Origin of the sequence: Arthrobacter sp. H-02-3 (assembly GCF_003097355.1) — a bacterium.
In the GTDB taxonomy this organism is placed as follows: Bacteria; Actinomycetota; Actinomycetes; order Actinomycetales; family Micrococcaceae; genus Arthrobacter; species Arthrobacter humicola.
The window spans coordinates 228692-286362 of sequence record NZ_PYUI01000003.1; the positions used below are offsets into that span (position 1 = coordinate 228692).

The 57671-nt window shown below is 67.8% G+C and carries 47 protein-coding genes (1 of these 47 cut by a window edge); 17 read left to right on the forward strand and 30 right to left on the reverse strand.

Going from position 1 to position 57671, the window contains the following annotated elements:
- From C9424_RS05060 to C9424_RS05075, 4 genes are all read right to left on the reverse strand, one after another.
- Nucleotides 1-383: the 5' end (the start) of a macrolide family glycosyltransferase gene (locus C9424_RS05060; RefSeq protein WP_202615774.1), read on the reverse strand. 841 nt of this gene lie to the left of the window's left edge; only the first 383 of its 1224 coding nucleotides appear in the window; the start codon lies at nt 381-383; its stop codon lies beyond the left edge, outside the window.
- A 200-nt stretch (nt 384-583) separates the two neighbouring features.
- Nucleotides 584-3235, reverse strand: coding sequence for an ATP-dependent helicase HrpB (hrpB, locus tag C9424_RS05065; RefSeq protein ID WP_116765809.1), 2652 nt, complete (start codon nt 3233-3235; stop codon nt 584-586).
- Nucleotides 3236-3343: 108 nt separating this feature from the next.
- Entirely contained in the window at nt 3344-4069 is a 726-nt protein-coding gene (locus C9424_RS05070; protein ID WP_116765810.1) for an anti-sigma factor family protein, read from the reverse strand.
- The gene (locus C9424_RS05075; protein ID WP_116765811.1) at nt 4066-4572 is read right to left on the reverse strand and encodes a sigma-70 family RNA polymerase sigma factor; all 507 of its coding nucleotides are present in this window, start codon (nt 4570-4572) and stop codon (nt 4066-4068) included. Before C9424_RS05075 ends, C9424_RS05070 begins: the two co-directional genes overlap by 4 nt.
- Before the next feature lie 757 nt (nt 4573-5329).
- Between C9424_RS05075 and C9424_RS05085 the strand changes: the two genes are divergently transcribed.
- Both C9424_RS05085 and C9424_RS05090 read left to right on the forward strand, forming a co-directional pair.
- Nucleotides 5330-5767 carry a hypothetical protein gene (locus C9424_RS05085; protein WP_133247477.1) on the forward strand — a complete coding sequence of 146 codons (438 nt, stop codon included), beginning with the start codon at nt 5330-5332 and terminating at the stop codon, nt 5765-5767.
- A gap of 131 nt (nt 5768-5898) precedes the next feature.
- The gene (locus C9424_RS05090; RefSeq protein ID WP_116765813.1) at nt 5899-6165 is read left to right on the forward strand and encodes a hypothetical protein; all 267 of its coding nucleotides are present in this window, start codon (nt 5899-5901) and stop codon (nt 6163-6165) included.
- 59 nt (nt 6166-6224) lie between these two features.
- Here the strand turns inward: C9424_RS05090 and C9424_RS05095 are convergent, their stop codons facing one another.
- Nucleotides 6225-6557: a YegP family protein gene (locus tag C9424_RS05095; RefSeq protein WP_091248071.1), complete on the reverse strand. Its 333-nt coding sequence runs from the start codon at nt 6555-6557 to the stop codon at nt 6225-6227.
- 747 nt (nt 6558-7304) lie between these two features.
- Here C9424_RS05095 and C9424_RS05100 point away from each other — a divergent pair.
- Nucleotides 7305-8372 carry a quercetin 2,3-dioxygenase gene (locus tag C9424_RS05100; RefSeq protein ID WP_116765814.1) on the forward strand — a complete coding sequence of 356 codons (1068 nt, stop codon included), beginning with the start codon at nt 7305-7307 and terminating at the stop codon, nt 8370-8372.
- 170 nt (nt 8373-8542) lie between these two features.
- Here C9424_RS05100 and C9424_RS05105 read toward each other — a convergent pair whose 3' ends face one another.
- The 13 genes from C9424_RS05105 to C9424_RS05165 form a co-directional block, all read right to left on the reverse strand.
- Complete coding sequence (locus C9424_RS05105) at nt 8543-9820, reverse strand: DUF3500 domain-containing protein (protein WP_116765815.1); 1278 nt, start codon at nt 9818-9820, stop codon at nt 8543-8545.
- Nucleotides 9798-11546 carry an FAD-dependent monooxygenase gene (locus C9424_RS05110; protein WP_116765816.1) on the reverse strand — a complete coding sequence of 583 codons (1749 nt, stop codon included), beginning with the start codon at nt 11544-11546 and terminating at the stop codon, nt 9798-9800. Before C9424_RS05110 ends, C9424_RS05105 begins: the two co-directional genes overlap by 23 nt.
- Nucleotides 11546-12412, reverse strand: a complete 867-nt coding sequence (locus C9424_RS05115; protein ID WP_116765817.1) for a fumarylacetoacetate hydrolase family protein — start codon at nt 12410-12412, stop codon at nt 11546-11548. Before C9424_RS05115 ends, C9424_RS05110 begins: the two co-directional genes overlap by 1 nt.
- A 129-nt stretch (nt 12413-12541) precedes the next feature.
- A complete protein-coding gene (locus tag C9424_RS05120; protein WP_116765818.1) occupies nt 12542-13408 on the reverse strand; it encodes an alpha/beta hydrolase in 867 nt (288 codons plus the stop codon).
- Between the two features lie 97 nt (nt 13409-13505).
- Nucleotides 13506-14483, reverse strand: a complete 978-nt coding sequence (locus C9424_RS05125) for an alpha/beta hydrolase (RefSeq protein WP_116765819.1) — start codon at nt 14481-14483, stop codon at nt 13506-13508.
- Complete coding sequence (locus C9424_RS05130; protein WP_237563297.1) at nt 14480-16312, reverse strand: glycoside hydrolase family 3 protein; 1833 nt, start codon at nt 16310-16312, stop codon at nt 14480-14482. The genes C9424_RS05125 and C9424_RS05130 overlap by 4 nt, the downstream gene beginning before the upstream one ends.
- Nucleotides 16309-17340, reverse strand: coding sequence for an alpha/beta hydrolase (locus tag C9424_RS05135; protein WP_116765820.1), 1032 nt, complete (start codon nt 17338-17340; stop codon nt 16309-16311). Before C9424_RS05135 ends, C9424_RS05130 begins: the two co-directional genes overlap by 4 nt.
- Nucleotides 17341-17391: 51 nt before the next feature.
- Nucleotides 17392-19944 (reverse strand): beta-glucosidase family protein, encoded by a 2553-nt coding sequence (locus tag C9424_RS05140; protein WP_116765821.1) that lies wholly within the window; start codon nt 19942-19944, stop codon nt 17392-17394.
- 94 nt (nt 19945-20038) lie between these two features.
- Nucleotides 20039-22336, reverse strand: a complete 2298-nt coding sequence (locus C9424_RS05145; RefSeq protein WP_116765822.1) for an alpha-L-rhamnosidase — start codon at nt 22334-22336, stop codon at nt 20039-20041.
- 85 nt (nt 22337-22421) lie between these two features.
- Nucleotides 22422-23429 carry an oligopeptide/dipeptide ABC transporter ATP-binding protein gene (locus C9424_RS05150; RefSeq protein ID WP_116765823.1) on the reverse strand — a complete coding sequence of 336 codons (1008 nt, stop codon included), beginning with the start codon at nt 23427-23429 and terminating at the stop codon, nt 22422-22424.
- Nucleotides 23426-25567: a dipeptide/oligopeptide/nickel ABC transporter permease/ATP-binding protein gene (locus C9424_RS05155; RefSeq protein WP_116765824.1), complete on the reverse strand. Its 2142-nt coding sequence runs from the start codon at nt 25565-25567 to the stop codon at nt 23426-23428. Before C9424_RS05155 ends, C9424_RS05150 begins: the two co-directional genes overlap by 4 nt.
- Nucleotides 25564-26517: an ABC transporter permease gene (locus C9424_RS05160; protein WP_116765825.1), complete on the reverse strand. Its 954-nt coding sequence runs from the start codon at nt 26515-26517 to the stop codon at nt 25564-25566. Before C9424_RS05160 ends, C9424_RS05155 begins: the two co-directional genes overlap by 4 nt.
- A gap of 61 nt (nt 26518-26578) precedes the next feature.
- Nucleotides 26579-28132 carry an ABC transporter substrate-binding protein gene (locus C9424_RS05165; protein WP_116765826.1) on the reverse strand — a complete coding sequence of 518 codons (1554 nt, stop codon included), beginning with the start codon at nt 28130-28132 and terminating at the stop codon, nt 26579-26581.
- Nucleotides 28133-28382: 250 nt separating this feature from the next.
- On the opposite strand from C9424_RS05165, the gene C9424_RS05170 reads away from it, so the two are divergent.
- The 3 genes from C9424_RS05170 (at nt 28383) to C9424_RS05180 (ending at nt 31265) form a co-directional block, all read left to right on the forward strand.
- Nucleotides 28383-29228 carry an IclR family transcriptional regulator gene (locus tag C9424_RS05170; RefSeq protein WP_116765827.1) on the forward strand — a complete coding sequence of 282 codons (846 nt, stop codon included), beginning with the start codon at nt 28383-28385 and terminating at the stop codon, nt 29226-29228.
- Nucleotides 29229-29323: 95 nt separating this feature from the next.
- Nucleotides 29324-30892, forward strand: coding sequence for a glycoside hydrolase family 43 protein (locus C9424_RS05175; protein WP_116765828.1), 1569 nt, complete (start codon nt 29324-29326; stop codon nt 30890-30892).
- 76 nt (nt 30893-30968) lie between these two features.
- Nucleotides 30969-31265, forward strand: a complete 297-nt coding sequence (locus tag C9424_RS05180; RefSeq protein ID WP_116765829.1) for a hypothetical protein — start codon at nt 30969-30971, stop codon at nt 31263-31265.
- Between the two features lie 44 nt (nt 31266-31309).
- Here C9424_RS05180 and C9424_RS05185 read toward each other — a convergent pair whose 3' ends face one another.
- Both C9424_RS05185 and C9424_RS05190 read right to left on the reverse strand, forming a co-directional pair.
- Entirely contained in the window at nt 31310-31774 is a 465-nt protein-coding gene (locus tag C9424_RS05185) for a universal stress protein (protein WP_116765830.1), read from the reverse strand.
- Nucleotides 31775-32026: 252 nt separating this feature from the next.
- Complete coding sequence (locus C9424_RS05190; RefSeq protein ID WP_133247478.1) at nt 32027-34594, reverse strand: helix-turn-helix transcriptional regulator; 2568 nt, start codon at nt 34592-34594, stop codon at nt 32027-32029.
- A gap of 222 nt (nt 34595-34816) precedes the next feature.
- Here C9424_RS05190 and C9424_RS05195 point away from each other — a divergent pair, with 222 nt between their 5' ends.
- Both C9424_RS05195 and C9424_RS05200 read left to right on the forward strand, forming a co-directional pair.
- Nucleotides 34817-35377 carry a potassium channel family protein gene (locus C9424_RS05195; RefSeq protein ID WP_116765832.1) on the forward strand — a complete coding sequence of 187 codons (561 nt, stop codon included), beginning with the start codon at nt 34817-34819 and terminating at the stop codon, nt 35375-35377.
- A 327-nt stretch (nt 35378-35704) separates the two neighbouring features.
- Nucleotides 35705-37258, forward strand: a complete 1554-nt coding sequence (locus C9424_RS05200; protein WP_116765833.1) for a hypothetical protein — start codon at nt 35705-35707, stop codon at nt 37256-37258.
- A gap of 100 nt (nt 37259-37358) precedes the next feature.
- On the opposite strand, the gene C9424_RS05205 is transcribed toward C9424_RS05200, so the two are convergent.
- Nucleotides 37359-38189 (reverse strand): class II glutamine amidotransferase, encoded by an 831-nt coding sequence (locus C9424_RS05205; protein WP_116765834.1) that lies wholly within the window; start codon nt 38187-38189, stop codon nt 37359-37361.
- A gap of 295 nt (nt 38190-38484) precedes the next feature.
- Here C9424_RS05205 and C9424_RS05210 point away from each other — a divergent pair, with 295 nt between their 5' ends.
- The 4 genes from C9424_RS05210 (at nt 38485) to C9424_RS05225 (ending at nt 41363) form a co-directional block, all read left to right on the forward strand.
- Entirely contained in the window at nt 38485-38916 is a 432-nt protein-coding gene (locus C9424_RS05210) for a hypothetical protein (protein ID WP_116765835.1), read from the forward strand.
- A 95-nt stretch (nt 38917-39011) separates the two neighbouring features.
- Nucleotides 39012-39398, forward strand: a complete 387-nt coding sequence (locus C9424_RS05215; protein WP_116765836.1) for an SHOCT domain-containing protein — start codon at nt 39012-39014, stop codon at nt 39396-39398.
- 105 nt (nt 39399-39503) lie between these two features.
- Nucleotides 39504-40658, forward strand: a complete 1155-nt coding sequence (locus C9424_RS05220) for an AI-2E family transporter (RefSeq protein ID WP_116765837.1) — start codon at nt 39504-39506, stop codon at nt 40656-40658.
- 39 nt (nt 40659-40697) lie between these two features.
- Nucleotides 40698-41363, forward strand: a complete 666-nt coding sequence (locus C9424_RS05225; RefSeq protein ID WP_116765838.1) for a GAP family protein — start codon at nt 40698-40700, stop codon at nt 41361-41363.
- A 21-nt stretch (nt 41364-41384) separates the two neighbouring features.
- Here the strand turns inward: C9424_RS05225 and C9424_RS05230 are convergent, their stop codons facing one another.
- A complete protein-coding gene (locus C9424_RS05230) occupies nt 41385-42980 on the reverse strand; it encodes an MFS transporter (RefSeq protein ID WP_116765839.1) in 1596 nt (531 codons plus the stop codon).
- A gap of 385 nt (nt 42981-43365) precedes the next feature.
- Between C9424_RS05230 and C9424_RS05235 the strand changes: the two genes are divergently transcribed.
- Complete coding sequence (locus C9424_RS05235) at nt 43366-44019, forward strand: LysE family translocator (RefSeq protein WP_116765840.1); 654 nt, start codon at nt 43366-43368, stop codon at nt 44017-44019.
- A 174-nt stretch (nt 44020-44193) separates the two neighbouring features.
- Entirely contained in the window at nt 44194-46062 is a 1869-nt protein-coding gene (locus C9424_RS05240) for an alkyl/aryl-sulfatase (protein WP_237563299.1), read from the forward strand.
- Nucleotides 46063-46086: 24 nt separating this feature from the next.
- Here the strand turns inward: C9424_RS05240 and C9424_RS05245 are convergent, their stop codons facing one another.
- The 6 genes from C9424_RS05245 to ribA all read right to left on the reverse strand — a co-directional run bounded on the left by C9424_RS05245 (nt 46087) and on the right by ribA (nt 53432).
- Complete coding sequence (locus tag C9424_RS05245; protein ID WP_116765842.1) at nt 46087-46740, reverse strand: PRC-barrel domain-containing protein; 654 nt, start codon at nt 46738-46740, stop codon at nt 46087-46089.
- A 133-nt stretch (nt 46741-46873) separates the two neighbouring features.
- Nucleotides 46874-48073: an SLC13 family permease gene (locus tag C9424_RS05250; RefSeq protein ID WP_116765843.1), complete on the reverse strand. Its 1200-nt coding sequence runs from the start codon at nt 48071-48073 to the stop codon at nt 46874-46876.
- Between the two features lie 136 nt (nt 48074-48209).
- The gene (locus C9424_RS05255) at nt 48210-49352 is read right to left on the reverse strand and encodes a hypothetical protein (RefSeq protein WP_133247479.1); all 1143 of its coding nucleotides are present in this window, start codon (nt 49350-49352) and stop codon (nt 48210-48212) included.
- Nucleotides 49353-49586: 234 nt separating this feature from the next.
- A complete protein-coding gene (locus C9424_RS05265) occupies nt 49587-50444 on the reverse strand; it encodes an SDR family oxidoreductase (RefSeq protein ID WP_116765846.1) in 858 nt (285 codons plus the stop codon).
- A gap of 192 nt (nt 50445-50636) precedes the next feature.
- On the reverse strand, nt 50637-51434 hold the full coding sequence (locus C9424_RS05270; protein ID WP_116765847.1) for a dioxygenase family protein: 798 nt from the start codon (nt 51432-51434) through the stop codon (nt 50637-50639).
- An 84-nt stretch (nt 51435-51518) separates the two neighbouring features.
- On the reverse strand, nt 51519-53432 hold the full coding sequence (ribA, locus tag C9424_RS22055; RefSeq protein ID WP_116765848.1) for a GTP cyclohydrolase II RibA: 1914 nt from the start codon (nt 53430-53432) through the stop codon (nt 51519-51521).
- 229 nt (nt 53433-53661) lie between these two features.
- Here ribA and C9424_RS05280 point away from each other — a divergent pair, with 229 nt between their 5' ends.
- Nucleotides 53662-54000 (forward strand): YnfA family protein, encoded by a 339-nt coding sequence (locus C9424_RS05280; protein WP_116765849.1) that lies wholly within the window; start codon nt 53662-53664, stop codon nt 53998-54000.
- Between the two features lie 30 nt (nt 54001-54030).
- On the opposite strand, the gene C9424_RS05285 is transcribed toward C9424_RS05280, so the two are convergent.
- On the reverse strand, nt 54031-55446 hold the full coding sequence (locus C9424_RS05285) for an aminotransferase-like domain-containing protein (protein WP_116765850.1): 1416 nt from the start codon (nt 55444-55446) through the stop codon (nt 54031-54033).
- On the opposite strand from C9424_RS05285, the gene C9424_RS05290 reads away from it, so the two are divergent.
- Both C9424_RS05290 and C9424_RS05295 read left to right on the forward strand, forming a co-directional pair.
- Nucleotides 55445-56458, forward strand: a complete 1014-nt coding sequence (locus tag C9424_RS05290; protein ID WP_116765851.1) for a DMT family transporter — start codon at nt 55445-55447, stop codon at nt 56456-56458. The two genes, C9424_RS05285 and C9424_RS05290, sit on opposite strands and share 2 nt — an antisense overlap.
- 95 nt (nt 56459-56553) lie before the next feature.
- Complete coding sequence (locus C9424_RS05295; RefSeq protein ID WP_116765852.1) at nt 56554-57219, forward strand: FMN-binding negative transcriptional regulator; 666 nt, start codon at nt 56554-56556, stop codon at nt 57217-57219.
- A gap of 39 nt (nt 57220-57258) precedes the next feature.
- Here the strand turns inward: C9424_RS05295 and C9424_RS05300 are convergent, their stop codons facing one another.
- A complete protein-coding gene (locus tag C9424_RS05300; RefSeq protein ID WP_133247480.1) occupies nt 57259-57630 on the reverse strand; it encodes a VOC family protein in 372 nt (123 codons plus the stop codon).
- Nucleotides 57631-57671 lie beyond the last annotated feature (41 nt).

A 57671-nucleotide genomic window follows, 5' to 3' on the forward strand; every position in this document is an offset into this window, starting at 1 on the left:
AGGGCAATGGCCGGGGCCCCGATCTTTTCTGCCGCCATGCTGCCGCTGAGCGTCATCGCGTCGAAGCAGACGGCGTCGGGCGGGTCCTGCCTGAGGCGGTCCACCAGGGCGGGGAAGCTGGACCGGAGGTCCTCGAACACACGGTTCATGATGGGCAGCATCAGGTGTGCCTGCGCGCGCTGCCCGGGCCCCAGTGCAGGAATGGATGCCAGCCAGCTGCCGCCGGAAGCGTGGAAGTCCGCGCCGGCGTTGCGGATTCGCTGTTCGAAGTCGGGCGACGTGAAGTACGTGACCCGGTGCCCGCGGCGGACAAGCTCCGCCACCAGCGGCAGGGTCGGGTTCACGTGTCCGTGGGCGGGAATGGAGACGAACGCAAAATGCATGGCCATCACTCTTCATCGCTTGCCGGGATCACTTTATTGACCACTTGAGCGGCGTCCCGCGTGCCTGGCAGTCCGCCGGCGTCGTCCTCCTTCATCATGCCCCTGTTGCCCCTGCCGCGCGAGTGCCGGGCGGCGCCAGGGGCCGCGGGGCGAGGGCCGCGGCCCGGCAACAGGTCCCGGCTCCTGTGTCAGCCCAGGCGTCAGTTTCGGGGCTTGGTCCGGGCCGTCGCGGGCGCCGTCCACGGGTCTTCGGGCCAGGGATGCTTGGGATAGCGGCCGCGCATTTCCGCCCGGACCTGGGCGTAGGGTCCGGACCAGAACGATGCGAGGTCGTCCGTCACGGCCAAGGGTCGCCGGGCCGGGGAGAGCAAATGGAACAGCACCGGCACGCGCCCGTCTGCCAACCGTGGCGTCTCGGCCCAGCCAAAGCACTCCTGCAGCTTGACGGCGACGACAGGCCGGCCCGTGGTGTCGTCCTCGTTCGGGTAGTCGATCCGGATCCGGGATCCGCTGGGGACCGCCAGGGACTCCGGCACCAATTCACCCAGCCGGTCCGCCTCGGGCCACGGCAGCAGCCTGCTCAGCGGTCCGGCGAGGTCGATGCCGCCGGTGGACGCCCCGCCGGCCAAAGCCTCGAGTTCCGGGGCCAGCCACTCGTCAAGCCGGGCCAGCAGCGCCGGTTCGGAAACGTCCGGCCAGGGCCCGCCCAACTCCCGGTGAAGGAGGGCAAGACGGCGGCGCAGCGCCTCTGCCGCCGTCGACCATCCGATGGTCGCCAGCCCCTCGCTCGCCAGGGCACGGGCCACGGCCGCGCGGCCTTCCGCCGCAGAAGCCCGGACCGGGGTGGATGCAAGCACGATCGCGCCCAGGCGGCGTTCCCGGCGGGCCGAGACCCTGCCCTGGCTAAAGGTCGCCTCCACCGTTTCGCTCAGGAGGTGGCGGGCGGCGGCCTCCGCGGTGTCCGCCGTCAGCGGCGCAGCAGAGCGGATAACGGCGCCGGTGCCGGCGGCATCCCGCCCTTGTGCGCGCGATACTTCGGCCACGCCAAGCCACTCATGCCCGGACAGCGGGCTGCCGGCCGGCAACCCGGCCCGGGTTCCGGACGTGAGCAGGTAGCGCTCCGGCCCGTCGCCCGGAACGCGGCGCGCCACACGGTCCGGGAAAGCCAGCGCGACGACGAAGCCGATCGCCTCCGCGGCGCCCACCGTCACGGCAGGCACGACGCCGGATGACTCCTGGTGCGCGATCCCCTCCATCCGCCGGACGTCCTCCGCCCAGCGCCGGGAGCCGGGGTCCCGTCCGGACCGCAGCGCGGCCACAAGGCGCGTGAGGTCTGCGCCCGGGGCGCGCTGGTCCCCCGAGACCAGGGCCACGGCCTCGGCCGCGGTACGGTGGCCCACCGTCGGGGCGCCGTCCAGCAGGGCACGGGCCAGCCGGGGGTCCGTGGGGACCCGGGCCAGGAGCTTGCCCAGCTCGGTTGCGTGGCCGTCCGGCGTCACGGCGCCGAGTTCCCGCAGCACTTCAACGGCCTCGTCCATCGCGGCCCGGGGCGGCGCGTCCGGCAGGGCCAGTCCTAGGCCGCCTGGGGCTCCCCAACATGCCAGGAGCAGGGCGGCACCGGTCAGGTCTGCTGCCGCAATCTCCGGAGTCTGGTGGGCCGGTGCGGCGCCAAAGGCTTTCTGGTCGTAACAACGGATCACGGTGCCCGGGCCCTGGCGTGCGGCACGGCCGGCGCGCTGTTCCGCGGACGCCCGGGAGCAGGACACCGTCACGAGGCCGGACATCCCGCGGCTGGAATCACGCCGGGGCTCGCGCGACAGCCCGGAGTCGATGACCAGCCGGACGCCCGGGACCGTGAGGGAGGACTCGGCGAGTGCCGTGGAAACGATGATCCGGGCGGTCCCGCCGGGCTCGCGGCCGGAGACGGCCCGGTCCTGCTCTGCCGGGGCGGCCTGGCCGTGGAGTTCCAGGACCTCCGCGCGGCTCCGGCCCCTCAGCCGGGCAGCAATGTAGGAGACCTCCCACGCTCCCGGGACGAACACCAAGGCATCAATGTCCCGTCCGGCAGCCAGCGCGGCGGCGTGCCCCGCCGCTGCCGTGTCGGCCATGTGGTCCAGGAAAGCCCGGGTCACGCCCCGCTCGTCCAGCCGCGGCGCCGCCGCGGGGGCCCATTGGACGTCGAGGGGGAACAACGCGGAGGGGCAGTCCACCACAGGCGCCGGACCGCCGTCGTCGTTTCCCGTCGCCGCGCCACCGATCAGTTCCGCGAAACGGGGCGCGTCAAGGGTCGCCGACATGGCGACGATCGTGAGGTCGCCGCGCAGCTGGCGGACTTCAGCGAGCATGCCGACGAGGAGGTCGGTCTCGAGCCCGCGTTCGTGGACCTCGTCGAGGATCACGGCGTCGATGCCCTCAAGTCCGGCGTCAGCGAGGAGGCGGCGCAGCAAAATGCCCGGGGTGACGAATTCGATGACCGTGCCGGGACCGGTCTGGCGTTCGCCGCGGACGGTGTAGCCCACACGGTCACCGAGCCGGGTGCCGTCGAGGGAGGCCAGGCGCCGTGCGGCCGAACGGACGGCGACGCGGCGCGGCTGGGTGACGACAATCCTTGGACGCCCGCCCCGGCCTCTTTTCCCGTCGGCCGCGATGTTGGCGAGCAGCGGCGGGACCAGCGTCGTCTTGCCCGTGCCTGGAGGGGCCTGCACCACGGCGGAGGCCCCGGCACCCCCGCCTTGGAGCGCCGAAGCGAGATCCCCCAGCGATTCGGCAAAGGTCAGTCCCGCCCCGATGAAGCCGAGGTCAAAGAGGCCGGTGGAGCGGGCCGGGTCCAGTGGCGGGGTCGCGGAAGTCACTCCTCCATTCTCGCCGCTATTCATCCCCGCCCGCGCCGGTTGATCCTCCCGCCGCCTGCATCCGCGTGCGGGAGTCCTTTCCGTCACCCGGCCGGGCCTGCCCCGAAGTCACAAGCTCGCGCTGAGGAGTGTCAGCCCGCTGGAGACGGCGCGGATTTCGACGCGGCGGATGTCGGCGACCCGGACAGCGGTGGTAGCCGTCGGCGTGGCCGGTGTCCCTGGCGTTGCCGTCCAGGTGGCCACCTGCGTGATAACACCCCTGGCGTCGACAACCACCAATCCGTACTCCTCCCGGGCGCGGGGACCGCCGGGTCCCGCCTGCGAGGCGACGTCCGCCGGGGAAGGCGTGTACGTGCACTCCCAGTCGATCCGCGTTCCCCACGGCTGTCCGGTGAGGGTTCCCTTCGCAACCAGCGTGCTCTCGGCTACGGGGGTGAAGTTGAGGGCTGTTGCCGACGCCGCCTGCGTCTGCACTGCCGGCGGCGCCGGGGCGGTAACCGCAACTGTGACCGCCCCCGACGCGGCAGCCGCGCCCAGCACTAGTCCGGCAACGGCAAGTCGCGCGCGCCGGCGCCCTTGCTGCGTCCTTTTCGCCAGCGCGGGGAGGAACCCCTGAGCCGGCTTTTCGCTGTCAGTCTGCCCGAGGGCTTGTGCCTCTTCGGGTGACAGAGCAGCCAGAAGCGACGGCAGTCCGGCGAGTTCGGCCACGGCGGCCCGGCATCCCGCGCAACCGGACAGGTGTTCCTCGAACTCATGACGCTCCGAGGGCACCAAGGATCCCAGCACATACGCGGCATCCCAGCTGCGGTACTCATCAATGCCACTGTGGTTCATCGAGTCACGCCTCCCTCCTGCAGCGCCAGCCGCAACGCCTTTAATGCGTAATGCAACCGCGACTTCACGGTTCCCTCCGCCAGTTGGAGGCTTTGCGCGATTTCGGCTGTTGTCTCGCGTCGATAGTAGGAGTGGATGATGACGGCCCGGTGCTCGGGGGACAGTCCGGCCAGGGCATCCGCCACGAGCCACCCATCCAGGATCCTGTCGACCTTGTCCGCTTCTGGAATGTCCGGAAGCTGGTCGGTTCGGGCTTCGTGGCGTCTGCGGGCGCTGCGCCGGTCATCGATGACAAGATTTCGGGCGACCGTGTAGAGCCACGCCCGCACCGCCGCCTCCGGGCGTTGCAGGATCGCCGGGTGTTGCCAGGCGCGGATCAGCGTCTCCTGCACGACGTCGTCGGCCAGCGTGCTGTCGCTGGTCATTCGCATGACGAATCGCCACAGCGCCGGGCCGTACGCCTCGTGCAGCGTACGCAGCAGCACGGCCTCCTGATCGGACATTTCGGCCTCCTGGCATGTACTACGACGCCGGCGCGCTAAAGGTTCACCGGCCCCGATTTGGCCTGAAAATCCGGGCCGCGTTGAACCTCCGGGCTGCCGGGCCCGTTCTAGGGACAGCCCGGCTGAACACGGCCGGCCTTCCCCCAGGAGTGCACCATGAAGTTTTCCCGCCCGGCGTATGCCGCCGCCGCGCTGGGCATGACCCTGTTGCTCGGCGCCTGCTTCGCCGGACACACGGCATCGCCGGCACCCGCCCCCGCCCCCGCCACGGTCACACCAGTGCCTGCGACCGGGAGCGCATCACCACTGCCCACGGACCCTGCAAGCCTTGATCCCGCTCCGCCTCCGGCCGTTGCACCGGCCGCCCCGGCCCCGGTGGTCCCGCCGCCGGCTCCAGTACTCCCTCCACCGGCCCCGGCGGTCCGGCCGCCCGCACCCGCGCCGCGACGCGTCGTTCCGCCAGCTGCCCCGGCCCCGCGGCCCATGGTTCCGCCGCCCGCCCGGACACCCGGCGGGAACGACCATGATGCCGATAACAACGGAGGACCGGACGACGGTGACGGCAATAGGTAGCACCAATGGTCCGCTTCGCCCGCGCCCAAGGACGCGGTTCCTTGCCGGGCTGCTGGGGGCCGCGGTGATGGTCGCCAGCGGTTGCAGTTCCGCGCCTGGCAACGGGATGCCGGCTGCATCTCCGTCCGGCACAACGCCGTTCGCCTGGTTCCGCGCCGGACCGGCACCGGAAGGGTGGCAGTCCATGGAACTCCCGGACGCAACCGCAGTCCTGTCCATCCCGCCCGATGCAGCACCTTCGCCGGGCGACCCCGGCAGCGTATCGGCAACGGTCACCGGGCCTAACGGCGAGCTCAGGATCTATCTCAACGCCACGCCGCAACAGGGCGACGAGTCACAGTCCAACTGGCCCGATTTTCGCCTCGCCCATCTCACAGGCGAGAACGCGGCATCCGCAGACCGGGTCTCGTACCGTGCCGGAATGCCGTTCCGGGGCGGCCTCGGGTCATGCGTCGAGGACACGTATGTCACCCGCGTTGGTGCGCACAGGTACCGGGAAATAGCTTGCCTCGTTGCAGGATCCCGCGGCAGCAGTGTTGTGGTGGCTGCCGCACCTGCTGCTTCCTGGGACCTCTACAGCCCCGTGCTGGAGCAGGCTGTGGACGCCTATGTCTCCGAGTAGGCACGCGTCCGCCGGGGTGCGGCCCCTCTCACCGGACGGCCCCCTCAACGGACGATGGGGGGGCACTTGGTTGGATTAGGCAGCGCGAACACGCGAGACTGGAACATCTCGAACGCGAAAGTGGGCACCACATGATCAATCTCAAGCAGGACGCTGAGGGCTTCATCCGCATGAACCGGCATTTCCCCGAAACGGCGCTCATCAGCATCACGTTCAATGACGGCTCAGAGCAGGTCTACTCCGGGCGCCGGCTCAACGGCATCTACGACGAGGCCCTGGCCGTCTACCGCGCACAGAACCACTTGGACGCCAAGGGATACTCGCGCGCACCGAAAAGGACGGTGCACCCCGCGAACAAGATCGAGTTTGTTCCGGTCCATGCCGGAATGGCCCCGTAGCGGCAGACTCCCGCGTGCGGGCAGTCCCCCGGGGGCCGCGACTGCTCCGGCCGCCCGTGTCAGACGACGCCGATAGCGCCCCCGTGCGCCGGCCGTCGAAGGGCCCTGGCGCGGATACGGAGGTCGTTATCGTGCACCCGCCTGTCCACACCCGGCACCGTCGTGGAGGCCGGCCTGGGCCGCGGTGCTGCCGGAACGTCGGGCGCGCCGGACGGGCACAAGTCACTGATCAGCCCCATGCCGGCGTACTCCCGCACTGCGGTGATGCCGGCGACGGCGGCGGGTTTGTCCACAAAGGCCGTGGAGACGGCAAGCACTGCGCCGTCCGGGCCTCTGAGCCGGAACCTGAAGCAGGCATCGACGTCAACAAATAGTTCAAATGTGCCTGCCATGATGATCCTCCCGATTGGCGGGCTCCCCTTCCGGACATCGTTGCCACAGAGCGGATGGGAAAGCTTCGCTGCTGCCCGCTGGTTTGGTCCTTCTGGCTGAACAGGTAACGTCAGCCCGTTTTAAAAGTCTCGCTGCAGCCTTGGAACGCTCACAAGGTCGGGTACGTAAATCCTAGGTAAATAGGAGTCAACCGCGCCGCGCGGCCTCCGGCGCAGGGCCGGCGGAATGCCCCTAGAGTGGCGGCCAATGGTCACGGCAGTAGGCCACACGGGTGGCCACCGCCGACGCTGGCGGGATCACCCGGTCCCAGGACGGGACGACGTCGTCATTCCCTCCTGACGGCTCCGTTGCCGCTGCGCGGCTCGCGTCGCCGGAAAACCCGGCCATGGCTAGATCGTTGGACAACGTACCCCCCGGTTTCTTGGCTGGAGGCGCACCGGCTCGCATTACGGACCGCCATGCGCCTCACGTCACCCTATCGGCGGGGACAGACGCCGAAACAGGGACTTATGACCGTATCCGGGAACGCAACCGACGCCTAGGCCACAGGACTGGACAGCTTCAGCCGGACACAAAACCGCCTCAAATCCGGCGTCGAATCATCCCAAGTCCCTCCCCGGAGGTCCGGCCGCGCGGCGGACGACATCGGAAGTGTTTCATCCATTGGAATTGGATGTCGTTCCATCAGGGAATCCGAGGCAGTGTTGTGGACAGACCGCGGTCCACTGACAGGAAAGAAGGAAGCGATGTCCCTCAGCGTTGAGGAAATGAACAAGCAGCTCCCGGCGGCCAATGTGCTGCCAGGGGAAGCCGTGCCGTATTACATGGCCTCCGGCGAGGGCGCCCGCTATGAGATCAACGGCCAGCTCGTCACAGTCATCGCCCGCGCGGCGGACACCGGCGGGATCTTCAGCGCCGCCTACATTTCCGGTGGCATGGGCGCCGAATCGCCCTTTGTGAGCCACGCGGTGGAGCACAAGACCCTGTATGTCTTTGACGGAATCCTGCACGTCTGGCTGCCCGGCGAAAGCCGCATCCTGACGCCCGGGGACTCCGTGGTGATCCCGCCGGGAACGCCGCACGCGTACCGGATGGCCAGCCACTACACCCGGTTCCTGAACTGGATGACCCCCGGCGGTGCAGAGGCATACTACGAACGCGTCGGCACGCCCATTGATTCGCACGTCCCACCGGTCACGGCCGGCCGCAGGCTCAGCCTGCGCGAGTGTGCCGAGGTGGGCGCCGAATTCGGCATCACGTTCCCCGACGTCGAGCGGGTGGCACCGTCCTTCCGGCAGGACGCCGGACTCCCGGCCGCCCAGAGCCCCTACTTCCTCAGCGCCGGAGAAGGCGAGCGCATGGTGAGTTACCAGACCATGTTCACGTACCTGTCCCGGCCGGCGAATACAGGATCGAACTACTTTGCCGTCCACACCAAGGGCGCCAAGTCTCCCTATATTCCGCTGCATTTCCACGAACAGCACACGGAAAACTTCCTCTGCACCGAGGGCCGGATGTGGATCTACGCCAACGGTCGCGAGGTCCTGCTCACCAAGGGCGATTTCCTCCACGCTCCCGCGGGAACCATCCACTCCTTCGCGTTCGATTCCCACAACACCCAGATGGTCGGGTTCCTCACCCCGTCGGTCTTCAACGGCTTCTTCGAGTACTTCAACAAGCCCACCGAGGACTACATGTACACCGAGGGCGGCGAACCCTACATGGACATGGAGGGCTTCGGACGGGCCCAGGCCGAGATGGACCTGACCGTGGTGGGTCCCCCGCCCCAGCGCCGCGCAGCGCTGGACATCTGACCGCCGGAGATCACAACGTACGACGGCGGCGGGATGCGGTTCACGCTGCGGAGCGTAAACGGCAAGGCCCGGACTTCCTAAGGAAGTCCGGGCCTTGCCGTATCTGGCGGACTGGCCGCACGAGCCTGGTTGTCAGCCAGCCGGCGGCCGTGCCGGAACGTACATTTCCGTCAGCGGGGGCGCGATGTTTCCGGCACAGCCGCCCGGTCCGCGACCCGGAGCGCCTGGCCGACCAATGCGCGTCCGTAGTCGTTGCCGTTCGGCGTCCGCATGACGGTGTGCATGTGGAACGGAGCCGGGGTGTCGTTGCTGAGGAAGACTCCTGTGTGGTGGTCCAGTTCCATGATCAGCACGGGGCTTTGCAGGCGGAAGTAGAAGGCGTCCTCCGCCTCCCAGCCGCCGATCCAGCAGAACCATGTCTCGTCCCAGTGGGCCACGATCTCCCGCCGGCGGGCCATCCGCGGCCCGTCCGGGAGGAGCGCGATGAAGTCTTCCACGAGCTCGTCCAGGATCGTGCGGGCCGCGGCCGGCATCGCGCTGACCGGGATTCCCTCGTAGGGGATCACGCGGTTGTCCTGGAAGCAACCGGCCAGGTGCCGTTCGTCCCCGGGGTGCAGGCGGCCCTCGGGCATGGCCGGGTCCTGCATGTGTGCGAAGACTGTGGCTTTGTCCTGCAGGGGCCGTGGCAGAGACGCCATGAGCCGCCGCGCCAGGGCGATCCGCTCCTTGAAGACCTTCACGCCCCGGTGCGGGCCGGCGTCGATGCTGTCCGGTTCCGCGCCAAGGAACACTGGCGAGACCACCAGCTGGGTCCCTGCCACAAGAACGTTGAGCGCCACGTGGTGGCCGAAGAGCTGCCAGCCCCACGGCGCCGTCTCCGACGGTTCCCCGTACAGGGCGAAGTTGTAGCTGTACTCGTTCATGAGCCCCGGCAGCTCCACGAGCTCGCCGAGGAACCCGTTGATCCGCATGAGGTTCCGCACGAGCTCGAGCCCTGCCGGGCTGAGGCTCACTTGCAGGACCGCCAGGATCAGCTCGCGCACGTCCAGGTCCAGCTCGTCCAGCCGCAGTCCCGTGTCGTGCTGCATGAACTCCGGGTTGGCCCAGCTTTGCCATTCGTGGGCGTCCACGTCATAACAAAGCTGACCGGCCTGGTCCGGCGTGAGGGTCTCCAGCAGCTTCCTCGCCGCCGCCACCATCGCGGCCAAGGGCGCTTCCTCCCCCGCCGCCGCAGGCTTGAGCGGGTACAGCCCGGGACGGACGACGCCGTCGCTGGTCACCCCCGTGAACGGCTGCGGATAGAGGATCTCCCAGCCCCGGATCATGGGCCCGGCGAAGGAGTCGGTCTTCGCCGCCTCGGCATAGCCGCGGGCATCAAGGCCCCGGATCTGCGCCACCCGCGGGTGGTCGGGCGGGTAGAGATAGTCACGGAAGGACGGCTCGGACACGCGAACTCCTGTCTGGGTCTTGGGAAGGTGTTGCCAGCGGCCAGCCCGCGGCCACGCCAATGGCTGCGGCGGCCCCTGCCGGGTCGGTCCCCCGCCAGGCGATGTGCTGGTCCGGCCGGACCAGCACCGCGTCGGCCTGCCAGTGCGTGGACATGGCGGTCCCGAGCTGGTCGGGGCCGACGGCGACGACGGCCAGTGGAATGCCGCGCACCGCGGCGGCAGCCAGGACTGCTGCGTAGGCCTGCCCGGCCGTGCGGCCGCCCAGGCTTTCGCGGTCCACGAGGAGGGTGAAGCCCGGATCCAGCAGGTCATACAGCGATGTCGTCGCATCGAGCCAGGCATGCGGGAGCAGCGCTCCCGGACTCGCGGAGGGGACATAGGCGACGGGGTCCTCGGCGGGGACCGGCAGGCCGTCCGGAACCACCAACGGCGAGGAGCCGTAGCCGTAGCCCAGTACCAGTCCGAGCGAGTCGAACTCACTTTGCTTGACGGCCAGCGCGTTCCTGGCCGTGTGCCGGGCCGCTGCGCCCTCCGCACCTTCCAGGCCCAGGGCCGGGTCCGCGAAGTGGTACGCGAGCGCCTGCCCGTTGGCCGCGGCGTCCCGGATGGTCCGGGCCGCCACGGGACGCCGCTCCAGCTCGTAGCTGCCCGGGAGGGCGGGGCCGGCCCACCCGTCGAGGACGGCGGCGATCTTCCAGGCCAGGTTGGCGGCGTCGCCGATGCACGTGTTGAAGCCGTGGCCGCCCCACGGCGGGTTCAGGTGCGCCGCATCGCCGACCAGGAACACACCGTCGTGCCCGTACCCCGGGGCGAGCAGCATGCGCGCGGTCCACGGATCGGTGGCGATGATCTCGACGTCGACGTCGGTCCCCACGAGGGAGCGGACCAGGCTTCCGGCGTCGGAGGATGCGCTGCCGTCAACGCCCTGGATGATCGCCCACCAGGTGCTCCCGAGGTCCAGCCGTCCCACCATGCCCGACACGTCCGGGCCCAGGACCCAGTACTGGACCGCCGGATCGAGCGCGATCACGGCGGCGAGGTTCTCGGAGCGGAACAGGACACTGATGTTGGAGAGCTCGGCGGAACCGCCGTCCAGGTGGATGTTCAGGCGTCGGCGCACGGTGGAGGAACCGCCGTCGGCCGCGGCGACGAAGCTGCAGTCGATGGCCCTGCGCCGCCTCGTCGCGTCGGACACCGCCACGCGCGAGCCGAAACGCCGCGGGCCGAAATTCCGGGTTCCGTTGCCCTGGTTGATGTCGATGTCCTCAACGCTCAGGCCGGTCAGCAGCGTGATGAGCGGGGATTCGGCGACCGCTTCCCGGAGCACGGCTTCCATGACGGGCTGCGGGACCTGCTGGCCGCATTCCGGCTGGGGGCCGTAGCGGCCCGGGGTCAGCTGGAACGCCTGGCGGAACCGGGTAATTTCGTGACCGGTGAGGGCCGAGCAGAAGATGACGTCCTGGGCGTACCCGACGGGCAGCGGGGCGGCATTGCGGAGTTTATCTGCCAGCCCGAGCCGGCGCAGGTGGGTCATGGTCCGTGCGTTGGTGGTCTTGGCCCGCGGCCTGTCGGGGTCGATGCCGATCCGCGGCTCGATCACGACACTTGCGATGCCACGGTGCGCCAGGTCCAAGGCGAGGAACAGCCCACTGGGTCCCGCGCCGGCGATCAGCACAGGCGTCTGCTCCGGCAGGTCAGCCAGGGCCGCGTTGTCGACGGCGGTCATCAGGCCCGTGCCCGCAGTGAGGGGCCGCCCACGGGTGTAGTCAGCGTTCCCAGCGTGTCGATCTCGACCTCAACGGTGTCGCCGGGCTGCAGGAGCCACGGCGGGGTGCGTACGTAGCCCACGCCCTCCGGGGTCCCGGTGGCGATGACGTCTCCCGGATGCAGGGTGAACGTCTGGCTGATCAGCGCGATGATGGCCGGCACGGAAAAGATCATGTCCCGGGTGTTGCCGTTTTGGACTTCGGCGCCGTTCACCCGGGTCCGGACCTGGAGGCCCTCGCGGAGGTCTCCGGCCTCGTCACGGCTGACCAGCGGTCCGAGGGGCCCGCTGAAGTCGCCGTTCTTGCCCAGGGTCCACTGCGAAGTGAGCTTCTGGGCACGGCGCGCGGTGAGGTCATTGAACGTGGAGTAGCCGAAGACGGCCTCCGCGGCCGTGGCCTCGTCGGCGCATTCCACCCGGTGGCCGACGTAGGCGGCCACCTCACCTTCCCAGTCCAGTCCGGCTTCGCCCGAGGGGACGGGGACCGGTACGTTTCCAACCGAAAGAGACGCCGTCCAGCGCCCGAACAGCGTGGGGTAGGGAGGAAGTTCCTGGTCTTTGTAGCTGCCTTCCGCGGCGTGGGCCTTGTAGTTCAGGCCGACACAGATCACCCTGGCTGAGGCCGGCACCAGCGGGACCTCGGTGACGTTGCCGCGCTCAAGCGAGCCGCCGGACCCCAGCGCACCAGCAGTTAAGGAGAGCGCTTTTTCCTGCCAGCCGGCGGCATCCGCCCAGAAGTCCTGAACGGTAGCCAGCGGAAAGACCCGCGAATCCGCCAGGGCAGCGACCCATGCCGCGCCGTCGTGGGTTATGCCTATGTACTGCATGTGGAGGGCCTTTCGGGTTCCGCCCGGACGGGCGCGGTGATGGAAATGGTGACTTGTAAAAATCGGCACGGCAAAGCTGCGCGGGTCGGGCCGAAGCCTGCACAGCGCGGCGACGCGGGGACAGTGGTGTCAGGGAACGTGCGACTGGCGGAGGAAGAAGTCCACCGTGGCGTCCATGGCTTTCTCCGCGGCCGCCTGGCTGTGATCGGTCAGGATCCACATGTGGTCCGCGGCCTCGATCAGGAGGAGTTCGACGTCGGCGCCGGCGGCTTCCAGCGCCGCCGCGAGGGATGTGGACTGGGCCGCGGGCACGAAGCGGTCTGCGGTCCCGTGGACCAGGAGGAACGGCGGCGCCGCCGGTGACACGTAGCTCACGGGGCTGGCGGCCGCGGCTTTGCCGGGAGCCTCGGCCAGGACCGCACCGATGAGCAGTTCCTCGCGGGACCCGGGGTCGTCGGCGCGGGCGACAGCGTTGGGCAGGCTTTGTTCGCCCATCCGGGGCAGGTCCGAGGGAGCGTACCAGGCGGCCACGGCTGCGACCTCGCCGGGAGTGTCGCCGTCGGCGCCTGCTGGGGCGTCTCCGGGGGCGAGTCCCACGAGGCTCGCCAGATGTCCGCCCGCGGAGTCGCCCCAGGCGTAGATCCGGCCCGGATCCACGCTGTAGTCCTGCGCATGGTCTCGGAGCCAGTGCACGGCGGCCTTTGCGTCTTCCAGCTGCGCCGGGAACTGTGCGGTCGTGCTGAGCCGGTAGTCGGCCGAGACCACGACAAACCCCGCATCCGTGAGCCGCCGGAACGGGCTGAAGCCGAAGCCGTCCAGCACCGGGCCGAGCGAGGACCGCTCCCCCGCCCGCCAGCCGCCGCCGTGGAAGTGCACGATGGCCGGGAAGCCTTTCCCGGTGTGTTCTGCGGAGGGCAGATAGACGTCCAGCAGCAAAGGTTCGGAGCCTTCGGGGCAGGCGAACTCGATCCCCTTCAGGACCTGTTCTACTGTCATCTTCGGCTCCTTCTGCTGCTTGTCGGCGTCTCTCGATGTTCCGGCGTCTTCATCAAGGGTGTCTGATGCCCGTCTGCCCCGGCACCAGGCATTTCAATCATTGGAACGGCTTTGCCTGTATGAGTGCCGTCGCCAGGAACGCGAGGCCGTCCTGCACGATCCGGAGCCCCGCGGAGTGGTTCAGGTACCCATGGATGGCTCCTGCCTCGAGGCGGAAATCGACGTCGGTTCCGGCCTGCCGGAGACCGGCCGCGAACGCTTCGGCCGAGTAGCGCAGGTCGTCGTATTCGCAGGCGATGATCGCCGCGGGCGGCAACCCGGAGGGGTCCGCGTTCCCGGGCATGGCATAGGACGATGCCATGGCGACGGGTCCGCCGATGTAGTTCTCCACCAACGCGCGGCAGTCATCCGGCGTGAACCGCAGGAGCCGCGGGAGTCTCTCGAGCACGTCCGCGGTGCCGTCGGCTCCGGCCATGCCCCCGGGCGCGGGCAGTTCGGCGTGCAGGAACGGGTACGCGAGGAGCAGCCGGGCCGGCATCGGCAGTCCGGCGTCTTTGAGGTAGAGCGTGGCGCCCACGGCGAGGTTGCCGCCGGCACTGGCGCCGCCCAGGCACACCCGGCCGGCGTCCGCGCCGAGCTCTGCGGCGTGCTCCACGGTCCAGAGCCAGGCGGTGAGGACGTCCTCGTGCGGTACGGGGAAGTGCACGCCGTCGCGGGCAAGCCGGTAGTCCACCGAGATCACCGCGCCGCCGCTCCCGGCGGCGACTTCCCTGGCCAGCTGGTCGGCTTCACGCATGTCGAGCCCGCCGGCGGCAAATCCGCCGCCGTGCATCCAGACGAGTGCTGGAGCGTCGGCACGGACCGGGGCGCCCCCGTAGATCCTGAGCGGGACGGGCCCGTTTGGTCCGCGGGCCTCAACGTCCCGGACGCGGACGTCGGGCGCCTCATAGGGCAGGCTGCCGGCGCTGAAAGCCTCGAGCCGGTCCGGGCCGCCGGGTTGGGCCAGGAGCTCGGTGAACGAACCCGCGCCGGCCAGGTGATGGAGCGCGCCGGCGAGGTCCGGATCCAGGCTCATGGCCGGCGCCCCGCCATAGGCCCAGCGCCGGGCAGCGGAACCCGCGCGCCGGCGGCGTCTCCGAAGGCGGCGTCTCCCGCGGCCGGCAGGGACAGTCCGTGGCCGTAGCGGAAGACGGGGTCTTCGGTATCGAAGGGCATGTCCTCCCGCGAGGCCTCCACGGCAGCCATGGACCGCGGGAGGTCAAAGGGCAGCCGGCCCTCCGGCACGGCACGCCCGGTGATGATGTCCGCGAGTGCGTCGGCGTCGGATCCGTAGTTGGCCAGCAGGGCCGCGGCGTGTTCGGCGAGTTCGGGCAGGACGGCGGGCCGTTCGAGGTTGATGTCGATCACCGTGGGGACAGCCTGGCAGATGGCGGTGACACGCTCGATCTCCTCCGGTGCGAAGGCCAGGTTGCCGCAGTGGAAGAAGGATTCGAAGCCCTCGCCTCGCACTTCGAACGGGGTGCGGAGCCGGAGAATCGCGAGGTCCGCGGCCTCCGGCGTCGGGACGGCGATGAAGCCCGGCCCCAGGTCCCCGGCCGTGAGGCCTTCGAGGTAGACCCTCGCCCCTTCGGTCAGCGGCAGGGTCGGGACGCCGTCGACGTCCTTGTTGGTGAGGAGTGTGTACGAGCGGCGCTGCATGGCCCGCCCGGCCGCCCGGAATTGCGGGGTTCCCACCGAGGTGTCGGCGGCGGCCGCGTCCACCAGGGGATTCTCGAACAGCCCCAGGAGGAATTTCTCCTCCAGCAGCTTGCGGACGGAGACGTCCAGCCGGTCCTCGCTGAGCTTCCCGGCCCGGACAGCGCCGGTCATGAGTTCAACGCAGCTTTCGCCGCCGATCTGGTCCACACCGGCGTCCAGCGCCTTAAGCAGCCGCTCCTCGGGGGTCAAATGTTCCACGCCCCATGCCCGGGCCGGGAAGACCCTGCCGAAAATGTCCCCGTCGGTGAGGATGCCCCAGTCCGAGCACACGATGCCGCCGAAGCCGAGCTCTTCCCGCAGGAGTTCCGTGAGGATGCGCTTGTTGAAGGCGAAGCCCACTTCCTCGTATTCGGTCCCGACCGGCATGCCGTAGTAGGGCATGACCTGGCGCGTGCCGGCGTCGACGGCTGCCCGGAAGGGCAGCAGGTGGTAGTCGAAGTTGCCGCCGGGATAGACCTGTTCGCGGCCGTAGCTGAAGTGCGGGTCCTCCCCGTTAAGCTGGGGGCCGCCCCCGGGGAAGTGCTTGGTCATGGTGGACACGGACTCCGCCCCGAACGTCTCGCCTTGGAAGCCGCGGACGTAGGCGCCCACCAGGTCCGCGGCGAGCTCGGCGCTCTCGCCGAACGTGGCGGCACCGCGGGACCAGCGCGGTTCGGTGAAGACGTCAACCTGGGGGTGCAGCGCGGCCCGGATGCCGACCGCGCGGTACTCCTGCCGGGCGACATCGGCAAACTCCTCCACGGCGTCAGGGTCCCCGACGGCAGCGAAGCCGAGCGCTTCGGGCCACTGGGAGAACGGGCCGGCCAGAGCCCCGGTGCCCGGGTTGTCCGTGTAGGCGTGGCGCGGGTCGGTGGAGAGTGTGACCGGGATGCCCCAGCCGGTTTCCGCGGCGATCCGTTGGATGCTGTTGTGCCATTCGGCGAGTTCCCGGGCCTGGGTAGCGGCGCCAATGATGTTGAAGTGGTTGATCCGGCGCTCGCGGATCAACTCCTCGGCCGGGCCTGTGCCGAGTGCGAACGGGAGCGCGCCGTGAAACATCAGGCCCGCCTTGTCCTCGAGCGAGAGCCGGGACAGGAGGTCCTGGACGCGTTGCCCGACGGGCAGGGCGGCGTCCTGGTAAGGGTAGCGGGTGGTGGCGGGGGTCATGGCTGGCTCAATTCGTTGGAGAGGAAAGTGACGGCGGCGTCCAGGATGCTGTCGATCCGGTCTTCCGCGCCGAAGAAGCAGTGGTCTGCGCCGTCGACGACGACGACCTCGTTGCGGACGCCCGCGGCATCAAGCGCCTGCGAGAGGATCACGCTCTGGGACAAGGGCACGAGAGCGTCGCTGTCGCCGTGGATCAGCAGGAACGGCGGCGCGTCTGCGCTGACGTGGCCCAGCGGGCTGGCGGCCTCCAGCAGCTCCGGGTCGCCGGAGCCGCCAACGAGCATGGGCCCCGGTTCCAGGCTCATCCCGGCCGGTACGGCGGCAACCATGGGGCCGGCAAGGAGGCCGTCCGGGAGCTGCATCGGGGGCATGAGGGGCAGCGAAGATACCCCATAGAAGTCCACGACGGCGGAGACCGCGCTGGAGGGCCCCTGCGCCCCGATCCTGCCTTCGAGGTCTTCCCGGCCGCCGGTCAGGCCCAGCAGCGCCGCCAGGTGGCCGCCCGCCGATTCGCCCCAGGCGCCGATCCGGTCCGGATCGATCCCCAACTCCCGGGCGTGTGCGCGGAGGTAGCGCACCGCCGCTTTCAGGTCATGCAGCTGGGCCGGGAAGGCTGCTTCGAGGGCCAACCGGTAGTCGACGGTCGCACAGGCGATCCCTGCCGCGTTGAGCCGGGAGAAGACCGAATTCACGGGGAACGTGGGCGGCAGCTCACGCCGGTCGCCCAGCTGGAAGGCGCCCCCGTGAACCCAGAGCACCAGCGGCACCGGACTCTTGCCCTTGCCCCCGTGCCCGCCGGTTCGCGGAAGCCAGATGTCCATGGTCAGCGGACGGAAACCGATAGTCCTGACGTAGCTGACTTCCCGGTGCACGTCGGAGATCGCGGACACTTGGACGGCCGGGCCCGGGCCATCGAAGGCAGGGAAGGCGGGACCCGCGGCTCCGGCCCGGGGTGCCGCTCCGGCCGGGGGTACCGGAGCGTCGGGGCTTCCTGCCATTTCGCTTACTGCGGTTTCAGTAGTGGTCATGCTGCGCTCCTAATGAGGTCGGGGTGGTTCACGGCTGCATACCGCGTTCAGTTATGGGCGGGGACGGTCACTGGCGGGAACGGGCGCTGCCGGGCTGGTGGATGCTGCGAGGGTGACGGACACAGCGAGGGGTCCGGACAGCGCGGCCGGCGCGGCCCCGGCGTGTTCGGCCGGCGCGATCCTGAAGGTGGTCGCCTCGTCGCACCAGCCGCGTCCGGCGTTCCAGTGCTGGAAGGTCCGCCCGGGCAGCGTCACCGTGATCTCCCGGCGTTCCCCGGCCGGGATGAGGGCCGTCGCGAAGCCGGCCAGCCAGAAGTCAGGGCGTTCCACGGCCGATTCCGGGGCGTCGGCGTAGATCTGGGCCAGATATTTTCCGGCCCGGGACCCGGTGTTGCGGACGGTCAGCACGGCCTGGAGGTCGTCCCCGGGCGCCGGTGCCCCGAGCAGCCTGAACCCGTCCACCGCGAACGTGGTGTAGCCGAGGCCGTGGCCCAGCCAGTACGCCGGGGCGGCGGGCTGCCCGGTTTGACTGGCGTGCGTGGCTTGTCGGGCCCAGCCGCGGTATCCGACATGCAGCCTCTCCGTGTACTCGAGCCGACCGTGCCGCGGGCGGGTGTCCCGGACTGGAGCGTCAGCCAGCGCGGCCGGCCATGTGGTCGGCAGGTGCCCGCCGGGTTCGGTGTCGCCGAACAGCACGTCGGCCAGGGCGTTGCCGAATTCCATGCCCGGGAACCAGACCAGCAGAACGGCGGCGGCGTCGTTGCGCCAGGGCATTTCGACGGGGGCACCGGCGTTGACCACCACCACCGTGCGCGGGTTGGCCGCGATGACGGCGCGGACCAGGTCATCCTGCCGGCCCGGCAGCGCAAGGGATGTCCGGTCGAAGCCCTCGCTTTCGACGGCGCCGGAGGTCCCCACCATGACGACGGCGACGTCCGCGGCACCTGCTGCGGCAGCGGCCTTGACAATCTCGAGGTCGGCCGGCTCGCGGGGTTCGTCGACGGCCAGCCCCACGCGGAACAGGGTGGCATCCGGATGCCAGGTGTAATGCAGCGTGAGCCGCACCGGCTCCCCCGCCGCCAGTTCGACGTCGGCGGCTTCCTCCGGCGCGCCGATCAGCACGGCCTCGATGTCCGCGTAGCGGTGGCGCGAATCCGCGGCCGCCACGCTCTCCCCGTTGACCTCCAGGGTGGCGTGCCCAATAGCTTTGAAACCCAGCTTCCAAAGGCCGGAAACCTGCGGGGTGAAGATTGTTTCGATGTCGACGGCGGTGGCGCCGTCAGGGATGGCCCCGGCGCCCCGGGTGAGGGTGGTGCGGGGACCGTATTCCTCCGCGAGGGTGCCGGCGGCTCCCCGCCAGGTTAGCCGGACGCGCCGTTGCCCCGAGCCCGGCGCCTGGCCCGGCGCGTGACATTCGGCGTCGCGGGGTTCGCGAAGGCCGTCGGAGAGCCAGGCACCCTGGACCGTGGTGAGCTGAGCGCCGTCGCCGAGCCGGGCACGCAGGCCGGCGGCGGGCGCTACCGTGTAGGACGGGAACACCGATGCGCTGCCGCCGCCCTGGGTCCGGGGGTCCATGGCCGCCGGGCCGATTACGGCGAGGGACGTGATGTCCCGGGGTGCGAGCGGAAGGATGCGGTCGTGGTTTTCCAGGAGCACGAATCCTGCCGCCGCGGCCTCGCGTGCGACGGCGGCTCCGGCTTCAGGTCCGGCCTTGGGTTCCGCCGGTTCCTGCCGGCGGCCCTCCTCCACGCGACGGCCCAACGCGAGCAGCCGGCGCACTTTCCCGTCGATCACGGCCTCGGGGACCAGCCCGGACGCGTTGGCTTTCACCAGCGGGTCGCCCCACAGTTCTTCCGGACCGGGCATGGCGAGGTCCGTGGCGGACAGGGCCGAGTCCACGGTGGAGTACACCGCATGCCAGTCGGACACCACAGCGCCGTCGAATCCCCACTCGGTCTTGAGCGGGTTCTCTGTGAGGGGATTTTCGGTCATGGGCTTGCCGTTGACGCCGTTGTAGGCCGCCATGATCATCCACGGCCGGGCCTGTTTGACCACCCGTTCAAACGGTGCGAGGTACACCTCATGCAGGGTCCGTTCGTCGATCAGGTTGTTGACGGTCATCCGTTCGGTCTCCGCCTCGTTGGCGACGAAGTGCTTGGGGCAGGCACCAATGCCCTGGCCCTGGATTCCGTCGACATACGCGGCTGCCAGTTCACCGGTGAGGAGCGGGTCCTCGGACAGGCATTCGAAGTTACGGCCGGCCAAAGGGGATCGGTGCAGGTTCATGGTGGGTCCGAGCACCACGTCCACCTCCTGCCGCCGTGCCTCGGCGGCCAGCAGCCTGCCCACCCGGGCCATCAGCCGCCGGTCCCAGGAGGACGCCAGGCATGTGGCTGACGGCAGGTTCACCGAGCCGGCGGCCTCGCTGTCGCGGTGGCCCCGGACCCCCACGGGTCCGTCGGACACGGCGATCTTCGGGAGGCCGAGGCGCGGCTCGGCCTGGGTGAACCACAGCCCGGAGCCGCTCAGAAGCCGGATCTTCTCAGCCACCGGAAGGGTGCGGATCGCGTCGTCGACGTCGGCGTCAAAGCTCGTGGAGGTCATTCTTTGGTGCTCCTGATCGTGGGGTGTCTTCAATTGCCAGCCTGTTTTCCCGCCGGCGGGGTGGATAGCGGACTTACGAAACGACGGCCGCTGCCTACACCGCGGCGGACGTCAGTCGGTGCGCGCCGGCACCCACGGTGCGGGAGTTCCGTCCCGGCAGCCGGATCTCCGCCTCCACTCCGTCAGGGATCATCGCGTCGAGTTCCAGCGCGCCGTCCGCCGACGTCCGCCACTCGACAGCGATGGTGCCGTGCGGGCTGCGGAGGCTGGTCTTGGCCCAGTCGATGCCGCCTCCCGGCACGGGCGCGATCAGCACCTTGGAGTAGCCGGGGGCCAGGGGCCGGATACCGCCCACGTACTTGTGCAGCCAATCGGCGACGGCACCGAGCGCGTAGTGGTTGAAGCTCGTCATCTCGCCGGGGTTGATGGTGCCGTCCGGCAGCATGGAATCCCACCGCTCCCAGACGGTGGTGGCTCCCATGGTCACCGGGTACAGCCACGACGGGCACTCCCGTTCCAGCAGGAGCCCGTAGGCCTCCTCGATGTGTCCGGTATCGGCCAGGGCGCCGGTGATAAACGGGGTTCCAGCGAAGCCCGTGGAGACGCGGTACTGGTTGTTCCGCACCAGTTCGGCGAGGCGGGTGCCGGCAAAGTCCCGCTGCTGGCTGGTCTGCAGGACGTCGAAGGCGATGGCCAGGGCGTAGGCGGTGGTGCAGTCGCTACGGATGGTGCCGTCGGCGGCAACGTAGTGGGTGTTGAAGGCCGCTTTGACCCGTTCGGCGAGGCGGCCGAACGCGGCGGCGTCGGCGTCGTGCCCCAAGAGCGCAGCCGTAGCCGCAGTGATGGACGCCGTGCGGTAGAGGCATGCGGTGGCGACGACGCCGGTGTCCGCCTTCGCGGCCCACGGCTGGTCCGGCGCGGCGTCCGGGTCCAGCCAGTCGCCGAACTGGAAGCCTTCATCCCAGAGTCCGGCGGGCGATAGCAGGCCTTCCACCCGGCGTGTGTGAGAAGCCATCGAGCCATACTGGTCCTTGAGCACGGTGTCATCGCCATAGGCCTCCCACAGCGCCCAGGGCACCCACACGGACGCATCGCTCCAGATGGCCGAGGATTCCGGTGCCGGGAATTCCGGCGGCTGGGGGCAGTACTTCAGCGCGTCCGGCACTGTAATGGGAACGAGCCCGCCGGCGGCCTTTTGTTCTGCGGCCAGGTCCAGCAGCCAGTCCTGCAGGAATCCCTTGACGTCGTAGAGGAAGGCGGCCGTCGGGGCGAATACGGCGATATCTCCGGTCCAGCCGAGCCGTTCGTCGCGCTGCGGGCAGTCGGTGGGGAGGTCCAGGAAGTTTCCCTTCAGGCCCCAGACGATGTTGTGGTGCAGCTGGTTCACCAGCGGGTTGGAGCACTCGAAACGGCCGGTGCGTTCAAGCGCGGAGTGCACCGCCACGGCCTCAAGGGACGCCGCGGTCAGCTCGCCGGGCCAGCCGGTGACCTCCGCGTAGCGGAACCCGTGGAAGGTCCTGCTCGGTTCGAAGAAGTCCTGGCCGCCGGAGAGGATGAAGGTGTCGGTGGCCGCGGCCGAGCGCAACGGCCGGGTCCCCAGTTCGCCGTCTTCCAGTACTTCGGCGTGCCGCACTGTGATGGTGGCGCCGGCCTCGCCCTGGACGGTGAAGCGCAGCCAGCCCACCAGGTTCTGGCCAAAGTCCACCAGTGTCTTGCCGCCCGGTGAGGTGAAGATCTCCACCGGTTTAAGGACCTCGTTGCGCACCACCGGCGGCCCGACGGGGTCTGCCAGGCGGTCGGCGTCGAACTCCAGCTCGTGGACCCCAACCCAGGTGCCTGCCCACGCGCCGGCCGGCGCAGCGGCGCCGGTGTCGAACCCCGGCCGGGCCCAGCCCTCCGGTTCCTGCCGAGCGTCAATCGCCTGTCCGTCGTAGAGGTCGTTGGCCGTGGTCCCGGACGGCCCCGCCTGCCAGGACGGGTCCGAGGCAATCGTCTGGACGTGGCCATCGGCGAATTCGATGTCCAACTGACCGAAGAACCCCAGCTCATCGCCGTACAGACCCGATTTGCCGTGCCAGGCCAGGCGGCCGCGGTACCAGCCATTGCCAAGCGCAACGCCGATCACCGTGTCGGGTTCCACGAGCGCGGTGACGTCGTAGCTGCGGTAGCGCAGGCGCCATTCATAGGAGCTCCAGCCGGGGCTGAGAACGTCATCGCCGACCGGGACGCCATTGATCTGTGCCTCGTAGATTCCGAAGGCGGTGGCCCGCAGCTGCGCGGTCACCACGGGGCCGTGGCCCTCGTCGAGCCGGAATTCCTTGCGCAGGAGGGGTGCGCCGTCGAAGTCTTGATCGGCGGCGATCATCGTGGCGGACCAGGGTGCCGGGGTCATGTGGTTTCTTCCGTTCTTGTGCTGGTTTTCGTGGGAGGGGCTGAGGGGTGACGCGGGTGGCGCGGCCTCAGGATTCGCGGGCGGCTCAGGCGTAGTGGCAGGCGACGGCGGACGCGCCCACCGTCCGCAGGACGGGGCGTTCGGTGCGGCACAGGTCCGTTGCCAGCGGGCACCGCTGGCTGAAGGGGCAGCCGCCGGGCGCGGCGGCCGCGGCTGCCGCGGTCCGGACACCGAGCGCTTCCCGTTTTTGCCGTCGTTCGGCCTGTTCTGCCGGGCGGGGCACGGGCGAGGCCGCCACCAGCGCCTGGGTGAAGGGGTGGTGGGGGGACTCCGTGACGGCGGCAGCGGGCCCGCTTTCCATGACCTGGCCGCGGTAGAGAACCACGACGCGCTGGGCGAGGAACTGGACCACGGAGATATCGTGCGCGATGAAGAGGTAGCTCAGTCCCCGTTCGTCCCGGAGGTCGGCAAGAAGGTTCAGCACTTGGGCCTGGGTCGAGAGGTCTAGCGCGCTGACCGCTTCGTCGCACACTACGAGCCTCGGTTCGCAGATCAGTGCCCGGGCGACGGCGATCCGCTGCCGCTGGCCGCCGGAAAACTGACCGGGATAGCGGTCCACGGCCTCGCGGGGAAGTCCCACCCGCACCAGCATGTCCTCGGCGCGCTGCCGTGCTTCCCCGGCGGCCACGCCACGGATCCGCAGCGGCTCGGCAAGCGACGCGCCGATGGTCTGCCGGGGGTTGAGCGAGGAGTTCGGGTCCTGGAACACGGCCCTCAGCTCCCCGCCAAGTTCGCGGCGCCGTGCCGCGCTGGCATGGGTGACGTCTGTTCCGTTGTACCGGATCGAACCCCCGCTGCACTTCTCCAGCCCCAGAATGGCCTTGCCGATCGTGGACTTGCCGGAGCCTGACTCCCCCACCAGGCCCACGGTTTCCCCGGGCCGGATGCTGAAGCTCACGCCGTCCACCGCCGCCGGCGCGGCGGCCGCCTTCCGGCCCCGGCCGTAACGGACCACCAGGTCCGCCACGTCCAGGAGCGGCTGACCGGGAGCCGGTACCGTTTCGTCCTGCCGTGCTGCCGTTTCGACGCTCATGCCTTATCCCTCTCAACATTGTCCCTCGAACGCATGTCCCCCGAAGGAATGTCCCCCGACGGAATGTCCCCCGAACGAACGTCCAGTACGCGGTGGCCCGGTACATCGGTGGCCACCCATTCCAGGCCCTCGACGGCCAGTTCATCGGCCTTGACGCAGCGCACCACGCCGTCGTCGGAGCCGGAAGGCACCAGCGGAACCGGCGCCACGCAGGCTGATCCGGCAAACTGGCACCGCGCCATGAACCGGCAGCCGCCCGGCCAGTCCTTGGGCTGCGGGACCTGGCCGTTGATGGTGGCGAGGCGTTCGGGCATGTCCGCGGCGGTGTTGGCGTGCGGGTCGGCGGCCAGCAGCGCCAGGGTGTATGGGTGGCGCGGGTTGTCGAGGATGTTGGCGGTCCGGCCGCTTTCCACCACCTGGCCTGCGTACATGACCGCAACGGTGTCGCAGATGTCCGCGACCACGCCGAGGTCGTGGGTCACCATCACCACGGACAGGCCGGTGTCTTTCACCAGGGTCCGCAGCAGCGAGAGGATCTCCGCCTGTACCGTCACGTCAAGGGCGGTGGTGGGTTCGTCCGCCACAAGCAGCCTGGGCCGTCCGGACAGGGCCAGGGCAATGGCCACGCGCTGTGCCATGCCCCCGGAGATCTGGTGCGGGTAGGTCCTGAGGATGCGTGCGGCGTCCACGATGCCCACCTTTTCGAGCAGGCCCAGGGCTTCGGCCCGGGCTTCGGCTTTCCCGATGCCGCGCAGGCGCCGGACGGTGGAGACGAGCTGGTAGCCCACTGTGAACATGGGGTCCAGTGCCCGCATGGGTTCCTGGGAGATCAGCGCGATGTCCCGCCCCCGGACACCCTCCATCACGCCTTCCGGGGCGCCGGCAAGGTTCCGGCCGTCCCACAGGATCTGGCCGCCGGTGACGGCTACGCCGGAGGGCAACAGGCCGAGCAGGGACAACGCCGTCATCGTCTTGCCGCAGCCCGATTCGCCCACGAGTCCCAGCACGGTCCCCTGCCCGACGTCGAAGGAGACGTCCGTGACCAGCGGGGTGCCGCCGTCGACCCCTACCGAGAGTCCGCGGACGCTCAGGCGGCCTGAAGGAGACGGAACAGCCGGGGCTTCCGGTGAAGCGACGGCGGACGCAGCGGCCCGGCGTCGGCGCTCCGCGGCGGACGGCAGGTGCGAGGCGGATGCATTCGGCGATTTGCCCAGGGCGTTGCCGATCGCGTTGGCCGCGAGGACCGTCAGGGCCAGGACCGCGCCGGTGGGGACCATGAGCCACGGGGCGTCGTAGACGTGCTGGGATGCGCCCTGAATCATGCCGCCCCAGCTGGGCTGCGGGATGGGCGGACCAAACCCGATGAAGGCCAGGCCGGCCTGGATGAGCATGCCCACCGCGAAGATGAGGGCGGACTGGACCACGATCGTGTTGCTCAGGCCCGGCAGCACGTGGCGCATACTGATGCCGAGGGCGCTGACACCGTCCACTTTGGCGGCGTCGACATAGAGCTGGGACTGCAGGGCGGTGGCCTGTCCCAGCATCACGCGGTAGATGCCTGCCGAGATGAGGACGCCCAGGATCGCCATGATGACGGGAATGTTCGTACCCACAGCTCCGATGACCGCAAGGATGATGACCGTTCCGGGCAGGGACATCATGATTTCGGTGGCACGGCTGATCACTCCTTCCGTCCGCACTCCCGCGGCGGCCACCATCGCCAGGATGGTCCCGAGCCCGACACCGACAATCACCGTGATGAGCGATGTCCCCAGGGTGCCGGCGGCCGCGGCGCAAATGCGGCTGAGCAGGTCCCGTCCGAGTTCGTCGGTGCCCAGCCAGTGGGCGGCCGTGGGACCGGACAGGACGGCGGTGAAATCCTGGTCTTCAGTCTTGTACGGCAGCCACCACGGGGCGGTGAGGGAGGCAACCACGAGGGCGACCAGCCAGGTGATGCCTGCCACGGCACCGGGCGAGGCAACCAACCGGCGGGCGGACAAGCGGCGTGAAAACAGGCCGGCGAACGCGGTCCTGGGACGGCGCCCCGGCCGAGCTCCGGCGGTGGTGTCGGTGACTGCGTTTGTAGCTGTATCTTCCGCGTCTGCGGCGACGGGAGCGGGGGCAACGGAAGGGATCATGAGGCACGCAACTTCGGATCGAGAAACTTGGTGGCGAGTTCCAGCACCAGGTTCACGGCCACCACCACAACGGTGGCGACCACCACCACACCCTGAACTGACGGGGCATCGTGGTTGCTGACGGAGGTCTGGACTGCCTGGCCGAGGCCCGGCATGGCGAACAACTGCTCGGCGATCACGGAACCGCCGAACAGTCCGATGAACTGCAGGGCGATACCGGCCACAATCGGCAGGCTGGCGTAGCGCAGGGCGTGGACGTACAGGATTTTCCACGTGGGAGTGGCCGTTGCCCGGAGGGTCCGGATGTGTTCCTGCTGCAGGGCCTCCAGCATGGATGCCCTGGTCTGGCGGGCGATGAAGGCCGCACCGCCCACGGCGAGCGTGATCACCGGCAGGGCCAGGGACAGGGCCCAGTCCTGGGGTGAAATCTCGAAGGGGACGTAACCGGTGGCCGGAAAGACCGAGGACTGAACGGCGAAGAGGTACACAAAGATGATGCCGATCCAGAAGGCTGGCAGCGCCACGGCCAGGCCGCAGACGGCGCCGACGATCCGGTCGACCATCCCGCCGCGCACGGCGGCCGTCACGCCGAGGGCGATTCCGAGCACAGCGCTCAGGAGCGTGGCTCCGGCGGCCAGGACCGCCGTCACCGGCAGCCTGTTAGCGAGGTCGGCGCTCACTGACCGGCCGTCGATCAGGGACACTCCGAAGTCTCCCTGGGCTGCGCTGCCGAGCCACCGAAAGAACTGGGCCGGAAGCGGATCGGACCAGCCGAGCTTCTCGTTGACCCGATTAATGGCCTCCTGGGACGCGCCGGCGCCGAGGGACACGGCTCCCGGGCTGCCCGGCATTGCATGCACCAGCAGGAACGCCAGGACCGCAACCAGCAGCACGGTGGCCAGCGCCATCAGCAGGCGCTTTGCGACGTAAATCGCCATGATGACCTCCATCGGTCGGGGCCGCCGGACGGCCTTCGCCTGCAAGGTGAAGGCCGTCCGGCAGGGTGGGTGATCAGTTGGCCGGTGCGTAGGACGAGAGCAGCGGGTAGGCGTTCGTGCCGGCGAACTCGACCTGCTTGATCTTCTTGGTGTTGTAGCCCTGGTTGGTGAGGGCCTCATAGAGCGGGATCATCCAGCCGGATTCCACGAGCCGGGTGTTCAGCTTGGTCAGCGCAGCCTTTTGCGCGGCGTCGTCCTTCGCAGCGGCAGCCTCACCGGTGGCGGCGCTGAGCTGGTCGTCCGTGGCCTTCTGGACGTTGGTGAAACCGCTCAGGATCGCGCCGTACATCAGGCCCACCGGGTTGTCCCAGCTCAGCGGCGCGTAGCCCAGCGGAGTGGTGGCGACGGCGGCAAACGCCTCGTCGGTGGACGTCGCCATCTTGACCTGCATGGTGATGCCGACGGCGGCAAGATCCTTCTGGACGGCCTGGAGGTCGGTCTGCGTGGTGGCGCTCGCAACGATGGTGAATTCGAAGCCGTTGGCGTAGCCCGCCTCGGCCAGCAGGCTCTTGGCTTTGGCGGGGTCGTACGCGAACTGCGTGTTCAGCGCCGCCGTGAAGCCGGCCGAATCCTTGGGCAGCGCGTTCCACGCCGCGATGTCGCCCTTGTGCAGGGCATCGACGAGGGCCTGCCGGTTGATGGCGTACTGGAATGCCTGGCGGACTTTTTCGCTCGCGAAGGCCAGCGACGTCTTGCCGGTCTTATCGAAGGAGATCATGGTGTTCACCGTGCCGCCGATCTGGGAGACACCCACGCCCTTGGACTTGGCGAAGTCAACTGTCGGCGAAGTCAGCTGGGCGACGTCCACCTGACCGGAAACGAGGGCATTGGCGCGGGCCTGCGGATCCTGGATGACGCTGAAAACGATCTTGCTGTAGGGGTATTTCGCGGCGTCGGCGCTCTTGTCGTTCTTCTGCAGGACGTATTTGTTGCCCTTCACGGTGGAGGCGTCCAGGGTGTACGGGCCGGAGCCGTCCGGCTTGGCGGCGAGGCTTGCCGTGTCAGCGGCCCCGGACTTGCCGACGATCATGCCCAGGGTGGAGGCCAGGTTCTTCTCGAAGCCCGGCTGCGCCTTGGCAAATGTCAGGGACACCTGGGTGGGGCTGACGACGTCCACGGACGTGACTTCCTGGGCGCCGCCCTTGGCGATGGCCGAGTACGCCGAGAGCGCGGGATCCGTGCGGCGGTCGAAGTTGGCCTTCACCAGCGCGGCGTCCAGTGTGGACCCGTCCGTAAACGTCACGCCCTGCTTGAGCGTCAGGGTCAGTACGGTGTTGTCGGCGTTGTAGCTGAAGCCGGTTGCCAGCCCCGGACCAACAGAGCCGTCCGCCTGGAGGGTCATGAGGTTGTCGTAGAGGCCTTCAAAGAACTGCCGCTGGGCGTCGGAGACCCGCAACGGGTCGAAACCGAAGGACGCACTGTCACTCTCGACGCCGATCGTCAGGGTGCTCTTGTCCACGGCGGAGGCCGCCTGGCCGGAGCCGCCGCAGGCAGTCACGGAGCTGAGCAGCAGGACACCGGCCAGAACGGCCGCGCTCCGTCGGGCGGTGGGGTTCAGAAGTTTCATGTAGTGCGCCTTCGCATTCTCTCTAAAACAACGGGATAGTCGACATCTGGTGTGGGGGCCCGGCGTAGTGCGGACCCGCCCAACGTTGGCGGTCCGCCGGCTGTGCCTCCGGGCCGTTCCGTCAGATGTGCTCGGGTGGACCGGCTCCATCAAGAGTCGTCGGCAGAAGCAAGGCCGTCACATGTGAATTTCATTGGTTGAAACACTATTGTGGTGAGCGTCACTGGCGACGAAGAAGGAACGATGACGAATGACGGCACCCGCGGACAGGTTAACGACCGCTGAAAAACCCGCCGCTGCGCGCGGCAAGCGCCCCAAGCAGGGCGAGCCGGTGATCGACCGGGCCCTCAGCCTGCTCGCTGTCTTCACGGACCGCCGTCGGGCGCTGACCTTGTCCGAGCTGGCGCGCTACGCCGACATGCCCGCCCCCACGGCGCTGCGCCTCATCGCCCGCCTGGTCGCCTGGGGCGCTTTGGAACGGCTCGATGACGGCCGCTACGTCGTGGGCGTCCGGCTGTGGGAAATAGCGTCCCTCTCCCCCAGGGGCCATGGCATCCGCGAAATCGCACTGCCCTACCTGGAGGACCTCTTTTCCGTGACCCGGCATCATGTGCTGCTGGCCGTGCTGGACAGGAACGAGGCCGTCCTGATCGAGCGGCTCTCCTCCAAGCAGGCCACGGAAGTGGCCTACCGGGTGGGCGGCCGGCTCCCCCTCCGCTCTACCGCCGTCGGTCTGGTGTTGATGGCCGGCGCGGACGCCGCATTCCAGGAAAAGATCCTGAAGGAGCCGGCAGAGACCGAACCGGGCGTCGCCGCCATGCCGGAAGGCCAGCTGCGCCGCACCCTCTCCGACGTCCACCGGACCGGCATTGCCATGATCCGCCGCTCCGCGCCGTCGCTGACCGTTTCCGTGGCCGCCCCCGTCTTTGATGCCCAGGGCGCCGTGGTGGCCGCACTGTCCATCGTGGTTCCGGACGGGACCACCCCGCCAAATGTCCTGGCTCCGGCCGTGATGGCCACCGCCCGGGCGGTATCTCGAAACCTTGGATTCCGGACGGCCCTGGCCGACGACGTCCGCACCTTGTCCGAGGGCTGAACCGACATCCCCGGCCTTCCAACCATTGGAAGTGCCGGTGCGGCGCACGCCAGGCGGTCCCTAGCGTAGGGACTCCCGGCGCTAGGAATCCGGGTATGAGATATTCAGCGACGGACGGAGCAGCGGTGGTTGGCAGTGAAGTCGGGACGGGCCAGCCGAGGACCTCCTCGGGTGCCGCCGCCCCCGTCATTCCCGGATTCTTTCCGGATCCGACGATCTGCCGCGTGGGTGGGGACTACTTCCTGGCCACCTCAAGCTTCGAATATTTTCCAGGGGCACCCATCTTCCACAGCCGGGACCTCGTCACGTGGGACCAGATCGGCAATATCCTCACACGTCGGAGCCAGTTCGCCGCCGGCGACGGGCGCGCTTCCGGTGGAATCTTCGGATCCACCCTCCGGCATCACAACAACAAATTCTGGTTCGTGACCACCAACATGAGCGATTTCGGCGGCGGCCATCTGTTGATGCACGCCGAAAGTGCCGCCGGCCCGTGGAGCGACCCCGTGCAGATCACGGGGACGTTGGGCATCGACCCTGACATCACGTGGGACAACGCCGACAACTGCTACCTCACCTGGGTCGGCTTCGGTCCCGGCGAGAACGAGTCCGGCATTGTCCAGGCCCTGCTGGATCCCCAAACCGGCCGGCTCCTGGAACGCCCCAGGAAGCTCTGGCAGGGAACCGGCCTTGCCTATCCGGAAGGTCCCCACCTGTATGAGGCGGGCGGCTGGTGGTACCTGGTCCTGGCCGAAGGCGGCACGGAACGCGGCCATGCCGTCTCCGTCAGCCGGAGCAAGGCAGCGGGCGGCCCCTTCGAACCTCATCCGGACAATCCGGTCTTCAGCCACCGCAGCACCGCAGCCACAGTCCAGAACGTGGGCCACGCCGACCTCGTCGAGACAGTCGACGGCGCCTGGGCGGCAGTCTATCTGGGCGTGCGCCCGCGCGGCAGCGTTCCGGGATACCACGTCCTGGGCCGCGAAACGTTCGTCTCCGGCATCGTATGGGAGCAAGGCTGGCCGCGTTTCGATGAGGACCGCTATCAGGTTCCCGCCGGCGACACCTCGTTCTCCGATGACTTCTCCGGCGACCTTCCCCACATGCGCTGGATTGCACCCGGAACAGACCTCGCCTCGTTCACCGCCAAACGTGCCGCCGGCGTGCACATCACAGGCGGCGGCACCGTCACAGCGACGTCGCCCCTCATGGCAACAAGGGTGCGCGACTTTGAGTGGAGCGGGCGGGCCACGGTGCATCCCTCTCCGGGGGCGGTGGTGAGGCTCGTGCTCAGGGTGGACGATTCCCACTGGTTTGCCGTCGAGGCCGGCTGGCGCCGGGTGCGGGCGGTGGCGCGGATCGGGCCACTGCATCAGGAGATGGGCATCGCGGAATGGGATCCGTCCGCGGGTCCCCTGCAGCTGGAGATTTCCTGCAACGACGCGCCGTGTGCCGGGCAGCCGGGTAAGAACACCGGCCCCGATGAAGTCTCCCTCGGTTTCCGGCAGGGTGGACGCTCGAGCACCCTTGCCCGGCTGGACGGCCGGTACTTGTCCAGCGAGGTCGCCGGAGGTTTCACCGGGCGTGTCATCGGACTGTCGGTCACTGGAGGCAGCGCCGTCATCGAACAGTTCGACTACACGGCGAGACGTTCGATGCTTTGAAAGATGCCTTGACATGGCTGGTGGCGAAGTCTACGACTGGCCTTATCGAGTCCCACCCACCAGCCTAGGAGTAGCTATGGAAACCGCGCCCTACGGAGTCGTGCACTTTTTCCCGGGAGGCACCAAGGAGCAGTACGAGGCGTCGATTGCCGCCGTCCATCCCGGGGCGGGGCTCCTGCCGGAAGGCCAGATCTTCCACGCCGGCGGTTCGTCCGCGGGCGGCTGGACGATCATGGCAGTCCATGAATCGAAGGAGAGCTGGGAGAAATTCCGGGACACGATCCTCATGCCCCGGATGCAGGCGGGCATCGAGGGCGGCTTCGCCTCGCCGCCCGAAGAGACTGTCATCGATCTCTACAAGGTCTTGCCCTAGCACCAAGCAGCGCGGGCTCCCCAGGCGCGGCCTTTCCTCTCCGGTCAACGGGCCTGTGCAGCGGCTTTCGGGCGAACCACCAGGACCGGGCACGGGCAGTGGTTCGCCACCTGGGAGGAGACCGAACCGATGTGCAGGCCCGCGAAACCACCGTGGCCGCGGGCGCCAATCACCACGAGATCGGCTTCCTGCGCCGCCGCCAGTATCGCCGACGCGGCGGAGTCGTTCTGGACGGTCCGCGTCACCACGTTTACGGCGTCCGCGGCCTGCGCGGCCGCCGCGCTGATCGCCTCAGCCTGCTGCTGCGGAGATTCCTCGGCCACGATTTCCCCTGCCGCTGTTTCCAGCAGTGCCGGATACCACGACATCGGTGCTTTATCCCAGACTGTCACTATGCGCAGTTCCGCATCACGGAACCGGCACTCTTCAATGGCCCATTCCAGGGCGGCGTGTGATTGTTTCGAGCCGTCAAACCCGACCACAATCACAAAGCGGTCTACATTTGTCATGATTCCAGACTTTCACCGCCGGTTAACGGCGCCTAGAGCCCTCTGGCCCGTCTCGTCAGAGAACTGCTTTCCTTTTGATCTGCTCGCCCAGTGACGGCGGACTATTCAGTGACGTAGGCCCGAAACGCGAACTGCGCTGCAGCGTCGGCCCGACATTCTCTGACAGCTACAACAAGTGTCAAACCCTCACCCACTCGCAGCCTCATCCAGCCCGGGTGAAATTCCTGACGACCGGACCGCCGGCCCTGGGGTTCAGACGATGCCGCGCTTGGCGGCCGTCTTCAGCGCATCGCGCCGGCTTCCGGCACCGAGTTTGCGGTAGATTGACCGTTCGTGGGTCTTGACCGTGTTGACCGAAATGTACAGCGCATCGGCAATTTCCGCGGCGGTCATGATGGAACGCATATAGGCAAGAACTTCGCGTTCGCGCTCGGTCAGGTTCCAGTAAGACTGTGTCCGAAGGCGCGTCTCACCCTGTGCGTCGCGTGCCATCAGCGCTGCAATGAAGGACTCATGGGCCGTACCCCAGACAGCGTGTTGCACGAGCAGATCGGCGAGTTCCTCCCGCCGCTCGGCGAATGGCCGCAGGACTGATTCGGGCTCTGCCCGGCGGACTGCATGTTCAAGCCGCTCGTGGGCGGCCGCGGTATCACCCGTCCTGTGGGCCAGGAGCGCCTCGGTCAGGCTTAGGCGCGTGTCGATGTATGAGTTCCCTCGACGATCAGCCAATGACTCTGCACAGTTCTGGGCTGCGGTGAACTCCGTTCCGCGACGCAGCAATTCCGCCAGCAAGGTGTCAGCCAATGCCCCGTGCCCTCCGGCGCCCAGGGGTTGAACCATCTCCAATGCACCGGCCAGGTCGCCCTGGGCTTCGGCAGCCTTCGCCACGGCGACGGAGTACAGGGCATTCCACGACACCGCGTACAGTCCACGTCCGTGAAAGGACTCCAGCGCCGCGCTGGAGTCGGCAAGTCGCGTCAGATCGCCGGTGGCACACTCAACCAGAACCCGATAGATGGCACTGAGCCGTCCGGACGGGTGGAGCTCGCTGCCCAATCGCTGGGCTTTCACAAGACACGTCCGCGCAGCTTTCAGCTCGTCATTCCAATAGCACGCGATGCCGCGTGCCAGCCACGCCGGCGCTATCCGTTCGTGCGAACTCCAGCCCAGCGCGTCTGCCCGCCCTAGCGCCGTTGTTGCCAGTTTCTCGGCGCTCATCAGGTCACCGGCTGCTGCGAACGCCAACGCGAGGTCCGCCTGGGCCCCGATTTCTATCGCGTCGAGCTGCTCCGCGCTGCTGGCACCTCCGGCCGTTTGGAGCAAGGCGATAGCGAATTCGCCGCTGCGGTGCAGCCGGAACTCGGCCTGGGCCAGTAAGAAGAGTCCCGTCGGGCCGGCGGCCGAACGTCCACCGCCCGGAATGTCTTTGGCCGGCCGGCCACCATCCGCCAGGGTGGCGCGCAGATCCGGTCGTCCGCCGTCGGGCAACGGCTCAAAAAGGGCACGGCAACTGTCCAGCCGCCGCCGTCGAATTGCATCCAGGACGTAGGTCCTGGACAGGGCCCGTTGGGCGAGTTCAGATGCGGCGGTGGCGTCGCCGGAGAGGGCACGGCAGACCGATCTGATCATCAGGATTTCGGGATCCTCGCTCCACGGAGTCGGGAGTTCACGGCATAGCCGTTCGAGGGTTTGGGCGTCATTTCCCAGCACGAACTCGAGCCAGTGCGCGCCTAGCGACATGACCGCCTGCCGGGGAGCGCGCCCTTGCAGCGCCTGGGCCACGCACTCGACGACGTCGGCGTCCTGGTAGTGCCGCGCCGCCACGCGGTGCAGGCGCTCGGCAAGGAGGGGGTCCCGCCGCTCCAGTAGTCGGCGGCACTGCGCCGCGAAGAGGGCGTGCCAGCGGTACGCCGATTCGCCGCCGGGGTAATCATGCTCCTCGATGAAGAGACCGTTGCGGAGGCATTCTTCAAGCAGAACGCCGCCGTGGGGACGGCCGTAGAGTTCGACGGCGAGGCGTCGGTCCAACCAGTCGCACGTGGTGGCCCTCAGGATGAATTCGGCCACGGGCGCTTCAAGCTGGTCGAGGATCTCTTCCGCGACATAATCGGCGAGGGGTATGTGCGTGGGCGTGGCGGCCGGCGGGCTGAGCGCCACGTTGCGGGACTGCGCCAAAGAGACAAGGCTGGCGTGGACGGCGACCGGCCAGCCGGCAGTCGCTTTCCAGAGCGATCCGGCGTCAAACGGCGCATCTTGTCCTAGGGAACGCGCAAACTGGGCAACTTCCTCCCGCGTGAAGGCAAGTTCGGCGGCGCGCAGTTCACCGAGGCCCTCTCCATATCGGAATCTTTCCAGCTGGATGGCGGTATGGCCCCGCCCCGAGAGGACCAGCCGCAATGAGGGGGGTGCCGACGCGGCAAGAACCCCGACAATTCCGTTCGCCAGGCCCGGCCCGGCCAAGTGGACGTCGTCGATCACCAGGACGATCGGCTCAGTGAGGTGCTCGAGGGCTCCGAGGAGAAGATCGTAGGAGGCGGTCCGGTCATGGGCCTGGCCCAGGTCAAGAGCCAGCAGGGCGTCGTTGCCAGGCAATGGCATCTTGCTGGCCGCCGATTGGATCGCTCCGACGACGCCGTGAAACAGCCGTGCGGGCTCGGTATCGAACCGGTCGAGCGACAGCCAGGCGCACGGCAGATCGCAGTTGCGGACCCAGTCGCCCAGGAACGTCGATTTGCCATAGCCGGCTGGGGCTGCGACGAGAGTCAGGCGGTGAGAATCGGCGGCCGCGGACAACGCGTTTTCCAGACGTGGACGCTCCAAGGCTCCGAGACCGCGCAGAGGCGGTCGGATTTTGAACTGCGGGCCAGGCACCCATCCCGCATTTTGCATGTCTCCCACGTTTCACATGCTAGGCGGGCCCAAATGGGCCCCAACAGGGCGCAAAGACCCCTTGTGGGTTTCCCCGGGGGCGCGGCTTTAGGCCGATCAGCACCGCCCAAGTGCGGCCCGGCACGTATTGTGCGGGCGGGGGTATCATCAGTCATGGCGTCGAAGCACGGCGGCCAGACGGACCCGGTTTTCCTCCACGACCTCGATAAGGCCAGTCGGAGGAAGGTGATTATTTCCGCGGTAGCGCGTCTGGTCGCATTTACGGTAGTGGTCCTCACGCTCTACTTTGTTTTTCCTGTCAGCGGCTTCAACGACGATAATCCCGCGGCCGCGTGGATTCGGCTTGCTGCAATCGTGGTGGTCTTTTTGGCGACGCTGATCCTCCAATTGCGGATGATCCTCACCGCACATATCCCCCAGGTCCGGGCGGCCGTGGCCGTTGTCGAATCCGTTCTGATGTTCCTGTGCCTCTTCGCGTTGCTCTACACGTCCATGTCGACAACTGACCCTTTGTCCTTTAGCGAACCCCTAAATAGAACTGACGCCCTGTACTTCACCACTTCCACGTTTGCCACCGTCGGGTTCGGCGACATTACTCCGACGACTGAACTGGCGCGGGCGGTGGTATCGGTGCAAATGATTGCTGATCTGGGCGCTCTGCTATTAATCGCGAAAGTCGCCTTCTTCGCGGCCGGCCGACGCTTGGGCCGCTGACTTATTTTCGCCGGCGTCATCACCCTGAAGGGATGATGCCGGGACGTTGGGCTGACATTCTGCAGGACATACGCGCGGGATCTGATGCAGCAGCCGGCGCCCTGCCGTTGTGGCTACGCCTGGTCCGGCTCGCCGGTCACCATGACGATCCACCGGCCGCCCGGCAACTAAAGGCGGCCAACCTCCGTACGGAGTGACAGATCACCCTGTGTGGGTGGGGATGGGCCAGCGCGCGGAGCGGACAATCAAAATTGTCACGAGTGCCCAACCGTGACCGGCTGTGACAACGGGCCGGCGCGACGAGTTGCTATAGAGGCGGAGCCCGTCATGTCCCTCCACGATCAGTCCCCGAGCCCCAGCAGCCCGGAACAGGAAGAAATACTGCGGCTCCGGGCGGAGGTCGCCCGGTTGCAGCGCGAGCGGGACGACGCCAGGACGGCTCCCCCCAAGCCTTCCCGAACGCATCCTGGGCTGGCCCGACGGATCGTGGCCATAGTACTGGTGGTCCTTACTGCCGTGTTCGCCATCGGCGCGGTACCGGCCCTTTACCTGCGCAGCGAAGTCCTCGATACCGATCACTATGTGGCCACCGTGGCACCGTTAGCCTCGGACCCCGCGATCCAGGCAGAGATCGCCGACAAGGTAACCCAACAGATCACCGACGCGGTGGACATCCAGGCCATCACCCGGGATGCCCTGAACGAACTCAGCAAGACGGCGCCGCGTGTGGCCGCGGTGGTCACCGGGCTGGCTCCGGTGATTGCGGAGCAGACCAAGAACCTCATCCATACCGCCGTCTCCAAGTTCGTGGCCACTCCGCAGTTTCAGGATCTTTGGATTCAGGTGAACCGGGTGGCGCATCAGAGTCTGGTGAACCTGGCCACGGGGAACACAGGCGGCACCGTCAGCATTGACCAGAACGGGACGGTGACGATTTCCACCAAGGAGATCATTGCCCGGGTCAAGACCCTCCTGGTCCAGCAGGGGGTCGGCATCGCCGAGCGGATACCGGAGGTTGACGCGCAGATCGCACTGTTCCAGTCGCCTGAACTGGTCCGGGCCACCACGGCGATCAGGACGCTGGATCAGACGGCCCCCATACTGGCGTGGCTGACGGTCATCAGCGCCGTGGGTGCAATCGCGGTGGCCCCGCGCGGCCGGAGGCGCAGCACTACCAGCGGCGTCGGTTTGGCCGTCGCCGTGGCCATGGCGTTGCTGGCGCTGGGACTTGTTATCGGGCGGAGCATCCTGCTGAACTCAATTCCGCCGGACACCGTCTCCCCGGCGGCGGCTCAAAGCCTGGTCGAAACACTCCTGGTGCCTCTGCGGACCAGTGTTCGTTTGGTCTTCGCCGTGGGGCTCCTGATTGCATTGGCAGCCTTCCTGACCGGCCACTCGCGGCCCGCGGAGTTTGTCCGGCACGGTCTGGCGACCGCGGGAGACTACATCAACGGGAAAGTCGGCGCCGACCAGGTCAGGCCTTGGCAGCTCTGGCTGGCTCGTTACCGGCGGATCCTGGACTCGGTCATCATCGGAACAGCGGTGCTGGTGCTGATCTTCTGGCAGGACCCGACGGCGGCTGTCGCCATCTGGACGGCGGTATTTGCCGTCCTGGCCGTTCTGTTGGTTGAGCTGCTGTGCCGCCCCGCAGTTGCTCCGGGCGCCGAAGCGGTCGTCGGAACGGGCGCCGCATCCGTCGGCTTCGGTGCCGGAGCCGCGCCCGCCCCTCAGCCCGTCAGTGGATCAGGTGCCGAAACCACTAGCTCCGGTGCCGAGCCAGCACCCGGCCCCGCCAGTGGATCGGTGACTGCGGGCGGTCCCCCGGAAAAGTTGAATCCCACCCTTCCGATCCCCAGGAAGACTGACTCACCCGAGGACTGACGTCTGGTGAGGAACGTACGCGTGACGGGTGCGCGGCCCTCCGTGGCCCGGTGGGGCCAACCGCTTGCTGATCCTGGCAGGGGGCAGGCAGGGGGCCGACTCAGGCGGCTGCGGGCGAGAACGGGAGCAGGTCTTCCCCGCCGCCGTGGACCACGACGCACGTTGACTCCGGGACTTCCCGCCACGCTCCGACCAAATCCCCCAGCGGCTCGGAGACCACCAGGCGCGCGTCGTCGGCGAGTGCGTGGAGCATCGGGTTGTCCGGGTACTGGGTGCGGAGCGTCGAGACGTCGGTGCTGTGGAACAGCGACCGGGACCGGCCTTCGCTCGAGTAGCGGAAGGCCCACGTGGTGTCGCCGTTGGTAGTTGCCACAGTCATCTGAATCGGGTGCTCAATGCCGTGGCGCCGGCCGACGTCTTCAATGAGCCCCACCGCGGCAGCGACGGCCGAAGGCGGGTCCTTCTCGAGGCCGAAGGTGAGCGCCAGGAAGAAGAACAGCTCCGAGTCCGTGGCTCCCTCGATCTGCGGAAAGAGCGAGGGCTCGACGGCAATGGCGAGGTCTCGTTTCACGGCCGGAAAGTCCTTGAGGAGCCCGTTGTGCATCCACAGCCAGCGGCCGTGGCGGAACGGATGGCAGTTCGTCTGCTGGACCGCCGAGCCGGTGGAGGCCCGGATGTGCGCGAAGACCCGGCCTGCTGATGCCTGGGCGGACAGTTCGCGAAGGTTGCGGTCGTGCCAGGCCGGCTCTGTACTGTGAAACAACCCGGGATACGGCTCTGAGCCGTACCAGCCGACGCCGAAGCCGTCCCCGTTGGTGGTTTCGACTCCCATGCGTGCGTGTTTGCTCTGCATCACGAGCGAGTTGGTGGGTTTGTACAGAAGCTCCTCAAGCCTCACTGGTGAACCCGAATACGCTAGCCAACGGCACATGGCATCCTCCCTCTGGTGTGGACAGCAGTCCATCACGGGACCACGGCCGGCACATCATCACCCTGGGGTGATTCGGCGTCGCAGGCTTGGCCGCCACAAGCGGAGGGCTCTGCGTAACACGCCAGCCGGGACCTCCGAACGTAGGGAAGTTCCGACGACGCAGGCGGCCTCAGGATCACCCCCGGCGGGTGAGGCGCCTACGCTGCCCGAAGCCAACACTGGTGATACCTGCCAGTGCTTGCGCTGACAGGCGCGAGTCTATGGAGAGTGGAACCTACGGAGAGAGGGGCCTCCAATGTCGAGACCACCATCAGTCGCCGCGCGAATCATCGTCCTCGCGGCAGTCCTCGGCTTGCTCGCCGGCTGCAGCACCACCAGCCCCAGCACTACCCCGACGCCAACCGTTTCACCGGTGTGCGCCGCCTCCGCGGCCTACTCCACAGCCCTGACGAACTTCAAGGACACGCTCAAGAGAGGCTCCACGCTGGACCAGATCCGGTCGGCGCGGGACGAGGTCGTAAAGACTTTCGACGATCTGGTCACGGCCGCCGGGGACGTTGCCAAGGACCGGGTGGATGCCGTCAAAGCTGCTGAAGACAAATTTGCTTCCGCAGTGAAGGCCGTTCCCGATAGCGCCACCCTGAATCAGGCCGTGAACTCGCTCCGGGATGAGGCTGCCAACGTGCAGGCGGCGGTCAGCGATCTCACGAATGAGGTCAAATGCTAGGCCCGGCCGGCAGGGTTATCTGCGCTCACGTCTATATCCCCCACCCACGGCCGCGTTCCCGCCAACGCCGCACCAATTGAAAGCAGGGAAGCCAAATGAACTTCTTCGAGAACTTTTGGAGTATTTTCTGGTGGTTGTTCTGCGTATATGCGATTTTCGCTTTCCTGTGGGCGCTGTTTATGGTGATCGGCGACCTCTTCCGTGACCACGAGCTCAGTGGCTGGTGGAAGGCCGTATGGATCGTCTTCCTTGCCTTCGTACCGTTCCTGTCCCTGCTGGTGTACATGATTGCGCGCGGCAAGGGAATGACGGAGCGTTCAATGGCACAGGCCCGCAAGAGCCAGGAGGCAACTGATGCGTATATACGCCAGGTCGCCGCAGCGAGCCCGAGTGAGGAGATCGCCAAAGCCAAGGCGCTCATGGACGCGGGAACCATCAGTGCGGCCGAGTTCGAGCGGATCAAGAGCAAAGTAGTCGCCTGACGCAGAGGGGGGATCCCTATCTGACGGGGAGCAAGCCGCAATGAACTCACTACTCATCACGCCCCCTCGCCTAAACTAGGCCCAGGCTGAACCAAGGAGGGCTCAATGGAGCCGGCATCATCGGAATCCGACCCACGTCCAGCCCTCCCCCGCACCGTCACCATATTGCTCGCCCTGGCTGGCGCGGCTGTGGTGGCGTTCGGCCTTGGCGCGATGAGGGGAATCGTCACCCCGGTATTTTTTGCGTTCGTGCTCACTTTGTGTGTTCATCCCATTCGCCGCTGGATGCAGGCTCGGGGAATTTCCCGGGGCATAGCCACGGGAACCACGATTGCCGCCGTCTTCGGGTTGCTGATCGCTTTCGCCGCAATCCTCATTGCCTCCCTCGCCCAGTTCTCCGCGCTCCTGCCGCAATACGCTCCCCAGGTGGCCCAGCTCGGCGCTTCCCTCGCCGCGACGCTGGAGTCTGTAGGTTTCGGACCGGAGCAAGTCCAGGAAGTCCTCAACGGGTTCACTCCGGGCCGCATCATCGGGTTCCTAGGCGGCCTACTGGGGAACATAGCGAGCCTGGTGGGCAGCCTCGTGATCATCCTGACGATGCTCATTCTCATGGCGGTCGACGGCTCGCGCGTACCCGCCATCCTGACCCATTTGACCTACCACCGGCCGGCAGTGGTCTCCGCCTTCATCGGTTTCGGAACCGGCGTGCGCCGCTATATGGTCGCCACTACGGTCCTCGGGATCGCCCAGGGCCTGTTCAACTGGCTGGTCCTGGTCATCCTGCAGGTCCCCGGAGCCCTGCTCTGGGGTCTGCTGTCTTTCATCTGCAGCTTCATCCCCAACATTGGCTACTTCATCGCGATCGTCCCGCCGCTGTTCTTTGGGTTCCTCACCGGTGGCTGGCCGACCGTTGTGGCCATCATCATCATCTATGGCGGGATCAACAGTGTGATCCAGTCCATCATTCAGCCGAAGTACGTGGGCAACGCAGTGTCGCTGAGCGAGACCCTGACCTTTGTTTCAGTCCTTTTCTGGGCCGTGGTCCTGGGTCCTGTCGGCGCCATCCTCGCCGTCCCTCTGACCCTCTTTGCTCGCGCCATCCTGCTCGATTCGGACCCGTCCATCTCATGGTGGCGGCCATTGACGGGCGACAAGAAAGACGTGGCACTGCTGCTTAAACAGGAAGACGAGGCGATCCGTGCCCGGCGTGGACGGCCGCGGCCAGGCCGCCCTGACGCCGGCAACGCACCGAAGGCATGACGTGCCGTCAGGGTGTCTCCCGGGGCAGGTGACAGCCACATGTTGAGCACCCTCACCAGCCTGGTGCTCTTCGCCATCGCGGGAGCGATGAGCACTGTGCCCATAAGCGTCACGATCATGATTCTGCTATCCCCGGATCCCCGCCGAGGAGCCCTGCCGTTCCTGATCGGCAGCCTCTCAGGATCAGTCGTGGTGGTGGGACTTTCAGCTGTCGGGCTGCAACTATGGCCCGGCAGGCCCCGCCTGAACCAGGACGAATGGCTGGCTCAGGTTGGCTTTGTGATCGGCGCCGTTCTGCTTGGCTACTCCGTGTACCTCTTCGCGAGCAAGAGCAACCGGGACAACGCCATGCTGGGCAAGATGAAGTCGAGGTTCCACTCCGCCCGGCCCTGGGAATTCGTCGTCCTGGGCCTGGGCATGAACCTGCGGCCCAAGGCACTCCTGCTCGCCGTCACGGCCGGCGCCCTGATCGGCGTGCGGGAGCTGCCTACCCTGCAGGGAAGCGTGCTCATCCTCGCCTACGCCGTTGTGACCCAGTCAGCCGTCGTCGTTCCAGTCGTGGTTTGGCTGCAGTCCCCGGAGCGTGCGCAAGTACCTCTCACCGCCCTCTACGACTGGCTGCAGCGCAACGGCCGCAGGATTGCAGCCATCGCAACGCTAGTGATTGGGCTGCTCATCGTCGGCTACAGCCTTTCGTTGCTCTGACTTCTGCTGCCGCCCAGACCCTCAGTCCAGGATCGCGCCTTCGCCGGTGCCGGAGGGCTTGGGATCGGGAAGCCGCATCATGCGGAAGGAAATGACGAAGCCCGCGACACTGGCGAAGATCGGAATGAGCAGCCCGATCTGCAGGGCGATGGGCCTGGCCTCCGTGTTGATGCGGATGATTTCGGCCTGGATCTCCGCCGGCTGGCCGACGAGGAGCCCCGCGAGCTGGGTGTTGCTGAGGACCTGAGCGTCCTCTTCCAGCGCCTGCGCAACCTGTTGCTGCTCCGCGGGCGGCAGTACCGTGCTCGAGGTCGCCAGGCCCGTGAAGACGGACGCGAGCGATGCCAGCATGATGGCGCCGGCAAACGCGAGTCCGAACGACAGCCCAAACGATCCGGCCGCTGAATTCACGCCCGCGGCCTCGCTGACGCGCTCGTCCGAGATTGGAGACAGGGTGTAATTGTTCAGCTGCGACACCAACAAGCCGAGTCCGCAACCGGCAATGATGAGGGGGATCAGGAGCCACCAGCCGGAGTCCGCACGCGGCACGACTGGCAGGATTGCGAGCAGCCCAGCCAGAAGGAGAATGAAGCCCCACCGGATAATGCCTGCCGGGCGCCGCTTCCCTGACCGCTTTCCGGCGAGCATTGCTATGCCGAACATGCTGAGCGAGAGCGGTGCAATGGACAGACCGGCCTGCATCGCGTTGTATTCGAGCACCATCTGCAGATAGATCGGCAACACGATCATGGTGCCACCGAGGGCGATCTGCTGGAGCATTTGCTGCGTGGCGCCGAGCCGGAAAGCTTTCGACCGGAAGAGCCCCGGGTCCAGCAGCATCGGTTTGTTGCGCCGTTCGCGCCGCAGGAGCCAATAGAACAGCCCGGCCAGTCCGGCCGCACCGACGATCAGGAGCGCGCCAACAGCTTCGCCGCCCTCCTGCCAGACCAGGATTCCAAGGACAACGCCACCCATACCGACGACGGAAAGGATCGATCCAACGACGTCGACCTCCCGGGGTCCCGTATACGGGACATCTTTAACGAGCCTAATTCCGGACAAGACGACGGCAATGATCACCGCTTCCAAGAGGAAGGCGACACGCCAGGAGAGAAATGTCGTGATAAACCCGCCGAGCAATGGTCCGACGGCGGCGGCGATCGCCGCCGAGGCGCCCACAAGAGCGTAGACCCGCTTCCGGGCCTCGCCGTCGAAGTTGCCGTGGATGAGCGACTGCATGGCGGGGAGCAGGAGCGAAGCGCCAAGGCCGCCGACCAACGCCCAGAAAATGATGATCGCGGTGATGCTCTGGGCCAGCGTCATCGCCACCGCGCCAACCGCGTAACCGCACAGACCCAAGACGTAGGCCCGCTTGCGTCCGATGAGGTCGCCCACTTTGCCGCCGATCAGGATGAAGGCTGCGGACACCAGCGCTTCGAGGGCGATGGCCGCTTGCAGGTCGCTGACCGTGCTGTTGATGTCCTTGACCACTGCGGAGATCGAGACGTTCATGATCGACGTGTCAACGACCAGCACGAACATGGCCATCGCCAGCAGTAAGGCCAGCCGCTGGTTGAACTGCACCGGCTGGGCCACGGCGTCGTTGGGAGAACTCATCGCGGGCCGCACCCCCGGCTCGCCGCGTCCGGGGTCATTTCACAACCGGACATGTTGCCTCCTTTGACGATGACGGTGCTGGCGCACCCGTCGTCATGGTCCTGCCGGAACGTGTCCTGCCAGCGGCCATCGTAGTGGGATGTCTATGCCAACCTAGCTTTTCGCCTGCGTGCCGGAATCATGCCTTGGGGGTGAGGTGTGCGCCCTCGGGGTCCGGAGTCGTCAGGCAAGCACGTCAGTCACACCGGGATGGCCTAAGGTGTAAGACTGCCCGGGCTTTGTTTGCCGGACAGATCTTCCCGCCCCATTGAACAATCCGAGCACCGAACTATCCAACTTCTGAAATCCCACTACTGGACAACCCGACGCCAGGAGGCAACCCACGATGGTCGAACAGTTAACGGCCTTTGTCTTGACCTGTCTCGTCGTCGTACTGGTCCCCGGTCCCGACTTTGCGCTGGTCCTCCGGAACGCGGCCTGCGGCCCTCGCTCGGCAACAGCGGCCGCCGGCGGAATCATGGTTGGCAACGCAATTCTTGCCTTGCTGGCAGTTCTCGGTATCACGGCGCTCCTGGGAGCCTCAGAGATTCTTGGGACCGGGATCAAGATCGCCGGGGCCGCGTACCTGCTCTATCTGGGAGCCCGGGCGCTCGCGGAGGCGTTTGCCAGCAACATGAGCCCACCCATCCGGCCCGGCCAGCCGGCGGCACCGCGGGCCGGCCGCCGGTTTGGCGGGAGTTCGCCGTTCGTACAGGGCATGGTGAGCAACCTGCTCAACCCGAAAGTCGCCGTCTTCTATTTGTCGCTGTTCCCGCAATTCAATTTCGCCCCGCTGCCGTCCCTCGCCCAGCACACCGTGATGGCGGGTATTTTCCTGCTGATCGCCCTGGCCTGGTACGTACTTCTCCTCAGCGGGCTGAAGAAAGTGACTGCATTCCTGGCCCGGCCCCGGACCAAGCGGATCATCGTCGCGGGTTCGGGCGCGGTCCTCGTGGGGGTTGGCGGCACAATACTGACAAAGACGCTGGCCTCCGCCTAGCCCGACCGCCCACATGCACGGGCGCGTCTACGCGCCCCCGCACGGGCACGGGCGCGGGCACGCGCACAGGCACAGGCACAGGTCACGGGGTCACCCGAAACGGGTGATGGCCGGCGCTTCGGCGGTATGCCACGATGAACGCCCATGGTCCTTCGGAGGGGATGGCGAAATTCTTTGACCCACAAACCAGCCGAGCGGGCCATCGTGGCCGCTCACCAGAAGCTTTCCGAGACGCTGCCGTTCGCGGACGCATCCGATACCGACGACTCGGCACGCGGTTTCATCGCGGCTCTGAGTCCCGCAGTTGTCCACGCTGCCGACGGGAGGGTGGTGTGGGACAACGACAAATATTCGTTCCTTAGCGGGGCGGCCCCCACCACCGTGAATCCGAGCCTCTGGCGGCAGTCGGGGCTGGTTGCGAAGCAGGGCCTTTTTGAGGTTGTGGAGGGAATCTACCAGGTCCGCGGCCTCGACCTCTCGAATATCACCTTTGTGGAAGGTGACACCGGGGTCATTGTGATCGATCCACTCATCTCAACCGAGACGGCGGCGGCGGCGCTCAAGCTCTACCGGTCGAACCGGGGTGAGAGGGCTGTTGTCGCCGTCATCTACACACACAGCCACGTCGACCACTTCGGCGGCGTCTTCGGCGTTGCCACCCAGGAAGATGCCGACGCCGGGGGCATCGCGGTGATCGCCCCGGAGGGCTTTGTGGAGCACGCTGTCTCGGAGAACGTCTATGCCGGCACGGCCATGGGCCGCCGGGCCGGCTACATGTACGGCGCCGCACTCGCGTGCGGCCCGCAGGGCCAGGTCGGTGCCGGCCTTGGCCAAACGACCTCGATGGGAGAAGTCGGGTTAATCGTGCCGACGCTTGAGATCCGCGAGACCGGCGAGCGCCACACTGTGGACGGTGTGGAGATCGAATTCCAGATGGCCCCCGGGACGGAGGCCCCGGCGGAAATGCATTTCTATTTCCCCCGGTACCGCGCCCTGTGCATGGCCGAAAATGCGACCCACACGCTGCACAACCTGCTCACCCTCCGCGGGGCGCTGGTCCGCGACCCCCACGTTTGGTCCACATACCTGACGCAGGCGATCAGGATGTTTGGCATCCGGACCGACGTCGTCTTCGCCTCCCATCACTGGCCGACGTGGGGAACGGACAGGATCCTTTCGTACCTCTCAGCCCAGCGCGACCTTTATGCCTATCTCCACGATCAGACGCTCCGATACATCAACCAGGGGTACACCGGGGCCGAAATCGCCGAGATCATCGAATTGCCGCCGGCCCTTGCGAACGCGTGGCATGCCCGGGGCTACTACGGTTCGGTCAGTCACAATGTGAAAGCCATCTACCAGCGCTACATGGGGTGGTTCGACGGAAACCCGGCCAGGCTCTGGCCGCACCCTCCCGCGGAGCTCGCCGCCCGCTATGTGGACGCGATGGGCGGCCTGGATCACGTCGTGAGCACCGCGCGGACTGCCTTTGAGTCCGGTGACTTCCGTTGGGCAGCCACGTTGCTCGACCACGCGATTTTCGTCGACGCCGGCCACGCCGCGGCGCGGGAACTGTATGCAGACACGCTGGAACAGCTCGGTTACGGCGCCGAGAACGGAACGTGGCGGAACTTCTTCCTCTCCGGCGCAACGGAGCTCCGGGACGGCAACTTCGGGACACCCACCGCGACGGCGGCACCGGCGATCGTTGCCCAGCTCACCCCCGAGCAGCTCTTCGGCTCCCTCGCCATCTCGGTGAACGGCCCCAAAGCCTGGGACCTGGACCTCTCGCTCAATGTCACGTTCACTGAACTCGACGCCGCGTACCATGTCACCCTCCGCAACGGCGTACTGATCAGCGACCGGCTGGCCGGCGAATCTGCCGACGTCGAGATCCGGCTCACGAAGAACAGGCTGCTGGCCCTGCTCGGCGGGGACACCACCTCGGAGGGCATCAGCCTGAGTGGCAGCAGCGCCGTCCTGCCGGCGCTGCTGGGGGCACTGGACTCCGGAGACCCGGCGTTCAACATCGTTACCCCGTAGCGGGGCCGGTCCGCACAACCGCGCTTAGCGAACCGGAGCCTGTTCCTGCGGGGGCGGTGGGCCGGGCGGGGGCGGTGGCGGTGTCGGTGGACCGCGACGCGGCATGGGGTGCGGAGGCACATGCTTTCGCAGATGAGGCGGTGGTGGCTGGTGCGCCAGCCCACCATGGGGCGGTGGCGGGCCGCCTTGCGGCAAAGGCTGCGGGGGAAGCTGCCCCGCGTGCCTCGCCCCGGCGGCATCGGTCACTCCTTCGTCGGCCGCGGAGTCGGCCGTCGATTGTGCCGCCGCGGTCTCCCCGGTTGACGGCGGGGAAACGCCCGGGCTTGTTCCGACGGCGGATCCCTCGCCAGCGGTGTCGGCCACCAGCCCGTAGTAGCGGTAGAGCTCCTGTTCCTGCGTCTCCGTGATGATGCCGCGGTCGCTGTCGATGCGCGGGCCGTTCTTGATCGTGTCCTTGGCAAAGGCAACCCTGATCACGGATTCCTCGAGACTGGCCCCGGAAAGCGGGGCGAAGGACTCGGACATGCCGAACAAACCGGTCCGCACGGTGACGAACGCCGGATCACCGGAATCGCCGCTGGTGAAGATCTGTTCCACGGAGCCGATTTTCTCCCCGTTGGCGTCCACCACGATGCCTCCGTTGAGGACGATATTGTCAATGTCCTGCAGGCTGAGCATGGAGGCACCTCCGTTGTCGTTAGCGCAGGCCCGGGATACCGTGGGCGGCCGCACTTCATTCTTGCCGGTTTGCTCCGATCCGGTAAGTGCAGATCCGGTACCTGACCGGTGCCTGGTCCAAGCACCGGCCGGTTCACGGCTGGGCTGCGGCCAGTGCCAAGGCTGCGGCCACTACGGTCAGGGGTGCGACGATCAGACCGAAGATCGCGTAGCCCTTCCACGTGATGAGGACATTCATCCGCACCAGCCGCTCGTGCCAGAGCAGGGTGGCCAGCGACGCCCACGGGGTGATGAGCGGGCCGGCATTGACTCCGATCAGCAACGCCGCCATGCGCTGCGGCGTCTCCGCCAGTGGCTCGGCCAGCAGGTAGGCAGGCAAATTGTTCAGCAGATTGGAACCGACCGCACCCGTCGCGGCCAGCCGAAGCAAGTCCGGTGTCCCTTGGCCTTGCCCGGCCAGTTGACTCAGCAACGCGGGAGCGCCCAGATGCCGGATGGTTTCCATCACCAGGAAGAGGCCGGAGGCGAACAGTAGCAGAGACCAGGGAACCAAAGAGACTTTGAGCACCCGCGGCCGCCGGAGCGCGAACACGACTGCCAGTACGACGGCGGCAGCCAGCGCCGGGATCCAGACCGGGACTCCTGACACGAGCGCTGGCAGGAGCAGTGCCAGCACGAGTGCGCTGACGCCGAGCAGAACCCGGTCGGTCGCTGCGGCCCCGGATCCTCCGCCGGCGGGCTGATCAGTCCTGATCCGCCCGACCCGTATCCTCGAATAGCGCTTGCGTAGGTCGCGGCGGAAGACGATGCCGACGAATACCAGCGGCACGACGATGGCGGCAACGGATGGGGCCCACATCAGGGCAGCGAAGGCGGCGGGACTGGTCCCGCCCAGGCTGTGCTGGGCTAAAAGGTTCGTCAGATTTGAAATAGGCAACAGCAGGCTGGCCGTGTTGGCCAGCCACACAGTCGTCAGCGCGAAAGGCAGCGCCGGCAGGCCTGCCTGCCGGGTCACGCTGACTACCACCGGCGTCAGAAGCACCGCTGTTGTGTCCAGGGACAGGAAGATGGTGCTCAGCGTCGCGAATGCGGCCAGGAACAGCCACAGGATAATGCTGCGCCCGCGGCCCCAGTGCCGGAGCCTGCGGGCGGTCCAGAGGAAGACGCCGGCCTCGCTGGCCAGCTCCGTCACGATAGTCATGGCGACGACGAAAAGCAGGACTGGAGCCACCCGGTCGATGAGGGCGGCCACGTCGGCCAAAGGCAGCGCCCCGGCGACAATCGCCACGGCACCGGCCACAAGCAATACGGCTCCAACGATCGCCAGGCGCATGAACGGAGTCTAATCCCCCTGACCGCCGGCCTTCAGGGAGTCTCTCCCCCGCCGTCTGCGACGGATGGGATGGCCGCGGCATCTTCTGGCGGTTGCCGCGTGAACAAGGGCCGGCCGCAGGACCGCCCGGCTGCACTCACGGTTCGGCCGCCGTCCCGTCCGTTGCGTTTGAAACAGGCTGGCCTGATCCGGAGCGTTGTATCTGCGGCCCGGCCGGCCGGTCGGCCTCGAACAGGTCCGCGCCGAGCCGGTCGGCGTCAACGGCGGCAAGGTTGCGGATCAGGACGATGAGCCACGAGAAGATCAACAATCCGGCGATGAGCTCCACCGCGGTCAGGTTGTAATAGCCGACCGGGAACCACAGCACCGCGGCGACAATGATTGCTGCCAGGAACACCCACCCGAGCGCCGCGAAGGCGGGCGAGATGGAGGGGATGAGGGCCCGGATGCGGACAATGAGCGACGCGAACACCACCACCATGCCGGAGGCAACCAGGGTGTGGATCCCGAAGCGCTCATCGACCGGGAACACTCCCACGCCGGCGAGGAACACGCCGATCAGGACGATGCCGCCTTCGAGCAGTCTTACCCGGTGAAGTGCGGCCGGGGTGTTGGCGCTCGCAGCGAGCGTCGCCGTCGAATATCCCGCCAGGGTGGTGACCACGACACCGCCGACGATCAAGGTGAAGTTGAACGTCACCCCGGAGACGTCCGAGCTCATGCCGAGGGCGCTGAGGTGCTTCTGCCACCAGAGGGGGTCCGCTGCCGTCAGCATGCTCGTGAGGACACCAGTGACGAGGAAACCGGCGAGGAGTGCGGCGAGCCGGTAGGCGGTCATGCCGAGCGCGGACAGGTACGCGACGTAGGCGCTGATGGCCCCCGCACCCCCGACCAGGACGGCGGCCGCCACCGGGTAGAGGACCGCGCCGATAAACGCTTGCTGGAAGATCCAAAAGAGCGCCAGCCAGCCGAGCAGGAACATACACGCGTGGGCCAGCGCGAGGGCGCCGACGTCGATCGCACTACGCGTCCGGCCACCGCGGAACTGCGGTGACACCGGCGTCGGGCGTTGCAGACAACCGGCCACCACCGCCGCGGCACCAAGAACCGCCGTGCCGATCGCGGCAATGTCACCGGCCGATCCTCGTCCGGACAACGCCACAGGTTCCCGCCCAACGAGCAGAAGTGCGACGCCACCGAGGACTACGAAGCCCACGCTACCGACGAAGAGCGCCCGTGCCTCGGACGTGACGGCGGCATGCTTGTTCCGGACTAACATCGCTCACTTCGATTCGCTGGCGTTGCGGCTGGTACTGGCCCGCCGGCACAGGCCGCCCGTTCCGCTCCAGGAAAAGGCCTTGGGCCAAATCCGAAATCCGAATCCGTTTCCGGAACTTTAGGTCCCGGGCGGTCCTCCGCCGGCGATAACCCAACGCTATGTCCGGCCCGGCCGCGGGCCGTCACCCGGAACGGATGAAACCGTCGATGATGACGCCCGGCGCGACCGCAGCCCCTAGCTTGCGGTGGCGGACGTCAGCGCCTCCAGCAGCGGCGTCGTGGGCCGTCCGATCAGCCCGGAGAGCTCGCCCGTGACGGTGGCCAGAAGACCAGCTTTGGTGTCCGTGTCCAGGGCGGCGAGGAATCCTGCGGTCCCTTGGTCGAGCCCGGCAGCAGTCAGGACCTGGATCAGCTCGGGAGCGGACACGGGCTGGTACACGACGTCCCGTCCGGCGATCCCGGCGATCGCCGTCGCCAGTTCCTTGAAGTCCCACGCGTAATCGCCGGAGAGCTCGTAGGTGCGGCCCTCGTGCCCGGCGGAGGTGAGCACCGCCGCGGCGGCGGCCGCATAGTCCGCCCGTGCGGCGCTGGCCACCCTGCCGTCACCGGCAGCAGCGACGACGGCGCCCGTCTGCCGGGCCGTGGCCACGGTCTGGGCGTAGTTTTCGGAGTACCAGCCGTTGCGCAGGAGCGTGAACTCGAGTCCCGACGCGCGGATGAGTTCCTCGGTTGCCTTGTGCTCGGGCGCCAGGATCAGCTCTGTGGTGTCCGCGGCCAGGACGGACGTATAGGCGATGAAACGGACACCTGCCGCTTTGGCCGCGCTGACCACGTTGGCGTGCTGTGCCACCCGTGAGCCTACCTCGCTGCCGGAGACCAGCAGGAGCTTCTCAACGCCGGCGAGAGCGGCCTCGAGCGCGGCAGGATCGGAATAGTCCGCCACGCGCACCTGGACGCCCCGGGACGCCAGATCACCAGCTTTCGCGGCGTCGCGGACCACCGCCACGAGGGAACCCGGCTCCTGGGTGCTGAGCAGGTCCTCGAGGACCAATCGGCCCAGCTGTCCTGTGGCACCCGTTACTGCAATCGTCATGTTGCGCTCCTGGAATCTGAGGTGAAGTTCATGTCAAGTCGTTGCCGTGCCGGCGAACCGGCACCGGGGATCACAACCGGTGCCCGGCTCCGGGCATTCCGGTGTTACGTTGTGCGACGCCCTCCATCGTTCGGCTGTCTGCGCGCCGGCGCAGGCGCCGGCCCGCGTTTCGTACCGTGTTGTACCAGACGCCTATGTCAGGGTCCACGAGCGCTTGGACAGCCCGAACCAGAACCCGTCGATCGCCGTCTTCGCCTGGATGTCTCCCGAGCCGTATGCGGCCCCGAGGGCAACGTAGAGCGGAGCCCAGTGCTCGCTCCGGGGGTGCGCCTCGCGGGCGGCCGGCGCCTTGTTCAGGAAATCGAGGATGGAGTCGACGTCGCCGCGGGCCATGGCTTCCTCGGCCCAGTGGTCGAATTCGCTGGATGCTGCCGGCGGGGCGGTGTCCGGCCCGCCGGCGGGATTGAACCAGCGCAGGTTGTGCGTGGTGAAACCGGATCCGACGATCAGCGTGCCCCGGTCACGCAGAGGCCCAAGCGACATGCCGAGTTCGAACAGTCCCTGCGGATCCAGCGTCGGCATGGACATCTGCACCACCGGCACGTCTGCTGCGGGGTACATCTCCTTCAGCGGAACGTAGGCGCCGTGGTCCAGGCCGCGGCTTTCATCGCGCTCCACGTGGTGGCCGTGGGCGGCAACGAGCTTCTCCACTTCGGCTGCCAGCTCAGGTGCCTGCGGGGCGTCATACGCCACGTCGTAGTACTTCTGGGGGAAGCCCCAGAAGTCGTAGACCAGGCCAGGATCGCGCCCGGTGGCGCTGAGCGTCACCGGGGCATTCTCCCAGTGGGCAGAGACCATGAGGATGTCCTTGGGCTTGCCAAAGGTGCCGGACCAGTCGTTGAGTTGGCGGGTCCATGTGGAGTCGTCGGCCAGAGGTGGCGCACCGTGGCTGAGGAAGAGAACCGGAGGGCGGTCAGTGGTCTGAGTCATGACATCATCGTACCCTGTTTTTATTGAAGCTTCAAGCTTCTTTCGGTCCCCGTCCGGCGCCGGGCGGGCTCCGGCGGGCTCCGGTCAGAACGTGGGTACGGTGAACCCGAGGCCCAGGAGGCCGCGGCCGGCCTGCTCGAGCACGGGGTCCCTGGTGAGCGCCGCGTGGTTCAGCAGGACGTTGACGTCGCGCTGGATCCGCTGGAGCGGGTGCGATAGCCGGTGGACACTCCCGCCGGATCCTGTCATGACCAGGCGGACCGCTTCGGCCGAGGCCTCGCCGCTCAGCGCGAGGGACAGCCGGTAGTCAGCGCGCTCCCGGTCCGTCATTGTTGAGGGCCTGCGCGCATGGGAGGCCGAGACCACCCGGACAGCTTCCTGCCAATGCAGCCGTGCCGCGGCAACCAGGCCGTAAGCCTGCGCATAGCGGACCTGCGCGAGCGGCGAGTCGGCCTGCCGCGTCTCCACTGTGTGCTTGACCTTGCGCACCATCAACAGCTCCCGGAACAATTCGACCGCGTACTCGGCTGACCCCAAGGCGGCGGCAGGGGCCACCATATTCAGCAGAGCGCCCATGGGGGTGTGGATCAGCGGATCCTGATGGAGTTCGCTGCCCGGATTGGCCTCGGCGGCCAGGCGTTCCCAGTCCAGCGCTCGATGCTCCGGGACGAACAGGCCCCGGGCCAGGATGTCGTTGCTCCCGGTTCCCCTCAGCCCGGCCGTGTGCCACACATCGAGAACCTCGACGTCGGCCAGGGGCACCAAGCATTGCAGGCGCACCCCGCCGCGCTGCGCCGCGAGCAGCGCCCACTCGGAGTGCATCACCCCGGAGGCGAAGGTCCACCGGCCCGAGATGGAGTAGCCTCCTTGTACCTTCTCCGCCACCCCGGCGGGTGCGCCGGTGGCGGCTGCCAACGGTGCCGGACCGTTCGCGAAGACTTCGTCCTGCGCTTCCCGGGGCCAGCGTGCGAGCATCCAGACATGCTCGACCAGGTGGCCCACGCTCCATGCCGTGGAGGCGCACCCCCTCGCAAGCCGGCGCACGACCTCGACGTAGGTCTCCAGTCCCATGCCGAATCCCCCGGCAGCCTTGGGGGACAGCATGTGGAAGATTTCAGCTGACCGGAGTTCCGCCATGGTGGAATCGGGTACACGGCGAAGCTGCTCTGTTTCCGCGGCCCGCTCACGCAGGCCGGCAATGAGTCCCTGAGCGCGGGCCAGCATCTCATCGTGGGTGGGGACGACGACCGGCACCGCGGCAGCGGGCCGGGCGGCAGACCCGGCGAGGATGCTGCTGCGCGGCTCATCACGGCCGGGGCCGGCGTCGGAAGGGAGCTGGAGCGTGTGGGAGGTGTGGTCGCGCTTGGCGGTCAGGTACCGGAGGTTGGCCGGGGACGCGTGGACGCCCGTGGCGATCTGCGCGGAAACGTCGACGCCGAGGGCGCCCAGCTGGGCCGCCTTGTCCGGGTTGTTGCTGAGCAGGCGCACCGTCCCGGCGCCCAGGGCGCCGAGCATCTGCGCCGCAGCCGTGTAGTCCCGCTCGTCCTCGCCGTGCCCTAGGGCGAGGTTGGCCTCGTAGGTGTCCAGGCCGCCGTCCTGCAGGGCATAGGCATCGAGCTTGGAATACAGGCCGATGCCGCGGCCTTCCTGACGGAGGTAGAGCAGGAACCCGCCGGCGGCCGCGATCCGCTCCACAGCCTCCCGCAACTGCGGACCGCAGTCACACCGCTGGCTCCCGAACACATCCCCGGTGAGGCATTCACTGTGCAGCCGCACCAGGGGTCCCGAGCCCCCGCGCGCCGCTTCCAGCAGCGCCTGCTCCCAGTCGCCCAGGGCGAGGAGCAGGTGCTCCTTTCCGTCGGTGAGTCCGCTGAAGGTCAGCACCTCGGCGTCGGCGGTGAACCCGTCCGCGAACCGCAGCGGCACGGAAACCCGGCTGCGCACGGCGGCCGCTGGAGCGGGTGCAGCGTGTTCGATGGTCTCTGACACAAGGGTCATCTCAGGTCCTCAGGCATTCGGCAGGAAGGTGCAGACGTTGCGCCGGAGCGGGACCGACCGGCCAGACGACATTGCGGTCCGCGGCATTCCCGGCAGAACTTTACTTGAAACTTAAAGTTATAGGGAGGCGCGGCCGGTGATGCAAGCCATGACCCCGTGTGACGGGTCCGGCGGAAGCATCGGCGCGTGCCCGCACGAATGACCCGACGCCGGGTGCCATCATGATGGCGTGACTATCGCAAGAACCATCGTGCTCTTCATCCTGGCCGCGGCAGCCGAAATCGGCGGGGCGTGGCTCGTCTGGCAGTCCGTCCGCGAAGGCCGGGACTGGTGGTGGGCCGGTCTGGGTGTCGTAGCGCTGGGCATCTACGGCTTCGTGGCCACGCTGCAGCCCGACGCGCACTTCGGGCGCATCCTCGCGGCGTACGGCGGCGTGTTCGTGGCAGGCTCCCTGGCCTGGGGCATGATCTTCGACGGGTTCCGGCCGGACCGGTGGGACATCCTGGGTTCGGCGGTCTGCCTGTTCGGGGTCGCCGTCATCATGTTCGCGCCCCGCGACGCGGGCTAACGCGAACCGCCGCTCCTCCGCCGGCCCGCCCTACCGGCCGGTTGTGTGCTCCAGTACCTGGCCGAGGATGTGCGCGCCTTCCCGGAAGGCGCCCGGATTGGGGCCGGCGAAGTTGAGCCGGATGAACGGTCCGGCCGGTTCGGCCGGGAACCACTCAGTCCCGGCGGCGATGATGACCCCGGCGGCCTCGCAGTCACGGACGAGCTGATCGACGTCGGTCCCGTCGGGCAGGCGGGCCCACAGGTTCAGCCCGCCCTTGGGCACGTGCTCAACGTGGGCCTGCGGGGCATGCTCCCGCAGGCTGCCGAGCAGCAGATCCCGGCGGTCTTGGAGCTGGTGGCGCAGGCCGCGCAGGTGGGTCTGCCACGCCGGGTGCGTCACGACGTCGAGGGCGGCCGCCTGGAGCACGCCGCTGACGTACATCGATTCGGCACCCCGGTCGGCCAGAATGCGGTCGCGCGCGGGTCCGCGGGCGATCACCGCAGCGACGCGGATGCCCGGGGACACGCTCTTGGTCAGCGACCGCAGGTAGACGACATGGCCCGAATCGTCCCGGGCGGCCAGGGGTGAGGCATCGGTGGTGATGCCGAAATCATGTGCCCAGTCGTCCTCGACGAGGAACGCGCCGTGGGCGCGCACTGCCTCCAGCACCTGCTCACCCACGCGCGTGGCCCATTGCGCACCGGTGGGATTGGCATAGTTCGGCTGCGCATAGAACAGCCGCGCACCGGTCTCGGCAAAGGCGCGGTCCAACTCCTCCGGGTCGGGGCCCTCGGGACCGCTCGGCACGGGAACGATCCGGACGCCGGCCTGCGTTGCGGCCAGGATGGCTCCCCAGTACGTCGGGGATTCCACCAGCAGCGGCTGTCCCCTGCCGACCAGCGCCCGGAACACGGAACTGAGCCCGCTCTGGCTGCCGGGGAGCACGATCACATCGCTGGCCGTTGGCGGCGTGACACCGGCCGGCGTTGAGGCCCGGAGTTCGTGGGCGAACCAGGACTGCAGTTCGGGCAGGCCCGCGGCGGGCGGGCGGGACACGGCGGCGTCTCCCCGGGCTGCCCGGGTCAGGGCAGCCCGCACCAGTCGCTCGGGCAGGAGTTCACGGTCCGGGTAGCCGGAGTGGAAGGCGATGACATCGTTCGGCGCGCTGCGCATCGCCGTGGAGACAGGGCGGAGCGGCGCCTGGGGTGAGCCCAGTGCGGCTGTCTGCCAGCCGTAGTCCGCAGGCCGGGCCGTCCGGACGGACCGCACGAAGGTTCCGACGCCCGGGCGGCTCTCAATCAGCCCCTGTGCTGCAAGCGTGCGGAGCACCTTTTGCACGGTGACCGGGCTGGCCTGGTACTCGGCGACCAGGGACCGCGTCGAGGGCAGCCTGGCTCCGGGCGCGGCACCGGCAATCCACTCCCGGAGGCGTGCCGTGATTTTCGAGGTGCTATCGTTGGACATGAGAGCCAATAGTAGCGCTACTGCAATTTTTGACCAACCGTTATCGTCCCGGCCGGCCACGGGACTGTGGTGGGGATTGCTCGGCGTCGCCGCCTTCTCCTTCACGGTTCCGTTCACGCGCGTTGCCGTAGCGGGGCTGTCGCCGTTGTTCATCGGATCGGGGCGCGCCGTGGTCGCGGCAGTTCTCGCCGGGTGCGCCCTCGCGTTGACGCGCCAGCGGGCGCCCCGCGGTTCCCAGTGGGCGCGCGTTGCCGTGGTCGCCGGCGGCGTGGTTGCGGGCTTCCCGCTGCTGACCTCCTTCGCCCTCACCTCGGTTCCCGCCAGCCACGGCGCTGTCGTTATCGCGCTACTCCCTGCGGCGACCGCAACGATGGCAGTGCTTCGCGGCCACGAACGCCCGCCCGTCATCTTCTGGGTCATCACCGGCGTCGGCGCGGTTGCGGCCATCGTCTTCGCCTCCGCTCAATCCGGCGGCATCGGGCAGCTGCATCTGGCGGACCTGCTTCTTTTTGGCGCCGTGGTGTGCGCGGCAATCGGCTACGCCGAAGGCGGCAAGCTGGCCCGCGAACTCGGGGCCTGGCAGACAGTGTCCTGGGCGCTCGTGCTCGCCTCTCCGCTCATGATGTGCCTGGCGGCGCTCTCCATCGCCGGGCAACCACCCGCCGGCACCCCCGTGCAGTGGGCGGCCTTCGCCTACCTTGGGATCGTGAGCATGTTCCTTGGTTTCTTCGCCTGGTACCACGGCCTGGCCATCGGTCCCATGGCGCAGGTCAGCCAGATCCAATTGGTCCAGCCGGTGTTGAGCATTTGCTGGGCCGGGATCATACTGGGCGAGAACCTGAGCTGGACCACCATCATCGGCGGCGCCGCGGTGATACTCTGCGCCGGCCTGGCGGTCCGTTCCCGGCCCGGTAGCCCGAGGGTGAAAGGGAGTACCAGTATGCATGCGACAACAGATGCGCCGGCTTCGGCAACAGCAACCGCGACGGCGGCCGCGAAGACAGGCCCCTGACCGGCAGCCGTCTCCCCCGGCCCCTTGAGCGCACCCCGCACCGCACTCCGTCCCCGAGCCCCGACCCCAGGCCCCCGATCCGAAGGGAAACCTCCGTGTACATCCCCGCACATTTTGCCGCCAGCTCCGATTCAGTCCAGCACCTGCTCACCCGGGCGGCCGCGGCCAACCTGATCACTTCCACGGCGAACGGCATGCTCGCCACGCTTTTGCCCTTTGTCTATGACCCGGCGGCCGGGGAACACGGTGCGCTGCACGGACACCTCGCCCGGAACAACCCCCAATGGTCCGAACCCGCCCTCGGCGAATCGCTCGTCATCATCCAGGGGGCGGACGCCTACATCTCACCGTCGTGGTATGCGTCCAAGGCAGAGCACGGGCGCGTCGTTCCCACCTGGAACTACTCCACGGCCCACGTCTACGGCACCCTGGTCATCCACGATGATCCGGCCTGGCTTGCCCGCCACGTCAGGCGGCTGAGCGACCACAACGAATCCGGCTCAGAGCGGCCCTGGACCGTGGACGACGCGCCCGAGCGCTACATTGCCGGGCAGCTGAGCGCGATCGTCGGCGTCGAGCTGCTCATCACCCGGATCGAGGCGAAGCACAAGCTCAGCCAGAACCGGCCCGACGCCGATATTGACGGCGTCGTCGCGGGGCTGCGGGCACGCGGTGACATGCGAAGCGCCGCGGACGTCGCGGCGGCCCGCGAGGCCCGCGATCAGGCCCGGTGCCCGCATTCGGATGGATCCCCGACCTGATCCGGGACCGGGCGGGAGGTGCTGCCTGCCGCCCTGGTTCTACCCCTGGCGAAGCCCGAGGGTGTTGCCGTCAGGATCATGGAACCACGCAGCCCTCGCGGGGCCGAGCTGGGCGATGTGGCCCGTCGTCACCAGGGGGCCTTCGGTGTAGTCCAGGAATTCCACGCCCTTCGCGCTCAGGTCCTGGACCAAGGCCTCGATATCTTGCACCTCAAAATGGGCCAGGGTGTGCTCCGTCGTGACGGGCGGGCGCTTGAAGATCGAGATCTCGCTGGCGGCTCCGCAACGGAACCGGACTCCGGCAGGGGTCTCCCACAAGAATGTCAGGCCGAGGATATCGCCGTAGAACGACTTGGCCCTCTCCAGGTCTGTGACCGGAATCGTGGCTACAACCATCGTGGCAGTGATCATCAGAACCTCCTCGTCGGACCCGTCCAATCGGCGCGACCGTT

Coding starts and splice junctions, on each gene's coding strand:
- C9424_RS05070 (WP_116765810.1), bottom strand. CDS start 4,069: ATGAACCACAGTGGCATTGATGAGTACCGCAGCTGGGATGCCGCGTAT.
- C9424_RS05075 (WP_116765811.1), bottom strand. CDS start 4,572: ATGTCCGATCAGGAGGCCGTGCTGCTGCGTACGCTGCACGAGGCGTAC.
- C9424_RS05085 (WP_133247477.1), top strand. CDS start 5,330: ATGGAACTCCCGGACGCAACCGCAGTCCTGTCCATCCCGCCCGATGCA.
- C9424_RS05090 (WP_116765813.1), top strand. CDS start 5,899: ATGATCAATCTCAAGCAGGACGCTGAGGGCTTCATCCGCATGAACCGG.
- C9424_RS05095 (WP_091248071.1), bottom strand. CDS start 6,557: ATGGCAGGCACATTTGAACTATTTGTTGACGTCGATGCCTGCTTCAGG.
- C9424_RS05100 (WP_116765814.1), top strand. CDS start 7,305: ATGTCCCTCAGCGTTGAGGAAATGAACAAGCAGCTCCCGGCGGCCAAT.
- C9424_RS05110 (WP_116765816.1), bottom strand. CDS start 11,546: ATGACCGCCGTCGACAACGCGGCCCTGGCTGACCTGCCGGAGCAGACG.
- C9424_RS05115 (WP_116765817.1), bottom strand. CDS start 12,412: ATGCAGTACATAGGCATAACCCACGACGGCGCGGCATGGGTCGCTGCC.
- C9424_RS05120 (WP_116765818.1), bottom strand. CDS start 13,408: ATGACAGTAGAACAGGTCCTGAAGGGGATCGAGTTCGCCTGCCCCGAA.
- C9424_RS05125 (WP_116765819.1), bottom strand. CDS start 14,483: ATGAGCCTGGATCCGGACCTCGCCGGCGCGCTCCATCACCTGGCCGGC.
- C9424_RS05130 (WP_237563297.1), bottom strand. CDS start 16,312: ATGACCCCCGCCACCACCCGCTACCCTTACCAGGACGCCGCCCTGCCC.
- C9424_RS05135 (WP_116765820.1), bottom strand. CDS start 17,340: ATGACCACTACTGAAACCGCAGTAAGCGAAATGGCAGGAAGCCCCGAC.
- C9424_RS05140 (WP_116765821.1), bottom strand. CDS start 19,944: ATGACCTCCACGAGCTTTGACGCCGACGTCGACGACGCGATCCGCACC.
- C9424_RS05145 (WP_116765822.1), bottom strand. CDS start 22,336: ATGACCCCGGCACCCTGGTCCGCCACGATGATCGCCGCCGATCAAGAC.
- C9424_RS05150 (WP_116765823.1), bottom strand. CDS start 23,429: ATGAGCGTCGAAACGGCAGCACGGCAGGACGAAACGGTACCGGCTCCC.
- C9424_RS05155 (WP_116765824.1), bottom strand. CDS start 25,567: ATGATCCCTTCCGTTGCCCCCGCTCCCGTCGCCGCAGACGCGGAAGAT.
- C9424_RS05160 (WP_116765825.1), bottom strand. CDS start 26,517: ATGGAGGTCATCATGGCGATTTACGTCGCAAAGCGCCTGCTGATGGCG.
- C9424_RS05165 (WP_116765826.1), bottom strand. CDS start 28,132: ATGAAACTTCTGAACCCCACCGCCCGACGGAGCGCGGCCGTTCTGGCC.
- C9424_RS05170 (WP_116765827.1), top strand. CDS start 28,383: ATGACGGCACCCGCGGACAGGTTAACGACCGCTGAAAAACCCGCCGCT.
- C9424_RS05175 (WP_116765828.1), top strand. CDS start 29,324: ATGAGATATTCAGCGACGGACGGAGCAGCGGTGGTTGGCAGTGAAGTC.
- C9424_RS05180 (WP_116765829.1), top strand. CDS start 30,969: ATGGAAACCGCGCCCTACGGAGTCGTGCACTTTTTCCCGGGAGGCACC.
- C9424_RS05185 (WP_116765830.1), bottom strand. CDS start 31,774: ATGACAAATGTAGACCGCTTTGTGATTGTGGTCGGGTTTGACGGCTCG.
- C9424_RS05195 (WP_116765832.1), top strand. CDS start 34,817: ATGGCGTCGAAGCACGGCGGCCAGACGGACCCGGTTTTCCTCCACGAC.
- C9424_RS05200 (WP_116765833.1), top strand. CDS start 35,705: ATGTCCCTCCACGATCAGTCCCCGAGCCCCAGCAGCCCGGAACAGGAA.
- C9424_RS05205 (WP_116765834.1), bottom strand. CDS start 38,189: ATGTGCCGTTGGCTAGCGTATTCGGGTTCACCAGTGAGGCTTGAGGAG.
- C9424_RS05210 (WP_116765835.1), top strand. CDS start 38,485: ATGTCGAGACCACCATCAGTCGCCGCGCGAATCATCGTCCTCGCGGCA.
- C9424_RS05215 (WP_116765836.1), top strand. CDS start 39,012: ATGAACTTCTTCGAGAACTTTTGGAGTATTTTCTGGTGGTTGTTCTGC.
- C9424_RS05220 (WP_116765837.1), top strand. CDS start 39,504: ATGGAGCCGGCATCATCGGAATCCGACCCACGTCCAGCCCTCCCCCGC.
- C9424_RS05225 (WP_116765838.1), top strand. CDS start 40,698: ATGTTGAGCACCCTCACCAGCCTGGTGCTCTTCGCCATCGCGGGAGCG.
- C9424_RS05230 (WP_116765839.1), bottom strand. CDS start 42,980: ATGAGTTCTCCCAACGACGCCGTGGCCCAGCCGGTGCAGTTCAACCAG.
- C9424_RS05235 (WP_116765840.1), top strand. CDS start 43,366: ATGGTCGAACAGTTAACGGCCTTTGTCTTGACCTGTCTCGTCGTCGTA.
- C9424_RS05245 (WP_116765842.1), bottom strand. CDS start 46,740: ATGCTCAGCCTGCAGGACATTGACAATATCGTCCTCAACGGAGGCATC.
- C9424_RS05250 (WP_116765843.1), bottom strand. CDS start 48,073: ATGCGCCTGGCGATCGTTGGAGCCGTATTGCTTGTGGCCGGTGCCGTG.
- C9424_RS05255 (WP_133247479.1), bottom strand. CDS start 49,352: ATGTTAGTCCGGAACAAGCATGCCGCCGTCACGTCCGAGGCACGGGCG.
- C9424_RS05265 (WP_116765846.1), bottom strand. CDS start 50,444: ATGACGATTGCAGTAACGGGTGCCACAGGACAGCTGGGCCGATTGGTC.
- C9424_RS05270 (WP_116765847.1), bottom strand. CDS start 51,434: ATGACTCAGACCACTGACCGCCCTCCGGTTCTCTTCCTCAGCCACGGT.
- ribA (WP_116765848.1), bottom strand. CDS start 53,432: ATGACCCTTGTGTCAGAGACCATCGAACACGCTGCACCCGCTCCAGCG.
- C9424_RS05290 (WP_116765851.1), top strand. CDS start 55,445: ATGAGAGCCAATAGTAGCGCTACTGCAATTTTTGACCAACCGTTATCG.
- C9424_RS05285 (WP_116765850.1), bottom strand. CDS start 55,446: ATGTCCAACGATAGCACCTCGAAAATCACGGCACGCCTCCGGGAGTGG.
- C9424_RS05300 (WP_133247480.1), bottom strand. CDS start 57,630: ATGATCACTGCCACGATGGTTGTAGCCACGATTCCGGTCACAGACCTG.